The organism is Lyngbya confervoides BDU141951, assembly GCF_000817775.3.
In the GTDB taxonomy this organism is placed as follows: domain Bacteria; phylum Cyanobacteriota; class Cyanobacteriia; order Thermosynechococcales; family Thermosynechococcaceae; genus Lyngbya; species Lyngbya confervoides.
The window spans coordinates 1-57,671 of record NZ_JTHE03000061.1 but is presented as its reverse complement, the minus strand read 5'-3'; the positions used below and the strand labels follow the sequence as shown (position 1 = coordinate 57,671).

Below are 57,671 nucleotides of genomic sequence, written 5' to 3'. Positions count from 1 at the left end.
TCGCAATGATTTCTTCTTCGCTCAGCTTTGCCGGGACCAGGGAAATGGAGGATACGGTTTCGCCCTCCTGGAACAGGAGACGATTGGGTAAAACCTGGGAGAGGAGGAGAACGTTGATGCGAGCTTCGCCCTGTAAATAATTATTGACCGAGAGCAGCCGGACCAGGTAAGAAGACCCATCACTAATGCGACTTAATACCTGCTCTGCATCTTCACGAATCATCCGCACAATGGGCTCTGAGGGGGTTGCATCTGGACTGTTGGTCCGCACAATGGCCTGAATTCGGGCGCTGTAGAGAAGCCGGTTTAATTCTTCAAGGGCTTCCTGGCGTGTTTCGACATTGGAGATCACCGCACTGGCTAAAATCTGGCCTGAACGAATGGCAATATTTCCCTGCCGTAGTCCACGGGTCAGAATCCGGACGTTCGCCTCTAGCCGCTGGCGATCGCCTGCCAGAACTTGAATATCCGCCTGGAGTGCCTGCCGCTGCCGATTGGCCTGCTCTAACTGTCGTTCAACCTGTTCAAGGGCTTGTTGAGAGGCTTCTTCCTGCTGTTTTGCCAGTGCCAATTCCTGCTGGGCTGTGGCGATCGCCTCTTCCAGGGCAAGCTTTTGGACTTCCACCTCTTTCAACCTCACCTGGGCTTGCCGAACGGAGGCCTCCAGTTTTGACCGACGTGACTCGGCCCGAGCCAAGTTGGCTTGGGCTTGATTGCGCTGCTGAATTAACTTGTCTTGCTCAGCGCGAAGCTGGCGGGCTGTAGATCCCAGTCTCGTAATTTGCTGGCGTAATTGTTGGGTTTGGGTCTGGGTTTTCTTTAGGATGCTTTGGGCATTGTCAAACCTAGATTGCAGCTGTCTGAACTGGGCCTCAGTCCGCTTTTGCTTGAGAACCGAAGCCTGCAGAGATTGATTAACCACCCGCAATCGGTTGACCACCTTATTTAAACTTTCCTCGGCCTTTTGCTGCTCTGCTTGGGCAGCGCGCTTTTGAGCCTGGGCTTCCCTGAGTTCCGCCTGTGCCTGACGACTGCGCTGCCGAATTTCATCAATTCGGATTAAGCCATCTCGCAGTTGGCGATTGGTGCCCAGCAGAATGCCCAGGGTTAAGGTGGAAATAATTCCCCCGGTGACAATGGTCATCAGGGTAGCGGTTTGCTTAGGCCGTAGATTAAACAGCCGCAGTCGCGCTTTTCCAACCCGAGATCCCAGGCGATCGCCGAGGGTGGCCAAGGCTCCGCCGAGAAAAATAATCGCTAAAATCAAGAAATAGCCAGACATCCAGGGATCTTACTGAGGCTGTTGGTGATTTTAGCATTGCACCCTGGGGGCACTTGCTACCTGGATGATCGAGGGAGGCGGATGCGTTACAGGTCGTTCAAGAGGGGGGGCAACAGTAAGAATCCCGCAATGGTTAACGCCGCGATCGCCAGCATCAAGACCGCTGCCGCTGCACAGTCCTTTGCAATCTTCGCGAGTTCGTGAAAATCACTGCCCACCGTGAGATCCACCACGGCCTCTAGAGCGGTGTTGATTAGCTCCATGGCCATGACCAGGGCAGAGGTCAGGGCGATGACCGCCAGCTCCACATTGCTCACTTCCAACAGCAGACCCAGGGACATGGCCAGGGTTCCCACGAGGGCGTGAATTCGAAAGTTTCGCTGGGTGAAAAACGCATACACCAGGCCTGCCCCGGCGTAGCGAAAACTGACCAGTAGATTATGGGCGACCTTATAGGCACGCTCCCGAGGTTCTCGATAGGGTCGACTGGGGCGCTTTAGAACTGGCGGGGGAGAAGCAATTAGCTTTTCAGTCATTTTTTTATATTGTTATATGCCCTACTGGAAATCCTACAGATTTCCCCAGGGCCTCTACCTGCACAAATACAAACAAATACAAAGAATTTTCGTTAGAAAAAGGGAATAAATGAGCTGCAACCTACGCAGAAAAATATACGAATGTCATAGCACACCGGCCCAGGCGCTGAATGCTTTTCCTTGAATTATTCACAACTTAGTGGTTTCAACATGAAGAATTATGTGCTGTTGGATACAGTTTGGGCCGAACGCCGGGAGTGGGGAAAATCTGGCCCCCTGACGTCCCTAGCTTAGCAGCCCTACCTCCAGCAGCAGGCAAGTTTGCAGGTGAACCATGTGCTGGAGGGCCTCGTCGGTCGGATGGTCCCATCCCAGTAAATGCAGCAGGCCATGGGTTGCTAACCAGGCAATTTCCTGATGGGCAGGGTGCCGATGCGTTTGGGCTTGTCGCATTGCAGTTTCCACGGAAATGACGATATCTCCAAGCTCCATCGGCTGACTTTGCCAAACCTGATCTGGCACCGCTTCCCCTTCCAGGAACGCAAAGGCCAGAACGTCCGTGGGCCGATTTTGCTGTCGATAGGTCGCATTCAATGCCTGAATGTCGCGATCGCTGGTCAGCCGGAGTCCCAGGCAGTAGGACTGAATGGGTGAAAGTTGCGGATTGAGGTGTTTGATCCAGGCTTGAAACCACTGGGTCCAGGTCAGAGGGGCGATCTCCCGGCTTATCACCGCAGCCTCGCTGGGATCTCGACTTGACCAGCCGGACTGCACCTCCACCTCCACCGAAAAATCCATCGCCTACCCTGTGTATTGAGTCTTCCCTAAACCTGCGGTGCTAGCGCGTCAGGTAGGCTAAGCCGATTAAAATTCCCAGCAAACTCAGCGTCGTCAGGGAAAAGTGAAACATCGACTTCCCCGACTTCTTGACCATGTTACGCATGGCCAGCTTCACGTAACTATCCTTCGGCGCCGCGGCGGGGGAATCTGGGCTTGCGTCCAATTGAGGGGGATGAGAATCCATAGAAGGCTCCGAGTTCGACACCATGACCGGCACTGACTGCACCCAAATGGCACAGGTTAACCTGTGCAAAATCTCCCTGGGAGACATTCCGCTTCAGGGATAAATTTAGGAATGGACGGTGAGATCATGGTTCTAGATTAACATTTCGTTACCTGGCCGTCCCTGTTGTAGATTGATCTAAGGTCAGTTTCTTTCGTTTGATCCTGTTTGTCTCAACTCTATAGCTCCAGGCTCCTATCATGACTTCATCCCCTGACTCTATTCAGAAGCTCTTGACCTCAGAAGATTTTGGCGATCGCATTCACGGTTTAAATGAGCTGCGAACCCTAGATGCCGAAACTGCCTGGCCGCTTTTGATCCCGTTGATCAAAGATGCGCAGGTTCGAGTTCGCTACGCGGCTGTGAGCCAGATGGATACGGTTGGGATCGCCAACGTCTCGCAAGCCCGCACGCTGCTTTTGGACCGGCTTCACAATGATCCCGAAGCCGACGTGCGGGCAGCCGCGGCGGATGCCATTGGTGCTCTGCAGATTAGGGAAGCTTTTCCCGACTTGAAGCGAGCCTACGAGGGCACCTCAGACTGGCTGATTCAGATGAGCATCATCGCCTGCCTGGGAGAACTCGGAGCGCCGGAGGGGTTCGAACTGCTCAAAACGGCATTGGCCTCTCCCGAACCGCTGGTGCAGCTTGCTGCCATCAGTTCCCTAGGGGAACTGCAACAGCCCGAAGCGATCCCCCTCCTGGTTCCCTTTCTGCAACATGAGGACTGGCAAGTCCGTCAGCGCCTGGTGCAAGCCTTTAGCTGTTTTGATCAATCGCAGGTGGCAGAATATCTCCAGAGGTTAACCCAGGACGAAGTGGATCAGGTGGCCAACTACGCCAGGGACTGTCTGCAGCCGAGTCAGGCGGACTAGAGGGATCTGCAAAGGGCGGCTCCTCTGACAGGGGGGCCCTTGGATGGATCTCGGGTCAATTTGTGCCAGGACTGTCCAGGGCTGGATCGGGTCCGTTAGGCCTGGCAACTTACAACAACCCCTGAAATAGACCGAGGCCATCTACAAAGCCCAGGGCCGCATCGGAGGCGCGCTCCGGGTGGGGCATCATCCCAAGAATATTGCCCGCTTCATTACAGATGCCCGCAATATTCTGTTGGGATCCGTTGGGATTACTCTCTGCGGTGATGTCGCCCGTCGAGCTGCAATAGCGAAACAAAATTTGCTGGTTGGCTTCCAGGCTGGCGAGGGTTTCGGGAGTGGCAAAGTAACAGCCTTCTCCGTGGGCAATCGGCAGAGTGATCACACTACCCGCCTGGTATTGGGAAGTCCAGGCCCGATTGCTGTGCTCAATTCGCACCGGCACCTGATCACAAATAAAGTGCAGGTCTCGATTGCGCACTAGGGCCCCTGGCAAAAGCCCAGACTCTGTGAGGACCTGAAACCCGTTGCAAATTCCCAGCACTTTTTTGCCCTGGGCTGCATGGTCGCGGGTGGCCTGCATGACTGGAGAAAAGCGCGCGATCGCGCCACAGCGTAAATAATCTCCGTAGCTGAATCCGCCCGGAATGACCATGACATCGATATCGCTAATATCGGTTTCCTCATGCCAAACCATCCGGGTTGGCTGCTGGAGTAAATCTCCGGTCACCATGGCCACGTCGCGATCGCAGTTTGACCCTGGAAATACAACGATCCCAAACTTCACGGTGTTCCTCCAAGGCTTACGGCCTGAGGCTTGAGGTCAAATCGGTAATTTTCAATCACCGGATTGGCCAACAGCTGGGCACAGACCCGATCGATCTGGCGGGTAGCCTCGGCCTCGTCCGCAGCCTGGATCTCCAGCTCGACGTATTTGCCAATGCGAACGTGATCAATATTGCGGTAGCCCATATGGCTTAATCCAGACTGCACCGCGGTCCCAGCAGGGTCCAGGACCGAGGGACGCAGGGTAATATAAATCTTGGCGTGATAGGTTTGCGTCACAAAAGCACCCACAGAATCTCCCAATGATGACTCTACCGGAGAGTTAGAACAACTTCAATGTAGCAATTGCCTTACGGGGATCCCGTCCGGACAATTGCCAGGCTCTCGCTTCATTTGCGAAAATTGGCCCATTGTTTGCCCTTGGTTGGTATGTCCTCCTCCGCTCCGCTCTCGATTCCTGGGTTCGAGTCCCTGGACGCTGCCCTCAAGCATTTTTTTGGCTACGACCGCTTTCGTCCTGGCCAAGAGCACGTGGTTGCCGCCGCGCTGCAGCAGCGGGATGTTTTGGTCATCATGCCCACCGGGGGCGGAAAATCTCTTTGCTTCCAATTGCCAGCCTTGCTGAAAGCGGGGATCACCTTGGTGATCTCTCCCCTGATTGCGCTGATGCACGATCAAGTGGACGCGCTACGCAATAATGACATTCCGGCCACCTATCTCAACAGCAGTCTAGATCCCCAGGAGGTGCGGGCGCGGGAGTCCGAAATCCTGGAGGGTGGGGTGAAGCTGGTGTATATTGCGCCGGAACGGCTCTTCCATGAGGGATTTCTAAGGTTTTTAGATGCAGTGCAGCAGCGGGCAGGAATTTCCACCCTGGCGGTGGATGAAGCCCACTGCGTCTCCGAATGGGGCCATGATTTTCGCCCCGAATATCGGCGCTTGGCGGAAATCCGACATCGCTATCCCCAGATTCCGGTGATGGCCCTTACCGCGACGGCCACCCAGCGGGTGCGCGCTGATATTCAGCAGCAGTTGCAGCTGCGCGATCCTCTGGTTCATGTGGCTAGCTTTAACCGCGAAAATCTTTACTACGAGGTGCAGCCGAAGGATCGACAGACCTATGCCCGGCTGTATCGCTACATTAAGGACAATGATGGAGCTGGCATTATTTACTGCCTGAGTCGTCGGGAAGTGGATGAACTCAGTCAGCGCCTCCAGCAAGATGGAATTCGCGCGCTACCCTATCATGCGGGACTGAGCGACGAGAAACGCAGCACGCACCAAACCCAGTTTATTCGAGACGATGTGCAGGTAATGGTGGCCACGATTGCCTTTGGCATGGGCATCAATAAGCCGGATGTTCGATTCGTGATTCACTACAACCTGCCACGCAATCTGGAGGGGTATTACCAGGAAGCAGGGCGAGCTGGACGGGATGGAGAACCTGCCGAGTGCATTCTCTATTTTGCTCCGAAGGATATTCGCACCCTGGACTGGCTGATCGAACAAAAAATTGATCCCCAAACCGGTCGTCCCCTGGAGCGTGAGCAGCGGGTTGCTCGGCAGCAGTTGCGCCAGATGCTGGACTATGTCGAAGGCACAGCCTGCCGTCGGACCATTCAGCTGAGTTACTTTGGCGAAGCCTTTCCCGGCAATTGCGATCGCTGTGATAACTGTTTGCACCCCAAGCCCACGGAAGACTGGACCATTGAAGCCCAGAAGTTTCTTTCCTGTGTTGCGCGCTGTGAACAGCGCTTTGGCATGGGACACATTATTGATGTGCTGCGGGGATCGCGCAACCAGAAGGTGAAATCTCGGGGCCACGATCGGCTTTCTACCTATGGGATTGGCCGGGATCGGAGTGTGGAAGAATGGCGAATGCTGGGGCGTACTCTGCTGCATCAAGGGCTGTTAACGGAAACCACCGATGGCTATCCGACCTTGCAACTGACGCCCCAAAGCTGGGAGGTCCTGCGGAAGCAGCGTCCGGTGAGAATTGCGGTTCCCAAGCCCAAACCCTCTCTCTCTCCCCCGGCGGCACCCTTGGAGGTTCCCAGGGAGGATCTGTTTCAACGTCTGCGCAAGCTGCGTAAAACCCTGGCCGATGCCCAGGGGGTCGCGCCCTATATGGTTTTCTCCGATGCGAGTCTTAAGCAGATGGCCCAGACTCTTCCCCAGACGCCGGAGGCCTTTATAGCCATTACCGGGGTTGGACGTCAGAAGCTGCAAAAGTATGGTGCGGCCTTTACCGAAATAATTCAAGACTACTGTCGTAGTCAGGACTTGTCGGAGGAGACCGCCCCGCTCGCCCCGCCCCTGCCGGCCCGAGACAATCTTTCCGCAACCCTTGCAGAAACTCTACGCCTCCATCGCCAAGGCTTAACGCTGCCCGAAATCGCATCGACTCGAGGACTCAAGCGCAGCACGGTGATCACCCATTTCTCAGAATTAATTGTTCAAGATGTGTCGGTGGATTTACGCCAGATTGTGGGATCTCAGACAATGGCGGTCATTTTGAATGTGAGGGAACAGCTGGGGACTCCCTCCCTCAGCCAGTTGAAGGAGACCCTGGGCGATCGCGTTTCTGAGGACGAAATCAAGATTGTTCAGGCCCTTTGGGGCAAGGGAACCACATCCCAAAAGAATCGTTAAGGGGAGCGAAATTTTCGGCTCTGACCCTTATGGTAGATGGGGGTAAGCAACGCAACACGATTGTTGTTCCCCTCTTGAGGTTCATCGCTGCTCGTCCTATCGCGGCATCCTGGTCACCCTCAATCTGCAATTGACTGGAAGACAGGCTTTCATTAACATGGCTGAACATAAGCGAATTGGGATTCTTACCAGTGGCGGGGACTGCGCCGGACTCAATGCGGTGGTCCGGGCGGTGGTGCGCCGCGCCGTGGGCACCTACGGCTGGGAGGTGTTGGGGATTCAACAGGCAACCCTCGGCCTGTTAGCAAATCCTGCCAAGGTTCTTTCTCTGGATATCAAAACCGTCGATAGCTGGCTGACAGCCGGGGGCACCTACCTGGGTACTACCAATACGGGTAATCCCTTTGCCTTTCCCATGGAGGATGGTACCCTGCGCGATCGCTCCGAGGAAATTATCAATGCCTACCACCAACTGGGGCTCAATGCCCTGATTGGGATTGGCGGAGATGGGAGTATGGCCATTTTGCGCAAGCTGGCGCAGCAGGGGAACTGGAACTTGGTGGGGATTCCCAAAACCATTGATAACGATGTGGGGATCACAGAGCGATCCATTGGCTTTGATACGGCGGTGAATATTGCTACAGAGGCCTTAGATCGGCTTCACTTCACCGCGGCTAGCCACAGTCGGGTGATGATTCTAGAGGTCATGGGCCGCGATGCTGGCCACATTGCCATTAGCGCTGGCATCGCTGGCGGCGCTGATATTATCTTGATCCCGGAGATTCCCTATTCCATTGAACGCCTATGCCAAAAGCTTAAGGAGTGGCAAAGACGAGGCAAAAACTATGCCTTGATTATTGTGGCTGAGTCGGTTCCCAACGTGGATGGCGAACATATCACCAGCACCAACACCGCTGGTCAATGTCGCCTTGGCGGTGTGGGGCAATATTTGGCCGATCAAATTTGCAGCCGCAATATTGCTGAAACTCGCGTGACGGTTCTAGGGCACATCCAGCGGGGCGGAATTCCCTCGCCGCTAGATCGGCTCACTGCCTCCGCCTTTGGGGTGGCTGCTGTGGATCTAATTGCTGCAGAACAGTACGACCAATTGGTGACCTGGCAAAATCGCATGGTCAAAAGCGAACCCATTGCCAACGCGATCGCCCAGTATCACTGCGTTGATCCCGATGGTACTTTGATTAAAACGGCGCGGGGCCTGGGAATCTACCTTGGAGAGTGATGGGCGGTGGTAGGCCCACCCATGGCAGCAGAAGGACCATCGCAGGGAGTTTTCAGGCTTGAATGGGGGTAAGACACCCCCAGGGAATTAACCAATCCAATTAACGCCGCCGTCGGTTTCGGCGATGGGAGGCTTTCGAGGAGAAGCAGGTCGTTTGGCGCGACCACGGGGTGGCTGCCGCGACAGAGAGGCTTTCAGATCAGGATCTTGAATCATCCCGGATCGTTCCGGGATGATCACTTTGCGCATTAAATATTCAACGGTTTTAGATTTCACCCATCCTCGCGTCACGACAATATCGCCAAAGGTCATGGCGGTGGAGGCTTGATCGGCGAGGACCACGCCAACCTGGGCTTCCGTCAGTAGCCCGGCTTCAACGAGATAGGCTCCGATAGGTTTGCGGGATGGACGCTGAGGTTTATCCTTCATGACCCTTTGCTCCTGCGGTGACTCTCGCTGCAAATAAATAGGACGGAAGGTTCCTGGAGGAGATTCACTGACTCTAAAAGACTAGGAATGATGGTGATGACGACTAGCCTCATAATTTAGCATGAGATGCCAAACAAGACTGACAAGCCCTCTAGGGCTTGGGCTTGAGGAATACCATGGCCTGCTTCCAGATGATGGTGGGCTGGTCGTAGTGATCTAGAAGACACAGGCATTGATCATCTTGCCAACGCACCTTGCCCACCAGCAGGTCATTGGTCAGCACTTTAATTTCAACTTCCGTTTGATCCTTAATGAGGGTTTGGATTTGTCGAAAGCTGGGAAGGCCCATGGACGCTTCATTGGTCATGCGTAAAATCGATTTGCTCTAGGAGTATGCGCTTAATATACAGTAAGGACAGCCTACACAATGTTTAGCCCGGATCTCTAACTTTTTCCGATTTAGATTCTATTCAAACCCAAGATGCAGATTCAATTTAGTAAATATCAAGGACTGGGAAATGATTTTGTGCTGATTGATAATCGGCATCAGTCAGATCCCGTCTTGACGCCCACGCAAGCTGAAAAGCTCTGCGATCGCCATTTTGGGATTGGTGCTGATGGAATCATCTTTTTGCTGCCGGGACAGGCAGGGCACTCCCACACAATGCGAATTTTTAACGCTGATGGGTCAGAGCCAGAGATGTGTGGCAACGGCATTCGCTGCCTGGCAAAATTTATCGCTCACCTGGAGCACAGGGAGGAGGGCGATCTGTCCTATCGAATTCAGACCCTGGCGGGCACGATTGAACCAGTGGTGCTGCGTGACGGTCAGGTTCGGGTCAACATGGGTCATCCTCGCCTTCAGGGCCAGGACATTCCCACCCATTTAGGCAATCCCCATCAACCCGTCATCGATCAGCCTTTAGAGGTCGGCAATGGCACCTGGCAGGTGACCTGCGTGAGCATGGGCAATCCCCACTGCATCACCTTTGTGGACCGGCTGGCGGATATTCCTCTAGCCGATCTTGGTCCTGCCTTTGAGCATCACCCGGCATTTCCCCAGCGAACCAACACCGAGTTCATTGAGATCGTGCGGCCCGATTATTTAAAGATGAGTGTTTGGGAGCGAGGGGCAGGAATGACCCTTGCCTGTGGGACCGGGGCCTGCGCTTCTTTGGTGGCTGGGGTTCTCAACCAAAAATGCCATCGCAAAGCAACGGTGGAGTTGCCGGGAGGACCGTTGGAAATCGAGTGGGCCGCTGCGGGGGATCCGGTCTATATGACGGGTCCTGCCGAGTGGGTGTTCTCTGGCAATCTTGAGGTCTGAGATGGGACTTCCGCCCAAGTCGATTATTCGAGCCGGTCGTTGGACCTGGCATCGCCTCTGGCAGGTGATGATGTCCCAGATGGCTCCCCGCGATGCCCAGGGCGCCTATCAGCGTCCCAAAAGCGAGTTTTTAAACTCGCTGCCTCCAGATTCTCCACCGCAGCCTGGGCAGTACCGACTCATTGTGGGGTGGGGATGCCCCTGGGCGCATCGCACCTTGGTAGTGCGCGCGCTCAAGGGTCTGGAAACTTCCATTCCCCTGGACCTGGTTCATCCGGCCCCGGCAGAAGGCGGCTGGGTCTTTGCCAACGGCACCGGGCCCCTGCGATCGCTCTATCAACGCGTCGCCCCTGGTTATCAAGGCCGCGCGACAGTTCCTGTGCTCTGGGATTCAGCCCAGAACAAGATCATTAACAATGAGAGCGCCGAGATTCTTGTGATTCTCAACGAGCAGTTTAATCACCTGGCTGCTGTTCCCGATCTAGATCTCTATCCTGAGGGGCTAAGGTCAGAGATTGATACCTGGAATCAGAAAATCTATACGACCGTGAATAATGGCGTCTATCAATGTGGCTTTGCCCAAACCCAGCACGCCTACACCGCCGCTTGTCAATCGCTGTTTGCAACCCTGGATCACATTGAAGGGGTCTTAGGTCATCAACGCTTCCTGTGCGGTTCTGACCTGACCCTGGCAGATGTGCGGCTGTTTACCACCTTGATTCGTTTTGATGCCGTTTACTATGCTCTGTTTAAGTGCAATCTGCGCCGGATTCGCGATTACCTCCACCTGTCAGGCTACCTCCGTGATCTCTACCAATTACCGGGCGTGAAGGAAACCTGTCACCTGGATGCCATTAAGCAAGACTATTATGGCAACCTATTTCCCCTCAATCCAAGCGGCATTATCCCCCTGGGGCCGCATCTAGACGATCTAGAGGCCAATCCCCAGCGTGAGCATCTTAGCGCACGGTAAGCGCTCTAAAACGCCGTATCCCTAATATATTGAGCGATTGCAACTTCACAGTGCATCCAGACCTCAATCAGGATGCCATCACATCTCGCTGCTCACGTTTGGCTTTACTGCGCTGCTTCGCCTGAGTCGCACTGGTTTTCAATGCCTGCAGTCGAGACTCGTATTTTTTGCGCTGACGCTTGCTGGGACAATCCTCGATGAGAATCTTGAGGGCGCTACCCAAGCTCTTGTAAGCATTGGGTAAGGTATAGCCAAATCGGGTTGCCAGGGCGATCGCCTTCTCGTCCGCATCGACGGCGTCCTGAAGGGTTTTCTGGGAATTGTTCTTCTGGTATAGGCGCCATCCTGAGAATCCACAGAGCCCCAGGGCCAGTAGAAGCAAAAAGCCATCTTGCACCCATAGTTCTCCCACGGCTCCGCCTAGACCAATGGCAAGCGCTGCCATCTCCCAACCGTCTCGGGGAATCGTGTCATTTTGAATCCGGCCCACTTCATGCCAGAGCAAGAGATTCCGCTGGTCCTTGGCAAACTTTTCCCACTTCACCAGGTCAATTTGAATTTCAACTTGATCCCCACCCAAATCCTCGCTGACAATCAAAGGCGGGTTGACGGCCGTGGAGGCTTCAACGGTAACCCAGCTCTGCAGCTCTGGCGGCAGAAGCGTGCGCAGACGCCGCAGTTCTCCCATCTCCGATTGAACGTTGGAATTTGCCGAAAATGACATGGCCTCACTTTAATCCAAACGACTAGTACTCTATCCTATTGTGTTCTTTCCTGACCGTATAGGGATCCAATCTGGGAGATTGATATTTTCTCGTACCGTAGAATTTTCTGTCTTGGTCTGGGAACGCTAGACTCTATAGTTACATCCTTCTCTCAAGATCCTAGCTTATCTGGGGTTTAGATTCTCTGAATCCGTTATCACTCCTTCCTCACACGCCAACTGCGTATGAAAGATATGTTTCTGTTTGTTTCTCGGTTCAAAGAAACAAGGCGCTACCCAGAACTGATGGGAAACCTTGCCTTTGGCCTCATTTTGCTCCTGTATATCTTTGTCTCGCTTCCCCGAGAGGGTCACTGTGCCCATGCCCAAGAGGGGGATCAGGAGAAAATTTCCGCAACAGCTGCCCTTGAGAGTAGCTGTCCCTAGGCCTGCTAGTTTAACTTTCCAGCTCGGCTCAGCCCTTGATAGAGCATGGCATTGGCCTCAGCTCGAGTGGCGGGTCGATTGGGAGAGAGCTGACCCGCTTCGGCGGGATTAATGGCTACTAAACCAGCGGCTGCGGCTGCCGCCACCTGACCCCAGGCCCAGCGGGGGGTCTCTTGAAAATCTGAATAATTAGCTAAAACCGCTGAGGGATCCTCTGGAATTTCTAGATTCAGGCCACTGGCTAGGGTGACCAGCACTTGGTAGCGCGGGATCTGTTCGTTCGGGCGAAAGCTGTCTGCGGAATAGCCTTGCATAAACCCTGCATTGACGGCATAGGTCACCGGCCCCCTGGCCCAATAGTCGTCGGGAATATCCTGGAAGGCAATGGGGTCAGGCCCAGTTTCTCCTTTAAACGCCAGTTGCAGCGAGGCGGCCAGTTCGGCGCGGGTAACGGGCTTATCGGGTTGGAATCGTCCGTCGGGAAAGTTGGGGACGATTCCTTGCTTGTGCATGGCTTGGATAGAGGCATAGGCCCAGTGTTCCGGTGGAACATCGGAAATGTCTAGCGATGACGGGCTCGCGGGTTCATCCTCTAGCTGGGGGAGGCGTTCGGCTGTTTCTGTTTCTCCCCGGCGGCTTGGGGTGGGGGCGCGATCGCCGGGGGACTGGCCCGTGAGATCTCCGCCACCGCTTGTCTCTGGTGGGGCTTGATCGGCGGCGGCGGTTGTTCGCTTTGGTGGCTCCTCGGGGTCCGGGGTCCGGGGGACGATCATCGGCGCCTTTGCGTCGGCAGGCCCTTGCGTCGAAGGGGTAGCCCCGAACCAGTCGGTCCCCGGCAAGGTTCCCTGGGTCAGACCATGGCTTAGAATCCCTCCCATGGCGCCCAGAATAATCAAAAAAGCGGAAATCTGGCGGCGGTTTCCTAAAAAACGCCGATAAGTTGACCTGGAATCTCCTCGGGAACTTTGGGTTTCACTGGAGGGGGCAGATCTGGCGGCTGATCCCGCACCCGCTAAGGCGGGTGTTAATTCTGGTTGTGGCGCAACCGGGACAGGGGCGTCGGCCTCCTCCGCTAAATTGGCCGCTAACTCGGGCGGGGTATCCCGGGAATCTTGATCCGATGCCCCAGCGGGATCACGAGGAGATAGGTCGCCCCCTGGGCTGCCCATTGCTTGATCTATCACGGATTCAGGAACGCTCGCTTCCAGGGTCTGGGGACTTGCCCCATCCGGTTGCGCACCCCCGGATGCGACATCTGTAGGTGGGACAGCAGGCGATGTCAGGGGAGGCTCTGGAACCGATGGTGAGGCCGTTGGCGATCGCAGGTCCTCTGGATTGAGTCCAAAGGCGGCAAGGGCGTCAATTTCTGGTAGTGAGCCTTCCGGGAGGGAACCTTCCGGCAGCGTGCCTGGCTGCGGGTCTGACCCTGGAGAGGATTGAGCCCTTGGGGAAGGTGAGTCGGAGCCTTCGGACTGGTGGGCTAGCATCTCCTCAAGCTCCCCTAGGCCAAAATCGTCTTCAATCTCGGCATTCTCCTGGTCGCGGAGGTTTTCTAACCAATCTTCCGCGGCCTCTTCTGGGGAGGCCGCGGCCTCCGCATTGTTGGGAACAGAAGGGGGTTGGGCCTCTGAGGGATCAGACTCCCAGGGGTCTGGAAACGGAGGGGTAGAACTCGTCATCTAACTCAAGGAAATTTTAAAGCCGTAATTTTGGGTTCATCCTACCCTAAAGCCCCCCGACAACCCCATGTTTTCCCCATGGCTTTACATTTTTCCAGCGATTTGTTCCAATCTGCCTCCCCTCAGGGCTGTCCAGGGCAATTCTGTCCTCACCTTCCCTCGGTTCAGACATCGTTAGCGGCGCATACTCAGTACCAGGCCCAGGACAAAGCTCAACCCCACAAATCCCAGCAAAATAAATCCAGGCATCATCGACAGCAGCCCAATGCCTCGCAAAATATAGAGCAGTAGCGTAAGGGTCACAGTGCCTAAAAACATCCGCCCTAGAAGGCCTCGGGTTATTTTTCTGAGCATGAACTCTCCTTCAATTCGGGCAATGCATGAACCAGGCTCAACCGCGGCAGTGCCCCCCATTTCCATTATGATAGGTAGGCTTCTCCAGCCAGTGCGGCTGTGTTCGCTCACCTATTTCATCGGTTTGTGTCCATTCATGTCTACCTCCTTCCATATCACTCTGCTTCCTGGCGACGGAATCGGCCCGGAAATTATGGATGTTGCTGTCGCGGTTCTGAAAAGGGTTGGGCAGCAGATGAAGCTTGCCTTTGAGTTTACCTCAGCTCCCATAGGGGGTGCTGCAATTGATGCCACTGGCACCCCTCTGCCCGAATCCACCCTGGAGACCTGTCGCAGAAGCGATGCGGTTCTTCTAGCCGCCATTGGGGGCTATCAGTGGGACAATCTTCCGCGTCATCTGCGGCCTGAAACTGGACTTCTGGGCCTGCGTGCTGGATTAGGACTCTTTGCCAATCTGCGGCCAGCCACGATTTTGCCGCAACTGGCGGGGGCATCCTCCCTCAAACCTGAGATTGTTGCCGGGGTGGATATTATGGTGGTTCGGGAGTTGACCGGCGGGATTTATTTTGGTCAACCGCGCGGCATTTTTGAGGCCGAGGATGGCACCCTGCGAGGGGTAAACTCCATGACCTACAGCGCTGCAGAAGTAGATCGCATTGGCCGAGTTGCCTTTGAAACAGCCCAGAAGCGCAGCAAGCGCCTTTGCTCTGTGGACAAGGCAAATGTGCTAGAGGTGTCTCAGCTCTGGCGCGATCGCTTGAATGCCTTGGCCCCAGATTATCCAGAGGTGGATCTGACCCACCTGTATGTTGACAATGCGGCCATGCAGCTGGTGCGCTGCCCCACTCAATTTGACACCATTGTGACCGGCAACCTGTTTGGGGATATTCTCTCCGACATTGCCGCCATGCTTACGGGCAGTATTGGGATGCTGCCGTCGGCCAGCCTGGGGGCGTCGGGGCCGGGGCTGTTTGAGCCTGTGCACGGTTCGGCCCCGGACATTGCGGGCCAGGATAAGGCCAATCCTTTGGCTCAGGTGCTCAGCGCGGCCATGATGCTTCGCTATGGATTGAACCAGCCCGAGGCAGCCCACCGAATTGAGCAGGCGGTGCTGCAGGTGCTAGATCGTGGCTATCGGACGGGGGATATTCTTGGTGAGGGAACCCAGGCGGTTGGCTGCCAGGCTATGGGTCAAGCTTTAATAGACGCGCTAGACTCCGAGTAAGTTTACCCCTGAGTCAAAGTCATGGGCGCCACAAAATGGTTAAATCAGTTAAAAATAAAGGCCCCCATACCCCTCGCCATGCTTGTGGGGGCCGCAGCCCTAGTCGGCGGTGTCTGGCTGGCGCTGCGTCAGTCTGCGCTCCAGCCCGCTGACCCCTCTCAGTCCCCGCCCACCCTTTCCACGCCGCCGCTGGAGTCGCCCTCCGCGTTCATTCAGCAGCTTGCCCTGGTGCCCGCTGATCAGCGTCGGTCTCACTTGAGTGAGTTAGCTCAGGCCAACCGGAGCCAGGAAACGCACCAGGCCCGCTTGATGCTGGCTGCGGATTGGGTTGAGGCGGAGCAGGGGGCCGCAGCCCTTGATCTTCTGGACGGACTGGAAACCCACTATCCGCTCCTGGCCAGCGAAATCTTAGTGCTGCGGGCGAAAGCTCTCACCCAGGTGGGGAATGCCGACGCTGCCCGAAGGACGTGGGAGCAGATCCTTCAGGACTATCCCCAGGACCCTGCTGTGGTGGAGGCTCTTTACAGTCTGGGACAGAATAATCCTCAGCTTTGGACCCAGGCTCGGCAAACCTTTCCGAGTCATCCGCTCTCGGTGGCCATCGCCCAAGCGCAGCTCAAGCGTGACCCGAACAGCAAGGAGTTGCTGCTCCACCTTGCCCGCCATGGCCTCCATCTTGCTAATCTCAAAACCTACCTGGAGCGTTTGACGCAGCAGCATGGCAAAACTCTCCAGGCGGAGGATTGGCACGCCATTGGGTTTGCCTATTGGGAAAAGCTGGCCTACAAAGAAGCTGGAGAAGCCTATGCTCGGGCACCTCAATCTGCCCTAACCCTCTACCGATCCGGGCGGGGCCTACAAATTGGCGGGGAAAAAGAGTTGGCGATCGCCCAGTATAAGCGGTTAATCCAGGCCTATCCCCAGGCCAAGGAAACAATCCGGGCCTATCTGCAACTGGGAAGCTTGGTGGATCCGCCCGATCAGCGCCTGCCCTATTTAGACCAGGCGCTGCAGCTTGCCGAAGATCTAAAGCGTCCTTCCCTTGCCGCAGAAGCGCTCCTGGCTAAGGCCAAACTGCAAAAGCAGATCAACCAGTCGGCCCAGGCCACAGAGCGGACCCTGCTGAAAACCTACGGCCAGACCCCATCCGCGGCTGATTTGCTCTGGGAACGAGCCCAGGCTCAGGCCAAGGCTGGAAACTATGCTGCCGCCCGCGAGAATAGCTGGCGCATTGCGCAAACGGCCCGAAAAACTGCGATCGCCCCTAAGGCTGCCTTTTGGACCGGCAAATGGTCCCAAAAACTAAATCAGCCAGAGCGTCAGCAGGAGGCGTTTCAGGCTCTCTGGCAGTATCACCCCGATTCTTACTACGCCTGGCGGGCTGCGAGTCTGTCTGGGTGGCCCGTGGGGGATTTTCAAACCGTGCGGACCTTGGCCCCGCAACCCAATTGGCCGCAGCAACAACTGCCCCTGGCTACCGGGTCTCAAGCCCTGCGGGCGCTGTATACGCTGGGGCTCTATCGTCAAGCCTGGAAACGCTGGCTGGTGGAGTTCCAATCGCGGGAGCAGCCCTCCTTTGCCCAGCAGCAAACCGATGGTCTGATTCGCAATGGCGTTGGGGAATACCTAGACGGCATTTTCATGCTGAATAACTTGGATGATCGCCTAGAAGACGAGCCCGAACAGACCCAAACCTATGAGCAGTGGCGTGCTCATCCAGGCTTTTGGAGCGCCATCTATCCCCTAGCCTATTATCCTGAAACCGCAAGCTGGGCAAAGCAGGTGAACCTGAATCCCCTCCTGGCCCTGGGGCTGATGCGCCAAGAGTCAAGGTTTCAGCCTCAGATTCGTTCCGTTGCCGGGGCGGTGGGGTTGATGCAGGTGATGCCGGAAACGGGTCAGTGGATCGCCAGTCAACTCCAAGAGGATCCCGTTAATTTAGAGATTCCCGACGATAATATTCGTTACGGCACTTGGTATCTAGACTACACCCATCGTAGCTACGGCAATAACGCCATGCTGGCCATCGCCAGCTACAATGCCGGTCCCGGGAATGTGGAAGCGTGGATTAAGGAGTATCAGGGGCTGGACCCGGATGAATTTATTGAAGCCATTCCCTTCAGTGAGACGCGCAACTACGTGACGGCAGTCTTGGAAAATCATTGGAACTACCTGCGGCTTTATGATCCAAACTATGCCAATTTACTCACCGAATCTTCTTCTTAATCCCCCGATGATTGCCCCAGGATCATGACTGCCTTTGAGACTTTTCACCAGGCCCAGCGCCAGCGCGTCAGCGATGGTCAGTGCTATCCCCTGTGCTTTGACTGCAGGTCTCCTCAGCCGCTGATGATTGTGCTGTGGCCGCAACTGGGGGATTTTGACAGCCTTGAATATGCCTTCTGGCTGCAGCGAGAGTCGGAAAAAATTCAGGCCCTGCATCTGCAGGTTCGTGCGGTTGGAATTGGCAATCGCCAGGCGGGGCAAAGATTTTGCGAGTTCACCGGGTTTCCTGCGGACTGGCTTTATCTTGACCCCCAGGCTGAACTGCATCAGCAGGTGGGTCTTTATCCCGGCTTGAGGCTGAAACTGCCTGGGCTCTCTGCGGCTCAGGCTGCTGGGGTGAATTTAATGCTCATGTGTGCCGGGGTGGGGAGCCCTGGGACAATCAAGGAGGTGCTGCGGGGCTATACCGGCGATCGCAGCGCTCCCCAGCTCATTGCCGATGAGGCGGTTATTCAAGCGAGTCCCCTGCCCCCCTTGAAAGGACGTTTGTTTGCCCGCGCCGGAGGAACGGGATTTCAGCGCCCCTTTGAGCTCGCAACCCTGCGCTTGCGCAACATGGGCGAAGTTCTCAGTCACTGGCAAACCTATGTGCCCGATGCCTCCCTGCTGACCCAACGGGGCGGCACCTTTGTCTATGGTCCCCAGCGTCAACTTCTCTATGAGCATCGCGATCGGGGCCTTTTGGGCTTTGCGAAACAGATGGCACGACCCCTGGAATTCCTAGATTCTCTGCCGGGCCTGAGACCGCGCCCGTCTCCCGGTGATCCGTCCAGGGTGTGACGGACAAGGAAGAGTGAGCAGGGTAGGATAAGGGTGATGTGAAGGTGATGCCCTTCACGCCTCCTCACCGTTGCCCCTCCATGCTTTTGCCTGCCAGCGCAGAATTTATTGCCCTATGCCGTTCGCAAATTGCACTCCTACTTCAAGGATTGGGAGTACAGCAGATTGCCATCTATCTAGCTGAACAATTTAAGTCTGGCGGGGAGGTTTGCCTTAAGCCCCTGGTCCTCTATCCCGATGAGCAGACCCGTTGGCCCGACGAAATTCAGTGGCAAATTCCCACCGCAGCGGCGGTCCCGTCGGACACCGTTCCCTTTGCGCTGAGTCCTTCAGCCTCAATCATGCCATCGGTTGAATCCGTTGATCTGGAAGCCTCGCAGGTCAACGTTCCGTTTAGGGGATCTCCCGAGGTCGCGGCAGAGGCCGATTCTTCAGGCTCCCTCTACAGCGATACAGAGCCCCTCATTCTTCCCCTGATGCAGGACAGTTCCTTCCTCGGTATTTTGATGGTTTCCCGTCCGGGACAGGGATGGCAAAGTTGGGAAGAGTCTCAACTAGAGCAGGTGGCCCAAAGCCTTTCCCTGGCCTGTGTTCTTGACCAGCGTTCCCAGTGGCTGACCCAATCTAACTACCGACAGCAGACGATTTTTTCCGAAGAGCACAACCGTCTGCGTACCCTGCTGCACCAGTTTCGCAATCCGCTCACCGCCCTGAGAACCCTGGGGAAACTGATGACGCGGCGGCTGTCTGCCCAGGATCCTAATCATGCCTTTGCCCAGAGCATTGTGCAGCAGAGCGATCGCCTAGAGGCCCTGTTGCAGCAATTTAGTGACACGCTGGAGGTTGGCCATGAAACCATGGCGACTCTCTATCCCGCCACGGTCAGCTCGGATGCCCCATTTCTCCCGGCCTCCGAGGTGCCCACCTTGCCCCCCTCTACCCTGCCCGCCTCCGGTATCCTCTCTGGCGGCGCGCTTTTGATCCAGCCCTGCTGGCTGCATGACATTTTAACGCCCATTGTGGAGGCCGTAACGGGCCGACTGGATGAGCAGCAGCAGCAGCTTTTGACCTCCCTGGCCGATTCGCTTCCTCCGGTTCCAGGCGATCCGCATGCTTTGGAAGAAGTTTTTAGCAACCTCATCGATAATGCGCTGAAATATACGCCCGCAGGAGGCACGATTCTCCTAGAACTGTTGATGGAATCCTGTCCAGAGGGCCAGAGTCAGCAGCAGGTGGTCTACCTCACCGATAATGGCCCTGGCATTCCTACGGGTGATCTATGGCGTATTTTTGATGGGCAATATCGAGGCGTGCAGGCACAGACAGGGATTCCGGGCAGTGGTCTTGGTTTAGCCATTGTGCGAGACTTACTAGAAAAAATGAACGCGCACATTGAGGCCTTTAGCCCAGCGACGCGCCCCCTAGAGCAGGGTTGCAAAACTCCAGCAGGGCCTGGAACGACTTTTCGGGTCTGCTTTCCCCTGGAAGTCAACCCGCTGGATCGCTAGCGGCTGCGTGAGGCCGACTGGCTTCGAGGAACGCCCTGTCCCCGAGAAGATCGTCGGGATTCGGATCTTCTGGCCTGCTCGTAAACCTTTTCATTGGCCTTAGCGGACTGCCACAGGTCCACTAGGGGCTCGGGATAGTCCTTGCCCACTTGCACGCCAAACCGCTGCTGATCCACGGGTTGGAGTTTGCTCAGCGCGTGGACCTTGGCCGCGGGCACCTGGGCTAATTCTGGGATCCAGTGCTTAACGTAGTCGCCTTGAGGATCGTAGTCCTGAGCCTGTTTGAAAACATTAAAAAAGCGAAAGCCACGGGCATCATTGCCCACTCCCGCTGTGTAGTTCCAGTTGCCCCAGTTGCTGCAGACGTCATAGTCGATGAGGAGAGATTCGAACCACTCTGCCCCCAGTTGCCAATTAAGGCCCAAATTTTTGGTCAGGAAGCTCGCCACATTTTGGCGACCGCGATTGGACATAAACCCTGTGGCAGCCAGTTCACGCATGTTGGCATCGATGAGAGGATAGCCTGTTTTTCCCGCTGCCCAGGCCTGAAACAGCTGGCGGTCTTGTTTCCAGGGGATCTTCAAGCCGCGCAGCCCCTCAATTTGAAAGATTTGATTGCCGTGTTTCGCACAGATAAATCGAAAGTAGTCCCGCCAGAGCAGTTCGAAGTAGAGCCAATAGGTTGAATCGTTTTGGATGCGCTCTTGTTCGTACTGCTGGATTTGCTGAAAAACGGACCGGGGAGAAAGGCAGCCCAGGGCAAGCCAGGGCGAAAATCGGGAGGCATCGTGGGGGTTCAACATGCCATTGCGGGTCTGTTTGTAGACCCGCAGCCGATCTAACGTCCAGATATAGTCCTGCATTCGGGCCTTTCCCGCAGTTTCTCCCCCCTTGAAGATAAACTGCGATCGCGGATCCACCGGCGGTGGTGTCAGGCCTAGGTCTGTCAGATCCGGGATGGGGCCAGGGGCTAGGTCGGGTCCAGCGGGAAGCTGGGTTGGGGGCGGTAACATCTCGGCAATTCTGGAATGCCGCTCAACTTGCTGGCGAAATTGCGTGAATACTTCAGGAATGTCCCGAATCTTAAGGGGTAAATCCTGGGGATGGTAGAGCGTACTGCCCCAAAATCTCAAATAGCCCACCTTGAGAGGTTGGAGCGCCCGTTGCAGCGCCCGTTCAACCCGCACTTCTTCATCGGTGACCTCGCGATGGAATAGCACCTGGGTGGCCCCAGTTTGCGCGACCAGATTTGGAATGACCTCCTCGGGACATCCGCGATAGATCCATAGATTAGATCCAAGGCTCTGGAGCGATTGGCGCAAATCCTGCAGGCTTTCCAGCAAAAATTGGGCGCGAAAGGCTCCGGTTTTGGGAAACCCCCACTGAGTTTTCCCGAACTGCCGCGGGTCAAGGCAGTAGAGACAAATTAACCTGGTGGCCTGTTGGCCGGCATGGTGCAGTGGAGCATGGTCGTGAACTCGTAAATCGTTGCGAAACCAAACGACACTGGTGTGAGTCATTGAAATCCAATCCTGGCTTTAGTTCCGTGTATCCACCCATCTTGCAGGCTAACTGTCTTTTCCCCCGTAAAGCAAGGGCATGATGACAATATCAATGTCAAGTCCTTAAGCTATTTCATCCTTTTCCTCGGGAAGCTGCGGTGCGTTTGACCGCGCTTTTAAGGGGATTCTTTTTCATTTCGCTTCTCGTTTCACCACAATGCTTGCATCGAATCAAGTTATGAGTCGGGTTAAAACTATCACTAGACAAGATCTTCTCCAGGCCGGTGCAACGGCGTATCTTGTCAAACTTATTACCCATAGCTTGCATCCGATTGCTGTTCAAGATCAGCAAAATATCTATGCTCTCAATGATGTCATTAGCGCAGTTCGTCATCAGCTGCGGCATCCCCGGACCCGGCCCCAAACTCAGTTGGCCCTGGAACAGCTGCTTTCACAGCTCATTTCGCGCCTGGACAATGTGATTGAGGCTCCCTTTGGGAAAAAAGCTGAGGAGCGCATTGGATTTCATATTGATCGAATTTTAGGGCGTTCTCCCAGCCAGAAGCCTCATCCCAGCCCTGACGATTAGAGGGGGGAAATCTCGTTTAAAAAGCGACAGGGGCGTTGGCGGACCAGCGGATCCTGTCGTTGCCAGGAATAGTGACTCCAGCGATGGGGCGCCTGGTCGCAGGCAGAAAGCCAGAGCAATCGGCGTGGGCGAGTCATGGCCACGTACAGTAAACGATAGTCCTCCGCCGTTTTGAGCTGTTGGGCCTGATCCCAGGCCGCGGCTGCATTGGGAATGGGCTGCCCCTGAACGGCGGCCCGGAGTTGCTGCCGGGCCACCTCCGGTAAAGACCCCTCTCCTAAAAATCGAGCCTGGGCCAGAGGCATGAGCGGTCCAAACAAAAGGGATTCGTGCAGGAAGGGCAAAAAAACCACATCCCAATCGAGGCCCTTAGCCTTGTGCATGGTCATGATGGTGATCTGGCGATCGCGGCAGAAGTCTTGCTGATCGGGATCTAACTCGACGCCATCAAAGCGTTCAGTACGCAGGAGTTCCTCCAGGCTCTGAATCCACTGGCTCAGAGAGTTTTTGCCCTGATTGAGGCGCAGGAGGTGCTGCACCAGCTTATCGGCTGTGGCCAGTTCCTCCGGCTCATATTGAAGGGCTAGCCCCAGAAAGGATAGCAGCTGGTAGAGCGGCAGTTCCCAGCGCGATCGCAGCAGCTTGACACATAGCGATCGCGCTGACCTGGTTTCGGGAAGATCCTCTTCTGCCATTGGGTATAAAAACTGCTCGGGATAGGCTGAGTGCTGATCTATGGCGAGGGGTGCAATGATCTGGCGATCGCTCAACAGCCGCAGAACCGCGTTTAAATGCATTGAAGAATGGGGCCGAGCGATAAACTTTAAGAGCGTCAATAAATCCTGGGGGACAGTGGTGAGTCGCGCCTGCAACCCGGCATCTAGAATTTGCAGATTGGCCGAGGTTACATCCGTTTTGAGGCCATAGATTGCGGGTTGACTCAGTACCTCAGCCAGAAACTGCGCCTGCCTGTTTTCACGCACCAGTACCGCAAAGGTTAAGTCTGGCTGGTCATGAATGAGGGCAAGGGTCCGCTGGGCAATCCCCTCAGCGGTCTGGAAAATATCTAGTGGATGATACTGCTCGATGCCGACGCCGATGGGCAAAGGATTCGCCTGGGGTTGGGGGTCTTCCGGCGGGACCGGTTGGATGTGCTGGCGGATAAAGGGTGGATCGGTGGTGGCTGGAGATTGTTGTAAAGCCCAATCCATATAGCGGTTGACGTAGCGGATAATCGCGAGGCTGCTGCGGCCAGCATGGTGCAGGGGCGCAAACTTTCCCTGCAGGGTTTGATGGTGGCAAAAGTCTCGAAATAATGCCGGATTGGCCGGGGTGAAGGTGGAGTTAATCGCCTGGTTGGGATCGCCGACGCGAATTAAATTTAAGGTTTGCGGGTCTTGGGGGGTTGCGGCTAAACTTTCCACCAGTTTTGCCTGGAGCGGAGAAGAGTCCTGGGCTTCATCTTCAAACACGGCAAAAATTCGCCGTTGCCACTGCTCTCGCACGCTAGGGTCTTGCAGCGATCGCAGTGCGCCTAAAATCATGTCTTCGTAATCAATGCAGCGTTGCGCCAACAGTTCGCTTTGGTAGTTTTCATACAGGGCCGCGGCAGTAGCCAGGATGGCGGAGTTTTCTCGCCCTTGGGTGGATAGGGCCATCAGATCCGCCGGGCTCAGGCCCGAGCTCTTGGCTTCCCGGACCACCAGAGTGGCCAGAGCTGGCAGAATATCCGTTCTGAGCACGGACTGTCGCCGCAGACGTTCGGCTTCTTCTCCGGTCCATCCTCCTTGTTCGATAAGGTCTTGAAAGGTCTGAGGATGCGCCTGGATCCAGCGATCAATCACGGTCTGGATGAGTCGGTGACTCCGGTAGGGCGAAACCAGGGTGAGCTGTTCCAAATTCAGCCCTGACTGGAGGGGGTGTTGAGCTGCAATTCCCAGGGCCATGCCATGGAGGGTCTGGACGGTAAAGCCGGTGATTGGTTGCTGTAGTTCGGCCAGGTGGCGACGTATTTGCCGCTTGAGGTGCAGGGCTGCGGATCGGGTAAAGGTGACCAGCAGGAGTTCCGGAGGGGCCTGACTCTGCAGGGGAATGGCCCTTTGGTGAATTCGCTGCACAATGGCGATCGCCGCCGCCACAGAGATCCCATAGGATTTTCCCGATCCTGGGACTGCCGACACTGCTAGGGTGCCGCCCCGCCAATTCGCCATTTCCACCTGACCTGTGCGCAGGGTATCCCGGAGGGAATTGATCCGGATCTGTAAAGACTGGTGGGCTTGAACCATAATCTTGGTGATCTTCTGGGGGCTCCATCAATCCTCTGCACAGCGGCCAGTTGGAACGAAAACAGTCACGCCGAATCATCCGCGAGAAATCCCGTGATCCAATGCCGGAGCCATACCCAGGGTGACCTAAATCACCGGCTAGAGCGTCTGAACATCACCGTCCAGGACGGCTGAGGCTGGCACAGTGAGGCTATGCCGCTGGGCTGTTCTCCAGTTTGGGGATGGGAGCGTTTATCTATGCATTCTTCACAGAACCGTTTTAGCATCTTTGCCCACGCAATTGCCCTCACGCTCGTCCTGAGCGGATTCAACGTGACATCGGGTCCCCGTTCGCTGAGCCTCCAGGAGGAGATCTCCGCTGTCATCGCCCCCATGCTGACCGATCGCATCTGAGCAGTGCTTCCAAGGGAGAGTCTCCTGGGCCGGCCAAGGGCGCACGATCTGTAAGTCTGGCCCCTTGCCGCTAGTTCCAGTTGCCCACCAGCGTAAACGGGGACCAATAGTAAGGGTGGCGATAGTTGAGGGGAGCTGAACTTCCACTGCGACTGGGCAGGGCTAACTCTAACCCATTCGAGAGTTTGAGACGTCCTGCCTGGACCACCGTTTCTCCTCGCAGCATGGCCAGTTGTGCCTGGCGGAGGGCTGCAGATTTAATGGAGGCACTCTCCAAATGATCGTAAAACTCTCCCATGAGGGCTAAGGTGCCCTCGTCGCTGACGTACCATAGACTTCCCAACACGGACTTGACACCGGTTTGCAGGGCCAAACCCGTAAATCCGAGCTCTGCATCCTGGCTTCCCAGGGCGGTTTGACAGGCACTTAGCACCAGCAGTTCCACCGTGGGATTTTGGCCCCAATTTGCCTCCGCCGAGAGCGTACGCAGATCTGAAAAGCTCACCCGCTGGTCCCACAGTTGAATAAAGGATCGACTGAACTCACCCGAATTAAATTCGGCGTGGGTTGCCAGATGAATAATGTCGTACTCCTTCTGGCGCGTCAGCTGCTTAAGGCGATCTAGGGTGGCTTGACGGTTCAGGTAGGACTGTCCTTGCCAAATTTGGGTGGTTAGGGCTGGCACCTCGATAGCGACCGAGGGCAGAGGGGAGAGCCCCTGAACGGACTCTGTAATGCCCATGCCTAACATCTGCTTGCCCTGAATGGATTGATATCGGGTATCGGTGAGATTAAAGCTGGGAATTAGTGATAAGTTGTAGCGCTCCACTAAAAACCCGGTTCCATCGTGGAGGGCGGCCACCGGAATTGTGCGCAGTCCCTCATCTAGAACAAAGATTAAGGTATCAATCTCCTTGGCCTTCAAGATGGGGTCCAAGGGCTGAATGATCCAGTCGTAGAGTTGCTGCGCTGGCTCTAAATAGCGAGTGGAGTTGAGATCGAGTGGGTCACTGACGCGTCGGCGAAAATTCTTTGCGGCCCGATCTACTTTGGCTGGAGTGGCCTGGGGCACGGTTTTAAAGAAAACACTGCCAGAAAATTGCGCCTCCTCTTCCTCAGGGCGGTTGGCCAGGGGATCAATCTTAGGGAACGTTCTGGTGGCGGTTAGGGCTAGGGGCTGAAGATTCTGACCGATCGCCTGATCCTCCTGATTTGACGTTACCAGGACTAAGCGTAGGCCTCTTGCCGTTTTAATGACATAAACCAGGCCTGGATTTGTGCCGGTGGCTTGCCCCAGTTCTCCGAGTTCTTGAGAGGCTTCATCAATGGTGGCTGTGACGCCATAAAAGGGGCCAAATCGTTCCACGTAGGCCGCCGTAAAACTGTCCTCAATCCGCCCCCAAAAGTCATTGCTATTCTCGAGATCAATGGGATCGGTGCCCTCGTTTTGAGGTTCTGAGATCACAGTGACGTCCGATAAATTGGTGAGATCTGATTGATTGGTGGGGGGGGAACTTGGGGGAGGCTCTGGCAGGCTGGGGGGGGTCTCTTGAGCCAGGGCGATGGGCATCCCGAGACTCCCTAAACTCAAAAGCCCTGCTAACCCTTGAACCAGAAGTGACCTGTGCGCCAGTTGAATCATGATTTCGTGAGACTCTTGTCTGAACATGTTGATCCCCAGGTCACGGGTAGACAGTCCTGGGGTCGTTTGTAAGTTTAAAACTGGGAGGAGTAGCCCACCCCTAGAATGAACCGCCATCCATCGCCCGCATTTCCTGTGATATCTGTAACCGCTGGCGTAATGACCAGCGGGATTTTGGGAATGGGTCGCACCGATAGGCCCATGGACAAATCCTGACCAGACCATTCCGTAATCAGATTCACCGGATCGAGAACCCGAAACGCGACGCTACCGAAGACGTTAGGGTTGTCGTTATCGTTAAAAATATTAAATTCGGACCGGTATCGCCCGGTGCCCGCTCCCGCTGAGACCGCAATTCGGCTTAAGAAGGCTTCGGGATTCTCCTTGAGAACAAATATTTTCGAGACGACCCCGTAGGGACTCGGGCCGTCAATGTCGCCATTGCCCCAACTAATCGCATCGTTGACCCCCACTGCGATCGCCAGGTTATTCTGAATCTGGCGATGTAGTTTAAAGCTCACAATGCCTCGATCCAGAGGGTCCGACAGATCCGTAAAGGTAATGCCCACATCAAGCCCCACAAACTTTTGGGGATCGCCAGCCCCCAGGCCGATGCCCACGGCCCCGTCTGCCTGGTTTGTAAATCGCGTTCGCTCTTGAAATCCAATTCCGACTGAATACTGACGCCAGCGTTTCCCGAAGGCCGTTGGGGTTAATAGAGAAATCCCTGGACTGTAGCGCGGTGTCTGGTCCAATAGAATATCCGCCCGGGGCCGATACAGTGGATTTTCACCAGAGTCCGGCTGCGTTTTCAGTCGCGGACGACTCCCTGGAGTATCTGCCTCATCGGGCGGCGGTGGGTCTAGCGGTGGATCTAGTATTTGCGCCAGGGGCACCAGGGCCTGCTCGACAGCGGGGGAGGGAGAATCCACAGCCTCAGGGGCGATCGCCGGAGTTGAGGACTCAGGGGCGGAGTCGGCTATGGAAGGATCATCCCCCGCCTCCGACTGGATGAGAGAAATAGCTGTTAACGGGTCTGGAACTTGGGCTAGCGACTGGGCGCCAGCCGTGTTGAGTTCTGCCCAGCCCAGCCCCAGACTGCTGGCTACGGACAGCAATAAATATTTACCGAACCTGTTCACCACACCAGTTTTAATAGGTTTGGGGTCAAGGCTACCATGCTTTCTCGTAAATGTATTGCCCTGCTGATCCATCGGTTAATGGTGGGGGGGACGCGGTTCCAGGCCCTGAGGCGGAAGACCCCCCCAGGGCTGGTGATTGGAGGCGGGGTCAGGTGACCTGGATCAATACTGGCAGCATTTGGAGGGGGTAGAGTTTACGTAAAGTTCTAGGCTGAGGCTAGTCTCCAGGACCCTGGGCGATCCCATCGCGAATGGCGCTAGGATCGTATCGCTTATCCTCTGCTCTGTTGTTTGGATTTCCTGAAGAGCCATGCGTTATCTTTCCTTGAATTCTGTCATTGGCCTTTCCCTGGTTCTGAATAGCATCTTTGGTGCAACCCAGGTGTTTGCTGGCCCAACCCCTCCTCGCAATTCCCAGGAGCAACCGGCCGCTTCTTCCCCGACCGTCCCAAGTTCGGAGCCTCCATCCCTGGGAGAGGAGGGAGCGACGGAGACAGGTGCCCCAGAGACAGGTGCCCCAGAGATAGGTATCCCAGAGACAGGTGCTAAAAACAGCCTGGATCCAGTGCGCTCGTCTACGCCCGGCAGTTCTTCCTCCGATCCGGGGGCCACGGAAGCCTCCCGAACGGTGTATGAATGTATGAAGAGCCGGGGGCGGCTATTTACCGTGGCCCACACCTCCAGAGGGATGATTCCATTAATTGAATGGCGCAGCCTTGTGTTTGGTCAACAATGGACCCCCGAAGTGCGATGCAATACGGTTTCAAATCGATTTCAGCAGTTTTCTGCCCAAAATTTGCTTCAGTTTATTTCCACGGGCGCTTTGAATAACTATCCCATCATCTGCGTTTCCAAAGAATATGGTGACTGCTTGAATGATGGGCTTTTGTTGACCCTAGAACCGAAGGATGATCCCAATCAGGTGCTTCGCAGCCTGTTTGATCTATCGAGCCATATTACCCGCAGCGGTTCTAAGACGGTGATTGATATGGAGTATCTTCTGGATGAAAAAGCGCCTCTGGAGGCGACGGAAGGGGATCTAGCCCCCGCTGGATCGGTCAAGGCTCCAGCCGATCCAGCGGGTCCTCCCAGCGCTGACCCCAATTCCAATCGCTGGCCTTTGTAGCCCCAGTGTTCCGGACCCGGCCTTTGTGGCCCTTATTGAAGACCATGAACTTTAGCTTTCCTGCCTACCGATCTATTCCCACCGTGCTATTGGGATCTGCGATCGCCGCTCCGCTCCTCTGGCCCTCCTCGCCGGCCCTGGGGCTAACTGGGGCTCAGGTGAATCGCATGGCGGAGCAGGTGACCGTGTTCATTCGCGGGGTGCGCAATATGGATAACTTTGGTTCGGGAGTTTTGGTCGCCCGCCAGGGGAATACCTACCGGGTGCTCACTGCGGGGCATGTAATTGACGCCCAAGATCGATACACCGTCACCACCGCAGATAACTTGCAACATCTGGTAACTCACCTTCGCAAGCTGCCCAACATTGACCTAGCAGAGGTGACCTTTGAAAGCTCTGAAACCTATGCCCTTGCCCAAATCGGTGATGCGGCCAGTCTAACCCCCACAGAGAAGGTCTATGTGACGGGTTTTCCCAAGCCTGGGTTTAATATTCCCATCCCCACCTACACCATTACCGATGGCAACATCACGACTATTCTCAATCGGGGGATGCGAGATGGCTATGGCGTTGCCTATACTAACCCCACCCGGGCGGGGATGAGTGGGGGACCTGTCTTTAATGAGGCGGGTCAGCTCATTGCCATTCACGGACGGAAGGAAGGAGAAGCCGATGGCAGCATGACTGCGGGTGCCTGGCTGAATCTGGGCATTCCCATCAATCTATACCAGACATCGCCGATGGGGGGAGGCGCCATTGGTCAGCAGACGCCGCCGCTCGTCAAGCCCGTCATTGCCGTGTCTTCACCCCGGCAGCAGCCCTTATCGCTCCAGCCTCTTCCGGTTGAGGTGAATACGACCCAATTGCCTCAGATTGCCAATGAGCCCCTCGTGAAGCAGCATTGTCAGCTGCCAGGAGATCAGTCCTGCCGCACGGTGGTGCAGGTTCCTAACATTGGTCAGCCTGGCAATGAAGCGGTCCTGAATCCCGTGACTGCCTTGAGTGCCGAAAGCTGGATTAACAAGGGAAACCAGGCTTTTCAAGCAGGGGAACAGTCCCAGGCGATCGCCTATTATTCCAAGGCTCTGGAACTTGATCCAGATCAGGGCATAGCCCTGTTTAATCGTGCGGTAGCCTATCACCATACCCAGCAATCGCCCCAGGCAATGGCTGATTTTCGTGCTGCCCTAGCTGTCTTTCAGCGCCGCAATCAGCTCTCTCGGGTTGCCCAGGTCGAGTCCATTCTACGTCAGCTTGATCAGCCTTAGTGCCGGGCAAAATGGTCGGTGGCCTGCACCAAGGCTGACGCAATCCCCGGTTCACTCATAGAATGCCCCGCATCGGGCACCACGATGAATTCTGCTTCGGGCCAGGCCCTGTGCAACTCCCAGGCCGAGATCATCGGGCAAACCACATCGTAGCGTCCCTGGACAATGACGGCAGGAAGGTGGCGAATTTTGCCAATATTTTGGAGAAGCTGATTCTCTTCAGTAAAAAAGCCGCCGTGGACAAAATAGTGACATTCGATGCGGGCAAAGGCTGCTGCAAAGTCCGCTTCCCCAAATTTATTCTGAAGGGCGGGATCGACCAAAAGCTTGCTGGTACTAGCCTCCCACAGGGACCAGGCCCGAGCTGCGCTGTGACGCACCTGAGGATCCTCCGAGGTCAGGCGACGATAGTAGGCGGATATTAAATCATCCCGTTCCTCTGGGGGAATTGGGGCCAGATAGGATTCCCAGGCATCGGGGAAAAGGTAGCTGGCCCCAGACTGATAGAACCATTGCAGCTCTTGGGGGCGCAGCATAAAGATGCCTCGCAAAATCAGGCCCAAGCAGGCGCTTGGATGGGTTTGGGCATAGGCTAGGGCTAGGGTGCTCCCCCAACTGCCCCCAAAAACTGCCCAGCGATCGATATGCAGGTGGGCGCGCAGCCGCTCAATGTCCGCAACCAGATCCCAGGTGGTATTTTCCCGCAGTTCCGCGTGGGGGGTACTGTTGCCGCAGCCGCGCTGATCCATGAGCACTAGCCGCCATGGGCCAGGGTCAAAGTATTGTCGATAGCTGGGGTCAATGCCTCCCCCAGGGCCACCATGCAAAAAAATGGCAGGTTTTCCCTGGGGGTTGCCCACCTGTTCGTAGTACAGGGTATGCAGATCGCTGACCTGGAGATAGCCTGTGTTGTAGGGTTCGAGGGGAGGATAGAGCGATGGCATTAAGACTCCACACTAAAGTCTTCGGGGTCGATGTCCCAATTGACCCATCGGATAGCCTCCCGCGCGGATCGCAGGTCTGGCGGGACGCGAGTGGCGTGAATATATCCAGTGCTGGGACAAGTCATTTTTAGCAGGAAAATTGGCTCAATATCCACAGGATGATCAATGCGCAGCAGGGAATATTCTCGCCAGCGATCGAGAATCTCAGCGTCTAGTTCCTGACAGAGGCGACTGTAGCCAATGCCCTGAATGAGCACCCGCCGCAGTTCTGCATTTTGTTCAGTGAGAATCCAGTCTGCTCGCCAAAGATTCGGATGAATGGGGCCGTAGCGTGGCGGTAAGTTGACGCCGCGAAAGCAATAGCGGGCATAGCCATCGTTAAAGGCCAGGGCCGGTTCGCCTTCACCATGCAGCCGTCCTTCCTCATCAAAGCAGAGCTGAGTGGGGCGCTCGAAGATAAAGCTCACTCGCTGAAAGGTCAAGACTGTGCCACAGTTGATATAGAGGGAGCGTAAAGCCTGCCATGGTTCCTGAGAAAGAGAACAGCCGAGAACCTCATTGCAATAATCAATCAGGGCTGGGGCAAATCCGTTAGTGGCAGCCCCCAAGGCATCGACGCCAAAACCCAATAGACTCAAGAACCCAAGCATTTGCTTTAGAGAAGCTTCTAGCTCCTGAAGCAGGGGATCGTGACGCAGCGGTTGCATCACCTCTTGATCCCACCAGTGCCCCAGGGGCTGCATCCAGCGTCCGAGTTCCTCACCCCTTTGGATCAGCCAGTCTCCGCCGGGCTGACGGCTAATCTCCTGGCGCCAAAACTGCTGCTGCTGTTGCCAATATGTATCAGCGATCTGCTCCAACCAGCGCGAGGATTGTGTCCCCTCCACCAGCGACCGATCGATAAATTCAGGCAGCTGAGCAACGAAGGGGTCAAGCACCGCGCTGTAAAGCGCCAGGGTCAACTCCGTCAGGCGTAGGGTCCCTAACGCCTCTTGCAAGGCAATCAGGACTGCCGGAGTGAGCTGATCCTGGCATTGAATGGAAAGGTCCCGAACAATGGGCAGTTGAAGCAGAGGGGGACCCCAGGACAGCAAGCGTTCTGACAGGGGACGCCTGTTCACGTAGTCGAGGAAATCCTGAGGACCTTGACAAAAAATTATTTGCGGCTGAGGCAAGCCAGAGGCCCTGTAGGCTTTGCTGACCGATTCTCTAGCCGCTTCCAGATCTAGATTTTGAGTGGAGGTAAGGATCTGCCACCAGCGTTCACGATAGGCCGCTAGCTGATCCTCTTGGTGAGCCGTTAACGTCTCAATCCGCGACATAGCGCCATCCATCGGGTTCGTATTCGCGCTGGATGCGCACCGCCCAATCCCCCTGGGGAATAGTCACCTGATCGTGCTCTTCATGGGTCAGCTGTGCAGTCGGCGAAAGCACGCGCAAATACAGGGTGCCTTCGCGTTCATAGAGTTCCGCGCTACCCTGGCTAATTCGGTGTCGATGGCCTGTGACCTCTCCTTCGGCGAGGGTGAGATGATTCAAGGGCCGTTTCTGGAAATGAGTGGTTTGGGACAAGGGAATGAGAATGACGTCACCTTGGCGAATGGGTTTCATCTCAGTTCTCCTAGCGAGTGAAGGGCTTACTCTTGCATTGTGGCATACCCAAATTCACTTCGACAGAGCGCGTGACGATTTTCTCCCTTTGCCCTCTAGGGCTAGCAAAAACCCCCGGCCTGTAGGCCGGGGGCGCTCAAATTCAAGGAGAAAAACAATGCTCTGTCAATGCTCTTGTGAAATTAGCGTGCCCCTTGGGGCGCGATCGTGATCAAATCCAGGATCAATGTAAACAAACTTTATGAATAAATGTAACGGCCTTGGTGCTGCAACCAAGCTCCCGCAAACAGCTCCCGCAAATAAGGGCAAACAAAAAAGAGAACCTAAATTTAGGTTCTCTTTTTTGAAAAAAGAATTCGGGCGTCTGGCCGTGTTTCGACTCCGATATCTTTTTTGATTCACTTACTCCTCACGCCATTAATATATCGATCGTCCCCTACTGCCTTGACAGGGCTAGTGACACTTTTAAAAGTGTCAATCTGGCCGTTGCGCTCTAGGCGTGATTTTAGGTGGGTGGACAGTTGCGTTAGGATGAACTCAATCTTTAAGATAAAAGGCTGTTCTACCCTAAAAGCAGACGCTCATCGCCTGAGGACACCGTCCATGTGGAAGCCCGAACTCCTTGCCCCTGCCAAAAACCTGGAGCGTCTTTACGTTGCGATCGCCTATGGAGCTGATGCGGTCTACGTGGGAGGTCAACGCTACGGTCTGCGGGCCAGGGCCGATAACTTGACCGATGATGAGCTGATGATGGGCGTTCGCTATGCCCATTCCCAGGGCGCCAAGGTTTATGTGACGCTCAACGCCTTTTTCCATGATGACGATTTTGCAGACTTTGATGACTATTGTCAATTTTTAGAGCATCTTGGCGTTGATGCTGTGATTGTCTCGGATTTGGGAGTGATTCGCGCCATTCAGGCCGCTTCTAATTTGGAAATTCACCTTTCGACCCAGGCTTCCTGCTTAAATACCTACGCAGCACAATTCTGGAAACAGATGGGTGTGCATCGGATTGTGGTGGGCCGAGAACTTTCGGTGGAGGCGGGCGGATCTATTCAGCGGCAGGCGGGCATTGATGTGGAGATGTTTGTGCACGGAGCGATGTGTATGGCCTACTCCGGTCACTGCACCATTTCTAATTTTATAAAGGGGCGGGACTCCAACCGGGGCGGCTGCGTACAGTCGTGCCGATTGCCCTACCAGGTGAGCACCGAAGCCGCGATGAGCACTGCAGCAGCAGATTTCCCTCCTCGGGCAATGCCCACCACGCTTTTATCCTCCAAGGATCTCTGGGGGATTGGCACAATTTCAGCCTTCTTTGATCAGCGGATTTGCGCTTTAAAAATTGAGGGACGGATGAAATCCTCCTTTTACGTGGCCACCACCTGTAAGGTCTATCGCCAGCTGATTGATGCCCAGGCGGAGGGGCGGCTGACTCCCGCTCTCTACGAGCAAGCCGCTGCAGAACTGAAGGCGGCTCCCTATCGAGACTACGCCACAGGTTCGCTCCAGGCTCCTGCTGATGGAGCGACGGTGTATCACCAAGCCACCCCAATTAATGTGGGGGACTATGAGTATCTAGGCTTAGTCATTGATACGCAATCCGATGTCATTGTGATGCGGTTGGCCACCGGTCTCAACGTGGGCGACACCATTGAACTGATTCCGGTGCAAGGGCCACCGATTACCTGGCCAGTGAGCGCCCTGCAAACCTTGCGAGGTGAGGCCGTTGACTTTATGCGCCAGGATAATGTGGTGGCCATTCCCAAGACCCATTTTCCCGAAGCCGCTGCCATTGCCCCTTACAATGTGGCTCGGATTGCGGCCTCCCGATCCTCTGCTTTGGTGCGCTAATGCTGTTTAACACCTACGCGGCTTCGCACGAAGATTTGCAACAAGCGGCCCGATCTCCCCAGTTGGAAGAGGTTCTGCTTGAACCGATGCTGCTAGCGCGTCAGGGAACCTTGACCGTCTCGCAGGCCCAAGCCCTCGCCCAGGCGGCCCAGCAGCTTAACCTGCGGCCGGTTTTGGTGTGGGACATCCTCATGACGGAGTCGCAGATCCAGCAGGTGGGCGATCGCTTGAGTCAGTGGGATTTGAGCTGTTTTTCCGCTGTTCGAGTGGCGGATGTGGGCGCGGCGCTGTGGGTGAAGGCCCATTGTCCGACCCTGCCGCTGCAGTTTATTGCTGAGCATGGCAATCATAATTGGATTGGGCTGTTGACTTGGTGTGAGGCCTTGGGGCCGTCGCTGGATCGGATCGTGCTCTCCATTGAGCTCCCGGAGCAGAAGCTCATTCACTATTGCCAGTCCTTGCCAGTGAATTGTGAAGTCTTAGGGGCCGGGCCAATCCTGCTGTTTTATTCGCCGCGATCGCTCCTTGCGACTCAGGTGGGTTCGCCGCCCCAGGATTCTCAGCCTCTGATTCAAGCAACGCTCCAAACAGAGGACTACGGCGATCGATCCTTCCCCGTTCAGGAAAGTCTCCACGGCACCTTGATGTATTTGGACAAGGATCAGTTCATTTTGGATCGGCTCGCGCCCCTGGCGGCGGCGGGGCTACATACCGTGCGCCTGGACCTGCGGCACTTGGGTCAGTACGGACAGGTTGCCTGCGGCATTGATCAGCTGTGTGATCAATGCTTAAATCACCCTGCCACGGTACAGGAAAACTGGCCCCGACCCACACGCGCTCCTTTTTTTAGGGCAAATCGCACCACCGCTGTGTTTCCACACCTCAAATCTAAGCTGATGCCCTGGCGAGATGAAGCCTGTGTGGCCGTGTGCATTGGGTCACAAAGGGGAGAATACGGCATTTTTCGCACTCTGCGGACCTTCCATCGTTCCCAGGTGAAGACCTTGATGTTACCCAGCGGCGAGGAACTGCCCATTCCAGACCGCTTGGGCTTTTACGACTTAGCAGGGGAGGCGTTGGGAACCTGTGCCTCGGACTGCACGATTACCATGGACTGGATCCGGAAGCTGGCCTCCGGCGCGATTTTAAGAACGGTTTCAACCCGGTCACCTGCGAGCGTTTAAAGCGCAAGCGGCTAAAGCGCAAGCGGCTAAAACTCAAGCCGCTGTATTTCAGAGCTTGGAGCATCGGGGCATAATCACAGAGAACCATCCAAGCCTGAGGGCCGTACCGTTGCATGGAGTCCTATCCCTCTGTCCCCGTCTCCAAGTCCCATTCCCGACCGAGTGCCATCGCGCTGTTGGGAGTAGGACTGTATGGGCTGTTGACGCTTTTGGCCGACAGCAGCAGTTTACAAGTTTCCTGGCCCTGGGTGTTCATTGTGCAGGTGGGTCTGATGCTGCCCTGGGTCTGGCTCATCCGATCTCTTGGGATGCACCCAACCTGGACAGGCCTGGGATTTGGGCTAGACCTGGGTGTGGGATTGGGGATAGCGGGGTGGGGGCTTTCCCACCTCGCCAGTCCGGCACCGCAGAGTTCTGTTTGGTACGGCTGGGCGATGCTCGGGAGCGTTGGCGCCCTGTATGGCCTGAATCAGCATCTGACTCTGCATCGCACTCCGGTCAAGCTTTTGCAATGGCAGGGGGCGCTCAGTGGCGCCTTTATCCTGACGAGTTTGGGATTGTGGACCTGGCAGACTCTTCTCCCGGAGCAAGCCCGGTTGCAGGAGTTGCGATCGCTGGGACTCGAGATTCCCTTTAACTTTTCGGTCTTAGAATTACGCAACTGGGCTCCCATTGGTCACCAGAACTACGGGGCGGGCTATCTGGTTCTGAGCCTGCCGCTGCTTGTGGGACTCTCGATAACCGCCAAAACCCTTGGGCAGCGGCTGATTTGGGGGCTAGGGGTTGGGCTGGGTCTAGTCGCCCTGTATACCACGAGTTCCCGAGGTGGATGGCTGGGGTTGGCCATGGCCGGGATCTTGGGCCTGAGTGCAGTTCTCAGTAGCCGCAAGGTCTCAATCGCGATGCGAGGCCTAATGGGGCTGGCTTTGGGGCTGGTGCTGGGAGGAACTCTCCTCAGCAACAACCGACTGCGATCGCTTCTAAGCTTTTCGGCTCTGGGGCAATCTGGGGGGGAGACGGCCTTTCGCTGGATTACCCATGTGACTGGCTGGAAAATGGGGCTGGACCATCCAATTTTCGGGGCGGGGCCTGGATCGGTGCCGCTGCTTTACCAAGCCTATCGGCCTGCTTGGGCGGGTCAGGAAGCTGAATGGGTCTACCAACTCCACAGCACTCCGGCTCAGATCTGGGCAGAGTTTGGGGCCTGGGGCATCGCGCTGGGTCTGGGTCTGACAGGCTGGCTGATCTACTGGGGCGTACGGCTCTGGCGATCGCCGCAGTTGGTGGGACGCGATCGCATTCTAGCGGGTAGCGTTCTGGCGGGATTGGCGGGCTATGGCGGGGTTTGTCTGACGGATTATCAACTGGATATTGTTGCCATTGTCGGAGTCTTGATCGTCTATGGAGGCTGCCTGCTGGCCCTCCTGCGACAGACCTTTCCCCAGCCAGGGGCAATCTCGCCGTCCCCCCCGATTCGCCGAATGCTCCCTTGGGGGCTGGTGGGACTGCTGATTGCCATGGGGCTGTGGATCACCCCGGTTTTACGGGCCTGGCAGCTTTCTAGTCTCGGATTTGCAGCCTTACAGGCCCAGGATGTCGCGGAATTTCAAGCGAAGCTGGAGCGATCGCATCAGCTTGCCCCCTGGGAACCTTACTACCTGCATCAACTGGCCTGGAACTTGGGTCATGCTGGGCTGCAGGCTCCTAATCCAGAGGATCAGCAGCGGCTAATCCAGGCCAGTCAAGCCTACTTTCAAAAGAGTCTTCAGGTTTCTCCCCATCAGGAATTTGCCTACAGTAATCTGGGCTGGCTGCAGTTGCTGACCGGTCAACCTGAGGCGGTGCAAACCTTTGTCCAGGCAACGCAGCTCCTGCCGGGAAAACGACTGGCGTTCAATAGTTTGGGACTGAGTCTGTTGCAGCAAGGCAAGTCGGATTTAGCAGTTCAGGCCTTTTCCCTAGAGCTGCTGCGCAATCCGATCTGGCTCACGAGCCCGGTGTGGCGATCGCCGCAGCTCCAGAGTCTGGTTCCTCAGGTTCAGGCCCTGACTCGCCATCGCTATCAGGAAATCCTGCGGCAAACCCAGCACCCTGCGCTCATTGCCTATGTGCATCGGTGTTTGGGAACGCTGGACTGGTGGCAAGGCAATTTAGATCAAGCGCGCCTTCACTGGCAGCAGGGCGGCAACGGTCTGGGCTTAGATCTGTTGAAGGTGATCCAGAATCAGCCCGCTTCCTCAGCCGCGCCCATTCTCAAGGCCTGGCAAGACCCCAATCGGCGAACGGCCTGGATTGAGCAGGCCCTGTTAGGGGCAACCCAGGCACCGCCGCTGCCGTCGCAGGTGGCGGCCATCGCCAACAGCATGAACCAGGCGCAGTCCCTGGACCAGTGGATTAAGCAGCTGGCGCCGGTGCGTGAGTATCGGCGCGAGCGCACCGGGTTTGGTGTTTTGAGCCGTCACATTGACGGCCCTGCCCCCGTTGACTACGTGCCCATTGTGGAGAATTTGGCCATGACGCTATTCTTTGCCGACTTCTTGCCTAGTCCCCAGTACGATGCCCAACTCGATGGGCTGTTGCAGCCGGAGCGAGAAGCTCTATGGCGATCGATTGCTCCCGCTGAAGCGTCCCCATAATTGCGGGTTCCCTTCAGGTTATGGGGGAGTGCGTCGCCGGGAGCAATTGGTTGTTGCCGATTGGTTGTTGCTGCTTGATCGGAGAATGTTGCCTTGAGGCTTAGACTCAGTAAGCGCCATTGGCAAACAGCACAATCCGAAAAGTCTCTACGAGAATTTCGAAATCCAGATTCAGACTCCAGTTATCGATGTAGTACAGATCCAGCCGAGCCGCCTGGTCAAAGCTGTCAATGTGCGATCGCCCGGAAATCTGCCACAGTCCGGTAATCCCCGGCAGGACCTGGTGGCGAATATGGTGCCAGGAGTTAAACCGCTCCACGTCTCGAATGGGCAGGGGACGCGGCCCCACCAGGCTCATCTGGCCGCAAACCACGTTAATCAATTGCGGGAGTTCATCCAAGCTCGTGCGGCGTAAAAAGCTGCCCAGCCTGGTGCGGCGTGGGTCCTGCTTCATCTTAAATAAAATCCCATCCTGGGATTCGTTGTGGGCCTCTAACTGCGCTTGCAGCTGATCGGCATTGGCAACCATGGTGCGAAACTTCCACATGGGAAAGACCCTGCCATGGAGCCCCACCCGCTCCTGCCGATAAAAGATTGGCCCCGTAGAGGTGAGCTTAATGGCGATCGCCAGCCCCGTAAAGACCGGCGCCAACACCAGCAAGCCCAGACTGGCTGCGATGATATCAATGGCTCGTTTCATCCGGTAATCTAGCCCCAGCAGCATTGGCGGAGCCGATCGTAGGGTGGGCATGCCTGCAAAAATTTCTGGAATGCCGCGTCGGTGCAGGATTTCAACGCTGGAGGGGATTAAGCGCAGGGAGATGCCGTAGCGTCGTAGCTGCCAATAGAGGTGGGAGGCCAGGTCGGTATGGGGCAGGTTTTCAACGATGACTTCCTGAGCCTGGGACTGCACAATGCGCTGGAGAGTGACCTCCGTATTGGCGGTGGATGCCAGGGCTGCTCCGGCAATGGTGTAGTGCGATCGCTGCTGCAGGAGCTTAGATAAATGCACTAGGCGATCGGCGGGGGCAATGATAAACACGTTTACCGGGGCCTGGCGCTGTTCGAACTGCTGCAGCAGCAGCATGGCCACGAGCCGAAACCCAATGATCAAGATGATGCTAAAGAGCCAAGCGCTGAAAAAGAGCGATCGCGGCACATCTACCTTGGGATCGTAGATGTAGCTTGCCACCAGGGATACCCCATAGGCTAGGCTCACCACCTGCGCAGCGCGGACAAAGTCTTTCCAGGCGCGGGCGCGATTGTAAAGCCCACCTAGGGTGAACAGCATCAGGGTGATGCCGGCAAATAGCCAGAATAAGCTGGGTAAGCCCAGCCAGACCCACCAGATGAGCTGCTGGGGGATGGGGCTGTAGAGCTGATTCAGGCGAGCAGCGAAATGCCAGGCTAAGGCCAGGGCGGCCAGGTCAGCCAGGGCCAAGCCGCCAAAGCTGATCCACTGCTGAACACTGGTGTGCTGGAGCTGGAGCGATCGCGAGGCTCGTAAATCGTCCTGACTCGCGGGAGGAGGGAGAGGAAACACAGCAAGGTGTAAACATCGATGGCTACCGCGTTGATTTTACCTGTCTGGCGAGCTGTTTATTGCCCCAGATCTCCCCATCGGAATCGAGAGGGTTGGGGGCTACCCTTGCCATTGAATTTGGAGACTCCCCTCAGTGCCTCCCCTAGGTTCATTGCGGAGGAACGGGAGGGACAGGGTAAAGGAACGGAGAGGAAGGGATTCGAACCCCCGGAACCCTTGCGGGCTCATCTGATTTCAAGTCAGACGCAATCGACCAACTCTGCCACCTCTCCAGGCTTAAATATGAGCGATTAAAAAACGCTCATGGACTATATTACCCCAACCCATCGAAAAGGCGCTTGGGCGGTGCCGAAATTCTCTAGAATGGGGTGGCAATTAAAAATCCCTTCAGGAGTTGTTTTCAGTGGAGTCGCGCTACAGTCCCAATGAGATTGAACCTAAATGGCGAAAAGTTTGGGCACAACAAGGTCTCGACCAGACCCCACAGGACAAAACTCAGCCTAAGTTTTATGCCCTTTCCATGTTTCCCTATCCGTCGGGAAGCCTGCATGTGGGCCATACGCGCAACTATGTGATCACTGATGTGATTGCCCGGCAAAAGCGAATGCAGGGGTTCCGGGTGCTCCAACCCATGGGATGGGACGCCTTTGGGCTACCCGCTGAAAATGCAGCCATTGAACGGGGTATCCATCCCGCGCAATGGACTTATAAAAATATTGAGCAGATGAAGGCCCAGCTGGAACCTCTGGGGCTTTCCATTGACTGGAATAAGGAAGTGGCCACCTGTTCTCCCGATTACTACCGCTGGACCCAGTGGATTTTTTTGCAGTTCTACGCAGCGGGGCTGGCCTATCAGAAGGAAGCTGCCGTGAACTGGGACCCGGTGGATCAGACGGTATTGGCCAATGAACAGGTGGATAGCGAAGGGCGATCCTGGCGATCCGGAGCCAAGGTGGAGCGGAAGCTGCTGCGGCAGTGGTTCCTGAAAATCACTGACTACGCCGAAGAACTTCTCCAGGATCTCGATCAGCTTGAGGGTTGGCCAGATCGGGTCAAGACGATGCAAGCTAACTGGATTGGTAAATCCGTCGGAGCCTACATTGAATTTGAGATCGTGGGAGTCGATGAGAAGATCGGGGTTTTTACCACCCGTCCTGATACCCTGTTTGGGGTTTCCTATGTGGTTTTAGCGCCAGAACATCCCTTAACGGCCAAAATCACCACTCCAGACCAGCAAGAGGTGGTCAAGGCTTTTATGCAGACGGTGGCTTCGGAAAGTGAGCTAGAGCGCACAGCGGAGGATAAACCGAAGAAGGGGGTTCCCACGGGAGCCAAGGTTCGCCATCCTTTGACGGGGAAGGAGGTGCCCGTTTGGATTGCGGACTATGTGCTCTATGAATACGGCACCGGGGCGGTGATGGGCGTTCCTGCCCACGATACCCGCGACTTTAAATTTGCGCAGGACTATCAGCTGCCCATTCAGGTGGTGATTGTGCCGGAGGCGAATGCGCCTGCTGAGAACTTGGAGACCGCCTACACGGATCCGGGATGGTTGGTTCATTCGGGTGAGTTTGACGGTCTCTCCTCGGAGGCGGCAAAGCAGGCCATCATTGAGGCCTTGGAGCAGAAAGGCAGCGGTCGGCAGCGGGTTCAGTATCGTCTGCGGGACTGGCTAATTTCGCGCCAGCGCTATTGGGGGGTGCCGATTCCTGTGATCCACTGCCCGGACTGCGGAGCGGTGCCCGTGCCGGATGCTGCGTTACCGGTGCAGCTTCCGGAGAACGTTCAGTTTTCTGGAAAAGGCGCTTCGCCCCTGTCTCAGCTCGAAGACTGGGTGAATGTGGATTGTCCTAGCTGCGGTACCCCGGCCAAGCGGGAAACCGATACGATGGATACCTTTATTGATTCTTCCTGGTATTTTCTGCGCTATCCCGATGCCCGCAATGATCAGCAGGTGTTTGATTCGGACCTGGTGAATGATTGGCTCCCGGTGGATCAATACGTCGGTGGGATTGAACATGCGATTTTACACCTGCTCTATTCCCGCTTCTTTACTAAGGTGCTGCGCGATCGCGGGTTAATTAATTTTGATGAACCGTTTAAGCGCCTCCTGACCCAGGGCATGGTGCAGGCCACCGCCTACAAGAATCCCAAAACTGGCAGATACGTGGCGCCGGATCAGATTGCCGACCTCGACCATCCCACCGATCCCGATACGGGGGAGGCGCTGGAGGTGTTCTTTGAGAAAATGTCTAAATCTAAGTACAACGGCATTCCGCCGGAAGGGGTGACTGAGAAATATGGGGCAGACACCGCCCGGCTGTTTACCTTATTTAAGGCTCCCCCAGAGAAGGATTTGGAATGGGATGCAGCGGATGTGGAGGGACAGGCTCGCTTTTTGAATCGAGTCTGGCGGATCGCAGCGGAGTTTGGGCACCGGCGGGTGGCCGGGCAGGTGCAGGCGCCGGCGGCATCGCTGTCGAAGCCGGAACAGGATCTGCGCCGATCCATCCATGTGGCCATTCAGGAAATTAGCGAGGATTTAAGCGGCGACTATCAGTTCAATACGGCGGTCTCTGAGCTGATGAAGTTAAGCAATGCCCTTTCCGATGCGGCCTGTAAGGATTCTGCCGTTTATGCTGAGGGTGTGGATACGCTTCTATTGTTGATGGCCCCCTTTGCCCCCCATATTGCTGAGGAACTGTGGCACCAGCAGGGGCACACAACCTTAATCCATCAGCAGCGCTGGCCAGAGGTGGATCCGACTGCTCTGGAGGTGGATGAAATTACGCTGGTGATTCAGGTGATGGGTAAAACTCGGGGCACCATTCAAGTTCCGGCCCAGGCGACGAAGGCGGAGATGGAGCAGGCGGCGATCGCCTCTGACATTGGTCAGCGCTATCTGGCGGGGAAGACCCTCCGCAAGGTGATTGTGGTGCCTGGCAAGTTGGTTAACTTTGTGGTGGGCTAGGGTATGCCCCAGAATCAGCAGTGGATTCTGGCCCTGGATACCACCGGGGCGCGGCTCAACCTGGCCCTGGATTCTGGGACTGGGCAGACTCGTTCTCAGTCTTTGCCCCTGGGCCGAGACCTGTCTACCGATCTGCATACGCAGCTGCAGCAATTTGTCTCTCCCCTGAGCTGGGAAGAGATGGCCGCGATCGCTGTTCTGACTGGGCCGGGAAGCTATACCGGATCGCGCATTGGGGTGGTGACCGCCAGAACCCTGGCCCAGATGTTGCAGGTGCCACTCTATGGTTATTCAACCCTGGCGTTGGCCGCAGCCATTTCTGCGGAGCCAGGGGCGATCGCCGTCTCGATTCCAGCCCAGCGCCATCATGTTTATGGCGGGGTTTATCAAGTCGAGGATGCCAGACTCTATCCAACACCCCTGGTTGCCGACCGCAATATCTCGATCCTCCATTGGGAGGCATTCCTCAAAATCTACGAAACGCCGCTGCCCCACTGCCAATTTGAGTTTTCTGAAGACAACTCGCTCAAGCTGGTGCAGCGTATGACGGCCATTGCTCGGCAGCAGCTTAACTCAGGACAACTTGGGGATTGGTCCAGGGTTTTGCCCGCCTATGGCAAGCCTAGCTAATTGTTCAGGAAGCCCTCGCGGGGATCTAGGACAGGAGTGAGAAGGCTAGAATAGGCAGAACAAAGACTGACCGTATCCCTCCGATTGGGCAAAATTTGCGGGTCTATCGAACTGCTTTTGACGTGAGTTGATTTCCATGCTCCAGTGTTTCAAACGCGATCGCTTTAGTAAGCATGCTTTGTCCCTGCCCTCTACGTTAGATCAAGGATTTGCCTTGCCCATTGCCATCGGTGTGGGCGTTGTCATGATGATTATTGCCATGACAATGATTATTCGTTCCAATCAGGGCAAAGTTGCATCGATCTCTCAGCGATCGACTTCGGATAGCTTGGCTGCTGCAGAAACTGGAATTGCTAAATTTCAATCGTTTCTTAACGAATATCGTGAGTTTGCCTCGGTACCATCCACCTGTAACTCGAATGATTGTTTGTTGGACTGGAGTCAATTAGCTACCCGAATTAATGCCAGACCTAGCTGTAGCAGCTATCTCAATGCGAATCTATTCCCGCTTAGCTCATCAATCACGTCGCCAAACTACACGGCTTGGAATGATATTACTCGTTCGGCAGCGGGAGGGGCACAGAGTTTGGAAGGACGCTTTCGTCTGATGAGTTATCAGTTTGATCCTGATCGTCAAGAAGGTATCTTGCAAATACAGGGAACCGATAACCGTCCTTTAAATGCCAGTTCTCAGCCCACTGGAGGAGTCACTGAGTTAACGGTTCGTCTTCCTGTGATTCCTGCGGACACGCCTAACAATGTCGGTGTTGGATCTGCTGCACCATGTGATTACGTAATTCCACCTTTACCTCAACAACCTAACGATATTGTGCTGACTAGTGCGATTCAAGAATCAATAACCTTACCTCGTAATCAGGACGAAGAATCAGGTCGAGACCAGTACACTTATCAATTGAGATTAAGCTCTGATCAAAATAATTCAAGTCACTGTCCTCCTTCTTCTGGGACATTTCCTCCCCCTCCATCCATTGATCTAGATGCTAACGAGCAATTAACGATCAAAAGTGGGAATACCATCACGATCGTTACGACAGAGGGAATTGATATTAACGGGGGAAAAATTAACATTCAAATTGGTGCGCAGTTAATTCTTGTATCTTGCGGAAATGTTTCTGTGGTAACAAGTGCTGTGGCAACTCATCCAGTTGTGAATAACAATGATCAAGAGGATCTATCATCACTTCAGTTTTATCTGCTAGGCAATGATGCTCAGCTAACGCTGGGCGCGTCACAGAGTCCTTCCATTCCATTTATTGCTTACGTGCCCGATGGCAGAGTTGAACTGCAAGGATCTGGCTTTAGTCCTCAATTCTTTGGCCGAGTTTGGGCACAGCGATTTTATATAAACAATCCAGATTCGACCTCTGATGATGTGAACGGTAGCGGTGAACCCTATTTTCTTCAGAGGTCGCTTTTCCTGACAACGGATTATCCTTCCCCTTGGCCAAATATGAATATTTCAACCCTGGGAAATCGACTACAGCCAATTACGGCCTGGGAACGTCAACAGCGCTAACTAGAGACTGCCATAACCTTAAGAGTTGTCGCGAATCGACCATCTTTCCCAGAAAATAATGCCATGATCCTGAATCAGCGTGGTGTTCAATTCAGTGGTATGGGGTTGATTCAATTTATTCAGGTCGTTGCCCTGGCCTTTATTCTGGGGGCCTTGCCCATCGTGCGGGTTCTGACCCAGCTGGTTTCAGGTAAAAACCTGGCCCAGTTGGGCACCGGAAATGTTGGGGTTTCGGCGGCGTTCTACCACGGGGGAACGGTCGTCGGGGTTTTGGCGGTGATTTCCGAAGCTCTCAAAGGCGTGGCGGCGGTTTGGATTGCCCAGCAGCTTTTCCCGCAAAGCCCAGCTATTCATCTGCTGGCGCTGTGCTTTTTGGTCCTGGGGCGCTACTTTATTGGCCGGGGGGCCGGGACTACTAACGTGGTCTGGGGCGTCATTGCCTACAACTGGCGCATTGCCTTTTCGCTGTTTCTCTTTAGCGCCGTCTTTTTCATTATTGTGGGCAATCGCCAGCGATCCAAACTGCTGGTACTGTTTTTATTGCCATTGATCATTGCCATCCAAACCCAGGATCTCAACCAAACCCTAGCGGCCATGATTTTGGCAGGGCTGCTGGGCTGGATTTACACCCGCATCCAGGATGATCTGGATTTGCCTGCTCACTCTGCACGTCATGGTGCCATGTTTAAGTTTCTCAAAGGTTCCGGCCCTATCCTTTCACTAGATCAGCCCCTTAACCCGGCCACTGTTGGATCAAAGGCTGCCAATTTATCTCAGCTCAAACAGGCTGGATATTCTGTTCCCCCCGGCTGGGTGCTGCTCGCTGGGGATGATCCGGCACAGTTTGCTCAACGCTTTGAGCCCGATCCCCAGCATCCGCTAGTGGCCCGGTCCTCAGCGGTGGGAGAAGATACCCAGGAGGCCTCTGCGGCAGGACAGTATGAAACGGTGCTGGATATCACCTCCTCCGCCATGCTCCTGAATGCGATTGCCACCTGTCAAGATTCCTTTGATCACCCCGCAGCGGTGGAATATCGCGATCGCCATCAAATTCAAGAAGCTGCCATGGCGGTGCTAGTGCAGCCGCAAATTCAGAGTGTCTTTTCAGGAGTAGCCTTTAGCCGCGATCCCCTGGAGAGCTGGAATAATAAAGTGGTGATTGAAGGTCTGCCCGGCTTTGCCAGTTCAGTGGTGTCTGGCCAAAAAACGCCGGAAACCTACGCCGTTTGCTTTGATCAAGTCCCGCCCGGTCAGCCCCCCCTGCCCGAACAGGTGGAGGGAGAGCCGGGAGACCTCCCCCTTTCCCTAGTGACGGCTGTGGCGGATCTGGCCCGACGCATTGAGGCCACCTTTCAGGGAGTGCCTCAGGATGTGGAATGGACCTACGATGGTCAAACACTTTGGGTTTTGCAGGCCAGACCGATTACCACCCTGCTGCCCATTTGGACCCGTAAAATTGCGGCGGAGGTGATTCCAGGGATTATTCCCCCCCTCACCTGGTCCATTAATCAGCCCCTGACCTGTTCTGTGTGGGGCCGCATCTTTCAGATTGTGTTGGGATCTTCTCGCAGCGCCGATCTCGACTTTCAACGCACGGCCGATCTTCACTATGGACGAGCCTACTTTAACGCCAGTCTGTTAGGCAAAATTTTCCTGCGCATGGGGCTGCCCCCAGAGAGCCTGGAGTTTCTGACGCGGGGCGCTCCCATGACCCCACCGCGCGGCCTGGCGGTGCTGCGATCGCTGCCGGGGCTGCTGCGGCTGGTGCGGCGCAGCTTTGCTCTACCGAGAACCTTTAAAAAACAAGCAAACCAATCCTTTCAGCCGGTGCTCGCGCAACTGGAGGCGCAATCTCCGGTTGAACTCCCGGCCCCCCAGCAGCTAGCGCGGATTCAGACCATTCTGGAGACCCTGGACCGGGTGACCTATTTCCAAATTTTAGTGCCGCTAACCGTGGCCCTGCGGCAGAAGATCGCCCAGCGGCAGATGGCCGAACTCGATCAATCGGTTTTACCGGAGGTGGCTGCCCTGCAGCAGCTCCACCATCTGGCCCAGCAGCTGCGGCAGATTGCCCCTCCGCAGGGGGAGACCTGGGAGGTGGAGGAAATTCTGGAGTGCTGTGGCACCCATCCGACTCTTCAAATTGAATTTGAGGCTTTTTTGCAGGAATTTGGCTACCTTAGCGAAGTGGCCACGGATATTTCCGTGCCCACCTGGCGCGAAGACCCCCAGGTTATCGCCAAAACCCTCAAGGTTCTGGTACAGGGCGAGACGCCAGCGGCAAACCCCGATCCGCCGCGACGCAAAGCCGGTTCGCTGCAGCGCTATCTCAATTTGAAGGGACAGGCCGCCCAGATCTATAACCGCCTGCTGGCCCATCTGCGCTGGACCCTGCTGGCGATCGCCGATGAGTGGGTGGCGGCGGGCCATTTAACCCAGCGAGAGGATATCTTCCTGCTGACCTGGCCTGAAATTGAAGCTCAGCTTGGCGCACCCGCCAGGCAAGCGGATTCATGGTCAGCCCTGATTGCCTCGCGCCAGCAAGCCTTGGTCCAGTGGACCGCGTTGAAAACCGTGCCTACGGTTCTCTACGGCGCCGCGCCTCCCCTGACCAACGTGAGCTTTGCGGAAAACGGCACCCACACCAAACTGGTGGGAATCGGGGCCAGTGCGGGCGAGGTGGAGGGCATCATCCAGATCATTCCTTCCCTCCAGGATATGCCGACCCACATCAGTCGGGAGATGGTGCTGGTGGTTCCCTTTACCGATGCAGGCTGGGCACCCATTTTTGCGCAGGCGGGCGGCATTATTGCCGAAGTAGGGGGGAAACTCTCCCACGGCGCTATTCTGGCGCGAGAATATGGCATTCCAGCGGTGATGGATGTTGAACATGCTATTCAGCGTCTCCACAACGGCCAACGGGTCAGAATCAACGGTGGGAGCGGTGTGGTGGAGCTGCTGTCCTCGCCCCCAGATGCCCCTGTCGGTTAACGGTTTGTCACACAATTGCTTTAGGATCAACTCACATGTAGTGGTTCTGGCGGTAGAACCTGGCCTTTGATGGTGGGCTGCATAATCGTGACTGGCTGCAAGCATAATTCAATGACCCCTTCGGATTCCAAGCAACCCTCCTCTTTGCAGAAGCTACTGTCCTACCTCAAGCCCCACTGGAAAAAGGTGACCTTGGGGATTGGGGCCTTGTTCATTGTGAACGGCATCAGTGCCTACCTGCCGCTGCTGATTAGCGGTGCCATCGATCAGTTCCAAACCAGCTTTGAATTTAGCGAAGTTCAGCAGGATGTGCTGGTGTTGCTGGCCCTGTCCACCCTGATGTGGGCCATTCGCATGGGATCGCGGGTGTTGCTCTTTGGGGCGGGGCGGCAGGTGGAATTTGACCTCAAGCAACGGATTTTTGATCACCTGCTGCAGCTAGAGCCTGCCTACTTCGCGGTGAACACGCCAGGGGATTTGATCAATCGAGCCACCAGCGATGTGGATAACATCCGTCGTCTGGTGGGGTTTGCTGTGCTGAGTATTGCCAACACCGCCTTTGCCTATGTCATTACCCTGCCGCTGATGCTGGGAATTGATCCTGTCCTGTCGCTGCTTTCCATTGCGGTTTATCCCTTCATTATGCTGGTGGTGAAGGTGTTCAGCCAGCGACTGCGCGATGAGCAGAGTGCGGTGCAAACCTCGCTGTCGAACTTAAGCGATTTGATTCAGGAAGATATGAGCGGCATCTCGCTGATCAAAATCTATGCCCAGGAAGAAAACGAGCATCGAGCCTTTGGCGAATTTAACCATAGCCTGCTCCAGGCCAATCTGAAGCTGGCTCTGACCCAAAATACGCTCTTTCCCTTTTTGGGGGGGGTGGCTAGCATTAGCCTGCTGGTGCTGCTGAGTTTGGGGAGCCGCGCCATTGCCAGCGGGACTATCAGCGTGGGTGACTTTGTGGCGCTCTTGCTCTACGTGGAACGCTTGATTTTTCCCACGGCTATTTTAGGATTTACCATTACAGCCTACCAACGGGGCATCGTGAGTCTCGACCGCATTGAGGCAATTTTGTCGGTGCAACCGGCCATTTCCGATAAAAATGCCGTGGTTGCTGCCAACTCCCTAGATCTGCAGGGCGCAATTCGCGCTCAGGATCTCTCCCTCCGCTATCCCGGCGCAGATCAAGAGGCCCTGAAACAGGTCTCCTTTCAGATTAAACCGGGACAGATGGTGGCCATTGTTGGGCCGGTGGGATCGGGGAAAACAACCCTGGCTAACTGTATCCCACGGCTGTTAGATGTGCCGCCGGGTCAGCTCTGGATTGACGATTATGACGTGACCCAACTGCCCTTAGAGGCGCTGCGCACCGCCATTGCCTATGTTCCTCAGGACAGCTTTTTGTTCAGCGCCAGCATCAAAAACAACATTCGCTATGGCGACCCGGTGGCCGACTTGGCTGCGGTTCAGGGGGCCGCCCAACAGGCCAAAATCCACGAAGAGATTTTAAACTTTCCCAAACAGTACGAGACACCGGTGGGAGAGCGGGGGATTACCTTATCGGGAGGGCAGCGCCAGCGATCGGCCCTGGCACGGGCACTCATGACCGATGCACCCATTCTCATTTTGGACGATGCCCTGGCCAGCGTTGATAACCAGACGGCCACCTTTATTCTGGAGCAGCTTGCCCACACCGATCGCCGCAAAACCGTGATTTTTATTTCCCACCAGCTCTCCGCCGCCGCGATCGCCGATCAGATTTTGGTGATGGATCACGGGAAACTTGTGCAGTCCGGTACCCATCGACAGCTGCTGCAAACTCCTGGACTGTACCGTCACCTTTGGAGTCAGCAGCAGCTTGAGGCGCAGCTTAAGGGCTAGGGCGGTGTTCGGTGGGCTTTATTGCTGCAAGAATCGGCCTTAATAGGCATTTTGCCGCTTCAAAACCACCAGTACCGTCTTGAAGATGATCACCATATCCAGCCAAAGGGACCACTGGCGCAAATACTTGAGGTCATAGTCAATTCTGGCTTGCATTTTGTCCAGGGTTTCGGTTTCGCCGCGATAGCCATTCACCTGGGCCAGACCGGTAATGCCGGGCTTAACCAGATGGCGCAGCATGTAGCCCTGGATGCGCTGACGGTAATATTCGTTGTGGGCCACCGCATGGGGTCGAGGACCCACAATACTCATGCGTCCCTGGAGCACGTTAAAAAACTGGGGCAGCTCGTCCAGGGAGGTTTTACGCAGGAAGCGGCCCACCGGGGTAATTCGTCGGTCGTCCTTCGTGGCCTGCTTAACCTCGCTATCATTTTCTAGCACCGTCATGGACCGAAACTTATAGACCTTAATCTCTTGCCCGCTGATGCCGTAGCGCTTTTGCTTAAACAGGATGGGGCCAGGCGAGGTGATCTTCACCGCCACCGCGATCGCCACCATCAAGGGACTGAGGATTATCAGGGCTGCTGTCGCTATCAGAATATCGAAGATGCGCTTTAGAAAGTACTGAAGGTCAGAAAAGGGGATTTCCCAGACTGAAATCAGGGGAATACCGTTGATATCGTAAGTTTTGGCCTGCATGAGCGTGAACATGGTGATATTGGGCACGAAGTACACGCAGGCCGTGGTGTCCTGAAGGTCCCTCAGCAGTTTGGACACTTGAGATTCCTGATGCAGGGGGAGGGTAAGATACACCACATCCACGCGATAGCGACGCACGTAGATGGGCAGTTCTTCCAAGGTGCCCAGGGCGGGCTTAAATTCTGCCGGGGTGGGCTGGTTCGGAAAACGGGTGTCGGAGAAAAAACCACAAAGCTCCAGCCCCAGTTCCGGGGAGCTGCGCAGTTGTCCGGCCAGCATGGCACTCAGATTACCCGTGCCGGCAATGACTGCCTTTCTGCTGTAGTGGCCTGATGCCTGCAGGTGTCTGAGCAGATAGTGAATGAACTGGTGATTAACGCCCAGAGCGATGGGGGTCATCAGCAGCCAAGTAAAAATTAGCTGTCTGGAAAAGACAATCGAAGTTTGGGTAAAGAACCCCAGAAACATCAGCAGGGTGGCCACTAGGGTCCAACCCATTAAAATTTGGGGAAAGCGCGTTTGAGGGCGGTCGGTATTGAGGGCATCATACACGCCGACCAGCTTCATCAAGGGGGGCGTTAACAGCAGGGTGAGGCCCGCCAAAATTAAATAGGCCTGATTGATCCGGGCCTCAAAGTATACCGTGCACAGCAGCAGCAATCCGGTGGCAACCAGGGCATCTAGAATCCGTTGGAAGCCCCAGATGCGTCTCGCTGAAAGCTTAATAACCTGAAAGACTGATTTTTTCTTGCGCTGGGGCATGGAAGGGGCGGATAGGGGGCGTGGATATGGGGAATATCGCTCACCAGCGGCCAGGGGACGCGAGCTGCTCCGTGTGGATCATAACCTTAGGATTCCCGTAAATTAAATCTTCTGGATCGAGTCTCAGGATCCCCGATAAAACCGATACAATGTCCTTAAATTTCATCATTTGTGCTGATTCTGGACAAAATGATCCCTGCATTGCCCCCAAGATCATGTCTGAGACTGGCTCTCCGCCGCCCTGATCGGAAGCTAGGAGGCTTCTCCTTGGTGGAGGTCCTCATCTCAATTTTGCTCATTTCGGCCTTTCTGGCCACAGCAATGCAGGCCTTGATTTCCGCCACCGCCATTAAGGTACGCTCGGAAGAAATCAGTGAGGCCTCCAATTGGATTCAGGAGGATTTAGAAGAAATTCGCTATTGGGCCAATGAGCTGGAGCTGAACGAGGATCGTGATGGCTATCGCACGGATAATTGCGGCACAGACTCGGACGGAGATCGAGCCTATCTGGCGATGCTGGTCGGCAGTCTGCCCGAGGTGGGCGATCGCGCCAGTATGTTAGGCCAGCGTCCCTACTATCTGCGCCGAATTGCGACCCCCGATGGCAACCTGCTCAAAATTGAACATCGGGTTTTTCGCAACGTCGATGGCGATGATGCTGAAGAGGACGGTGAACTAGTGAGTACCCGCTATTCTGAGGTCATTCCGGATGTTGCCTTTTTCTGTCCCTGAGCATCGCAGCCGTTCTCCTTTCTCAGTTCCAGGGCGAAGGGACTGCGGCTGGGTCCCTGCTCGTGGCTTAGATCCTGATCAGGGCTTTACGCTGACAGAAATGGCGGTCATCGTGGTGGTGGTGGGTGTTCTGGCGGCCATGGCTTCCCCCAGTCTTCGCCATCATTTGAATCAGGTGCGTTTGGAGGGGGCGCTGCTGAGTTTGCAAGGGGCGCTGCGCGAAGCGCAAAACGAAGCCATCCGCAGAAGTCAGACCTGCACCGTTACCGTCAATCCTGGGGTTGACTCCACCATTACCGGGTCTTGCCTGATCACCGGCGATCGCCGCCTGAAGGAGGTTGAGCTTCGGCACAATCGCAGCTCTGGCCCCTGGCATATCAGTTTTGACTACAAAGGGCGCAATCGCGATCCCGCCAACAGTGGCACCATTGTGCTTTCGGTCCCCAATTCCAGGGTTCGGCCCCTTTGCCTGGTGATGTCCGTGGGCATTGGGCTGCGACGGACTGGGGAATACCAGGGCAGACTGGATTCGCCGCTGGCTAGTGATTGTCTATCTTCTTAGAGACGGGGGAGGGGGCGATGCAACCGCGATTGTGCTGTGGGAATCCCTGTAAGGGGTTTACCCTGACTGAGCTTTTGACCGCCTCGGCGATTCTGGGCATCTTTGTCTCAATGGCCTGGGGAACCTTGCTGTTAATCCTGGAGGCTGAAAATAAGCAAGATGCAGAATTTGAACGGCAGCAGGAGCTGAATCGAGCCGTTGACTTTATTGCCGATGACGTTCACTCGGCAAGTCAGCTGTCGACTGTGGTGACGCTGCCAGGACCCGAGGATGGACTGTTTGAGCTGGTTTACCCGGATGGTTCTAAAACAGCCTACTTTGTGGTGCCCAAAGAAGCGCGGCGCTGGCGGGGTCCCTACCTTTTGCTCCGCAGATCTAGCTCAATGTCCCAGCCACAGCCCCTAGTGGATGGTCTCTCGGATCGATCCCCCCTTTGCACCAGTCCCCCTGGGGAGGTGGTGCAGGCCTCAGGCGTTAAGGTTGTGTTGCAAGGGCAAGGGTATCTCCAGGTTTGTCTGGCAGGATTGCTACCGGACAATCAACTCTGGTCAGCTTCTCGCCAGGTCATGGTTCGCGGTGGATCCTAACCAGAATGAGAGTCTTTCGGTATGATGGAGTGGCGATATTCTTGGGGCTGTAGCTCAGCAGGATAGAGCGACCGCCTCCTAAGCGGTAGGTCGCGCGTTCGAATCGCGCCAGTCCCGTTTCTCGGCACGTTGGACCTAACCCGGTCGGGCCGCAACTTCGTATCCGGTGAATTTTCGGATATTCATGACTCCGGTATCGAGCAGCAGATATTGGCCCTTGATTCCCCTTAAATGGCCCCTTACCAGCGGGGTTTTGTCAAAGGTGTGAGCAGTGATTTTAGGGGGGAATTGGTGAACGGGATATTGAATGGTGGTGATCTCGGCCTCTAGGGGTTGCACGGCATCCTCCCCGTAGGCTTCCCGAAGCGTTTGGATGAATTCGCCAATCTGGACCTCAACTTCCTGGGCCTTTGCCTTCAGATCAAGGGAAGCACCGTTTCCCTTTAACAGGGTGCGCCAGTTTGTTTTGTCGCTCATTAATTTGGCGATTTGGACTTCGATGAGTCCAGAAAGATGGCGCGATTTCACCTGATAAATGGGCAATGCCTCGGTGGCGCCCTGATCAATCCAGCGGGTGGGGATTTGAGAGCTTCGGGTGATTCCGACTTTGAGGGCGGAGGTGTTCGCCAGGTACACCACATGATCGATCATGCAGTGGGTTTCGCCCCACTCCGGCTCGCGGCAGGTGCCTAGGTGATAGTGGCACTGCTCGGGCTTGAGGATGCACAGATCACAGGCGGCTAGTTTTTTCATGCAGGGGTAGCAATAGCCTTGGGAGTAGCTTTTGGGCGTCTTGCGGCCGCAATGCTGGCAATAAATCCGGCCTGAAAATTCAAGTTCGAGGGGCTGGCCGATCAGGGGATTGAGGGGAAGGGCGCGATCGCCGATGGGCAAGGCATAGTCAACCTCTGCGTTGAGTTGGGTTGTCATTTTGCGCAAGGTGCCTTGCAGGTTCATGGGCTTGGGCTTTGTGACTGGCTAGGGGGAATCTCAATATTAGCGGATGACTCAGGGCCACACTGCTGCTGAATAGATCCTTTGGGGGGGGAGAGTCTGATTCCATCTTGTGTGCAGGCGCGATCGCTCCCTCCCCAAACTGCTTTAGGCTACGCGATCCGTCTGATACAGATATTGTTGGAATTCTACAAAAAGTGAGCGAATCGTCGCACTGTTTCCCAGCGTTTGGAGCGCGTCGTGGAGCGCATGATATTTCAGTTCTAAAAGCTTTGGTAATTTTGCTGGGTCGAGTTCCCCAACGCCGGTCTGGACATATTGCTGCAAGACGAAGTCCAAAAAATCACGCTGCTTGCCGTCATATTTGGCAAATATTAAAGTTTTCTGGGCGATCACCCGCTCCTGGCGAGTCAGGGGATGTTTGGCGTAGGCGATATAGGCCAAAACATCATACAAGTCACTGTTTTCGGCTTGAATCAAGCGAGTGATTTCCTTGAGTTGATCATCGCCATAGCCACGTTCTGCTAACCCATCGAGCAGCGCGTTGCGGGTGTCAGGCTGACTCCAAAGTTGTCGCAACTCCTCTTCATCTTTGAACAAATCTGGGATCTCTCCAAAGAGTCGTTCTACAAATTTGGCCGCAGAAATGGGTTTACCGTCTGCACTCCAGAACGATGTTTGCATTGAACTGTGCAGGGTGCGTTCTTTACCATCAGCTAACTGGATGATAATTTTCCGAGGTTTTGGATCTGGATTGGAGGAGGATCCCTGCTCGATCCCATGCACACTCGTCCCATACCCTCCAGGCGCTTCACTGGTTCGGCTAGGGCGCATGGGGACGGGTGCAGCGGGTTCCCCATCCCACTCGCGATCGTTAAAGTGTTCGTAGGCTTTTACGAAGTCGTAAATTGTAAAGTAGTCTTTGCCCTCAAAGGTGCGGGTGCCGCGCCCGACAATTTGCTTAAACTCGATCATGGAGCCAACGACGCGCAGTAAAACGATATTGCGAACGTTACGGGCATCGACGCCGGTGGAGAGTTTTTTGGAGGTGGTGAGAATGGTGGGGGTGGTTTTCTCGTTATCTTGGAAGGCTCGCAGGAATTGTTCGCCGCGTTCGCCCTCATCCGCGGTGACGCGGACACAATAATTGGGGTCGGGGCTGATTTTGATTTGGTTAACCAGATTCCGAATGGCTAAGGCATGGTCTTGATTGGCACAAAAGACCAGGGTTTTCTGGTTTTGGTCAATCTGCGCCATGAATTGCTGGACGCGAAACCGTTCCCGTTCTTCGATTTCAATGATGCGGTTAAAGTCTGACTCGGTATAAACCTTGTCTGGGTCAATGTCCCCCTCAATGAGGTCGTCGTCGGGGCTATAGAGGTATTCATCCAGGGAGGTTTCAAACTGGCACACTTTAAACGGGGTGAGAAATCCATCGTTAATGCCGGATTTGAGGGCATAGGTATAGACCGGATCGCCAAAGTAGGCATAGGTATCGGCGTTATTTTCGCGTTTGGGGGTGGCGGTGAGACCCAATTGAACGGCTGGGGCAAAGTAGTCTAATATTCCCCGCCAGGAGCTTTCGTCCTTGGCTCCACCGCGATGGCATTCGTCAATGATGATGAAGTCAAAAAAGTCGGGGGGATAGTCGCCGAATTTGGGGGCCGGGTTGCCTTGCGCATCTTTCCCGGTCATGAAGGTTTGAAAGATGGTGAAGAAGACGCTGCCGTTTTTAGGAACTCGTCCCCGTTTTTGAATGGCTTTGGGGTCAATGCGAACGAGGGCGTCCTCTGGGAAGGAGGCAAAGGCGTTAAAGGCTTGGTCGGCGAGGATGTTGCGATCGGCCAAAAACAGGATGCGGGGGCGATGGGTGGGTTTTTGGCTGAGGTTCCAGCGGCTTTGAAACAGTTTCCAGGTGAGTTGGAAGGCCACGAAGGTTTTGCCGGTGCCGGTGGCCATGGTGAGCAAGATGCGATCGCGCCCTGCACAGAGCGCTTCTAGGACGTGCTGAATGGCGTTGTGCTGGTAGTAACGGGCTTCCCAGGTGCCGCTGCGATCTTCGAAGGGAATTTCGGCAAAGCGATCGCGCCACTCATTGTCTTCGCTAAAGGTGGCAGTCCAGAGGTCTTGGGGGCTGGGGTAGTGGCTGATATGGCCTTCTTTACCCGTACGCATGTCGATTTGATAAATGCCGTCGCCGTTGCTGGAGTAGGCGAAGCGGGTTTCGAGTTTGGCGGCATAGTCTTTGGCTTGGGCAACACCGAGGGTATCGGGTTCGCTGCGTTTTTTGGCTTCGAGGACGGCGAGTTTATGGCCGCGATATTCTAAGACGTAGTCGGCAAATTGGGCGGGGGCGCGGCGTCCGTTGCCCAGCAAGCGACCGGGGGCGATGACTTCTCGCCGGATGCGGCTGCGATCGACGATGCCCCAGCCAGCGGTGCGCAGGGCGGGGTCAATGAGTTCGGCGCGGGTTTCGGCTTCGTTCATGCAAAAGGCGAGCAGGAATATTTAAGGGTCAATTTGAGGATGTTGCTCATATTGGGCGATCGCTGCGTGGATAACACTGTTGCTCACGTCCGACATATCTGATTTTGAGTAAATTGTAATGAGAATGACCCTCTCTTGGGATTTTAGGTAGTCAATGAGATGATAGCCAGCACTTTTGCCCTTTTGGATGTCGCTGTTTTTGAGACGAACTTTGAAAACCTGATATTGAGTCCCGGTGATGCGATCGCCTGGAGTTTGACCTGCTTGCAGTTGTTCAAATCAGAGGGGCTAAATCTGAGCGAATGGAGCGGTAGCGTTTAGCAAGTTTGCGAAGATCGCTTTGAAATCGAACTGTAAGGGAAATTTCAACAGCAGGAGGTTCACTCGGCATCAATGCCCTCCCACATGGATGCCAGGGGCAGGGTTTGCCCACTCAGGGCTTCTTTGAATCCCTGCTGAATTCCTTCGATGACCTCTTGGGTTGGGGTTTCGTCGGGAGCGGAGTCTTCTTCTGTCAGGAGAATAATCAACCGTACTCGCTGAGGCGAGGTGACATCTAAAGCGCTGTCGAGAGTCAATTGTCCATTTTCGTCCATGCTGCCTGTTGTTTCTATTGCTTTCATGTCTATACCTAAGCTTTACGATCATAATGAGCCTTAAAAGTGTTGTCCATTTTTGCGTTAAAACACTTTTTGCCTTGATTTATAAGGGGTTTAAGATATTTGAGGACTCCATTTGAATTTGCGTTAAAGCACTCTAAGCCCAGAAGGGTAGATAGCGAGCATAGCGAGTTGAAGCTGATTCCGACTCATCCGCTTTAATCAACCCAGCATCTTTGGTGGCACCAATGATCAAGGAAACGGTTGCAGCTTTGGAAGGGGCGAGACGGAATCGTTCTCGAAGGGTCTGGTTAGACATCTGACGGTTGCTGACATAGCACATAGATCGGAAAATGGTGCTTGATGCCAAAAGAGCTTGAAAGTCTTACACTGCAATCATTCTGATTTGGATGAA

General features: G+C 55.3%; 49 protein-coding genes and 2 tRNA genes (1 of these 51 running past the window's edge). 26 read left to right on the top strand and 25 right to left on the bottom strand.

All coding sequences use genetic code 11. The annotated features are described in order from the left end of the window. From QQ91_RS10890 to QQ91_RS10875, 4 genes are all read right to left on the bottom strand, one after another. On the bottom strand, positions 1-1,282 hold the 5' portion of the coding sequence (locus QQ91_RS10890) for a DUF3084 family protein (protein ID WP_166275000.1). Its footprint begins 257 nt before the window's first position; only the first 1,282 of its 1,539 coding nucleotides appear in the window; it begins with the start codon at positions 1,280-1,282; the stop codon falls past the left edge of the window. 86 nt (positions 1,283-1,368) lie between these two features. Further along, on the bottom strand, positions 1,369-1,818 hold the full coding sequence (locus QQ91_RS10885) for a diacylglycerol kinase family protein (protein ID WP_166274998.1): 450 nt from the start codon (positions 1,816-1,818) through the stop codon (positions 1,369-1,371). A 285-nt stretch (positions 1,819-2,103) separates the two neighbouring features. Next, positions 2,104-2,616, bottom strand: coding sequence for an rRNA maturation RNase YbeY (gene ybeY, locus QQ91_RS10880; RefSeq protein WP_166274996.1), 513 nt, complete (start codon positions 2,614-2,616; stop codon positions 2,104-2,106). Positions 2,617-2,656: 40 nt separating this feature from the next. Further along, the gene (locus QQ91_RS10875; RefSeq protein ID WP_166274994.1) at positions 2,657-2,842 is read right to left on the bottom strand and encodes a DUF3285 domain-containing protein; all 186 of its coding nucleotides are present in this window, start codon (positions 2,840-2,842) and stop codon (positions 2,657-2,659) included. A 239-nt stretch (positions 2,843-3,081) separates the two neighbouring features. Here QQ91_RS10875 and QQ91_RS10870 point away from each other — a divergent pair, with 239 nt between their 5' ends. Further along, a complete protein-coding gene (locus QQ91_RS10870) occupies positions 3,082-3,756 on the top strand; it encodes a HEAT repeat domain-containing protein (RefSeq protein ID WP_166274992.1) in 675 nt (224 codons plus the stop codon). Positions 3,757-3,865: 109 nt separating this feature from the next. Here QQ91_RS10870 and purQ read toward each other — a convergent pair whose 3' ends face one another. Together purQ and purS are read right to left on the bottom strand one after the other, a co-directional pair. Then, positions 3,866-4,543: a phosphoribosylformylglycinamidine synthase subunit PurQ gene (gene purQ / locus QQ91_RS10865; RefSeq protein WP_166274990.1), complete on the bottom strand. Its 678-nt coding sequence runs from the start codon at positions 4,541-4,543 to the stop codon at positions 3,866-3,868. Further along, complete coding sequence (gene purS, locus QQ91_RS10860; protein WP_250833332.1) at positions 4,540-4,833, bottom strand: phosphoribosylformylglycinamidine synthase subunit PurS; 294 nt, start codon at positions 4,831-4,833, stop codon at positions 4,540-4,542. Before purS ends, purQ begins: the two co-directional genes overlap by 4 nt. A 138-nt stretch (positions 4,834-4,971) precedes the next feature. Between purS and recQ the strand changes: the two genes are divergently transcribed. Together recQ and QQ91_RS10850 are read left to right on the top strand one after the other, a co-directional pair. After that, positions 4,972-7,194, top strand: a complete 2,223-nt coding sequence (recQ, locus tag QQ91_RS10855) for a DNA helicase RecQ (protein ID WP_166274988.1) — start codon at positions 4,972-4,974, stop codon at positions 7,192-7,194. 157 nt (positions 7,195-7,351) lie between these two features. Further along, positions 7,352-8,434: an ATP-dependent 6-phosphofructokinase gene (locus tag QQ91_RS10850; RefSeq protein WP_166274986.1), complete on the top strand. Its 1,083-nt coding sequence runs from the start codon at positions 7,352-7,354 to the stop codon at positions 8,432-8,434. A gap of 87 nt (positions 8,435-8,521) precedes the next feature. On the opposite strand, the gene QQ91_RS10845 is transcribed toward QQ91_RS10850, so the two are convergent. Next, entirely contained in the window at positions 8,522-8,863 is a 342-nt protein-coding gene (locus QQ91_RS10845) for a hypothetical protein (protein ID WP_201277080.1), read from the bottom strand. A gap of 151 nt (positions 8,864-9,014) precedes the next feature. Further along, positions 9,015-9,230, bottom strand: coding sequence for an Hfq-related RNA-binding protein (locus QQ91_RS10840; RefSeq protein WP_166274984.1), 216 nt, complete (start codon positions 9,228-9,230; stop codon positions 9,015-9,017). A 114-nt stretch (positions 9,231-9,344) separates the two neighbouring features. Here QQ91_RS10840 and dapF point away from each other — a divergent pair, with 114 nt between their 5' ends. Together dapF and QQ91_RS10830 are read left to right on the top strand one after the other, a co-directional pair. Next, positions 9,345-10,190, top strand: coding sequence for a diaminopimelate epimerase (dapF, locus tag QQ91_RS10835; RefSeq protein ID WP_166274982.1), 846 nt, complete (start codon positions 9,345-9,347; stop codon positions 10,188-10,190). 1 nt (position 10,191) lies between these two features. Then, positions 10,192-11,163 carry a glutathione S-transferase family protein gene (locus QQ91_RS10830; RefSeq protein ID WP_166274980.1) on the top strand — a complete coding sequence of 324 codons (972 nt, stop codon included), beginning with the start codon at positions 10,192-10,194 and terminating at the stop codon, positions 11,161-11,163. A 67-nt stretch (positions 11,164-11,230) separates the two neighbouring features. Here the strand turns inward: QQ91_RS10830 and QQ91_RS10825 are convergent, their stop codons facing one another. Then, the gene (locus QQ91_RS10825) at positions 11,231-11,887 is read right to left on the bottom strand and encodes a DUF3318 domain-containing protein (RefSeq protein WP_166274978.1); all 657 of its coding nucleotides are present in this window, start codon (positions 11,885-11,887) and stop codon (positions 11,231-11,233) included. A 234-nt stretch (positions 11,888-12,121) separates the two neighbouring features. Here QQ91_RS10825 and QQ91_RS10820 point away from each other — a divergent pair, with 234 nt between their 5' ends. Further along, positions 12,122-12,313, top strand: a complete 192-nt coding sequence (locus QQ91_RS10820; protein WP_250833331.1) for a hypothetical protein — start codon at positions 12,122-12,124, stop codon at positions 12,311-12,313. Positions 12,314-12,318: 5 nt separating this feature from the next. Here the strand turns inward: QQ91_RS10820 and QQ91_RS10815 are convergent, their stop codons facing one another. Then, positions 12,319-13,992: an S-layer homology domain-containing protein gene (locus tag QQ91_RS10815; protein ID WP_166274974.1), complete on the bottom strand. Its 1,674-nt coding sequence runs from the start codon at positions 13,990-13,992 to the stop codon at positions 12,319-12,321. Positions 13,993-14,166: 174 nt separating this feature from the next. Beyond that, on the bottom strand, positions 14,167-14,346 hold the full coding sequence (locus QQ91_RS10810; RefSeq protein WP_166274972.1) for a hypothetical protein: 180 nt from the start codon (positions 14,344-14,346) through the stop codon (positions 14,167-14,169). A gap of 136 nt (positions 14,347-14,482) precedes the next feature. On the opposite strand from QQ91_RS10810, the gene leuB reads away from it, so the two are divergent. The 4 genes from leuB to QQ91_RS10790 are packed head-to-tail and all read left to right on the top strand — an operon-like array spanning position 14,483 to position 20,145. After that, the gene (leuB, locus tag QQ91_RS10805) at positions 14,483-15,571 is read left to right on the top strand and encodes a 3-isopropylmalate dehydrogenase (RefSeq protein WP_166274970.1); all 1,089 of its coding nucleotides are present in this window, start codon (positions 14,483-14,485) and stop codon (positions 15,569-15,571) included. Between the two features lie 21 nt (positions 15,572-15,592). Beyond that, the gene (locus QQ91_RS10800) at positions 15,593-17,797 is read left to right on the top strand and encodes a lytic transglycosylase domain-containing protein (protein ID WP_166274968.1); all 2,205 of its coding nucleotides are present in this window, start codon (positions 15,593-15,595) and stop codon (positions 17,795-17,797) included. Between the two features lie 24 nt (positions 17,798-17,821). After that, on the top strand, positions 17,822-18,637 hold the full coding sequence (locus QQ91_RS10795) for a peroxiredoxin-like family protein (RefSeq protein WP_166274966.1): 816 nt from the start codon (positions 17,822-17,824) through the stop codon (positions 18,635-18,637). A 47-nt stretch (positions 18,638-18,684) separates the two neighbouring features. Then, positions 18,685-20,145 carry a GAF domain-containing sensor histidine kinase gene (locus tag QQ91_RS10790; protein ID WP_250833330.1) on the top strand — a complete coding sequence of 487 codons (1,461 nt, stop codon included), beginning with the start codon at positions 18,685-18,687 and terminating at the stop codon, positions 20,143-20,145. Here the strand turns inward: QQ91_RS10790 and QQ91_RS10785 are convergent. Next, the gene (locus QQ91_RS10785; RefSeq protein ID WP_166274962.1) at positions 20,142-21,665 is read right to left on the bottom strand and encodes a DASH family cryptochrome; all 1,524 of its coding nucleotides are present in this window, start codon (positions 21,663-21,665) and stop codon (positions 20,142-20,144) included. The two genes, QQ91_RS10790 and QQ91_RS10785, sit on opposite strands and share 4 nt — an antisense overlap. A 220-nt stretch (positions 21,666-21,885) precedes the next feature. Here QQ91_RS10785 and QQ91_RS10780 point away from each other — a divergent pair, with 220 nt between their 5' ends. Then, entirely contained in the window at positions 21,886-22,236 is a 351-nt protein-coding gene (locus QQ91_RS10780) for a hypothetical protein (protein ID WP_166274960.1), read from the top strand. On the opposite strand, the gene QQ91_RS10775 is transcribed toward QQ91_RS10780, so the two are convergent. After that, entirely contained in the window at positions 22,233-24,521 is a 2,289-nt protein-coding gene (locus tag QQ91_RS10775) for an ATP-dependent helicase (RefSeq protein WP_166274958.1), read from the bottom strand. The two genes, QQ91_RS10780 and QQ91_RS10775, sit on opposite strands and share 4 nt — an antisense overlap. A 237-nt stretch (positions 24,522-24,758) precedes the next feature. Here QQ91_RS10775 and QQ91_RS10770 point away from each other — a divergent pair, with 237 nt between their 5' ends. Further along, positions 24,759-24,914 carry a hypothetical protein gene (locus QQ91_RS10770; RefSeq protein WP_166274956.1) on the top strand — a complete coding sequence of 52 codons (156 nt, stop codon included), beginning with the start codon at positions 24,759-24,761 and terminating at the stop codon, positions 24,912-24,914. 70 nt (positions 24,915-24,984) lie between these two features. Here QQ91_RS10770 and QQ91_RS10765 read toward each other — a convergent pair whose 3' ends face one another. Then, the gene (locus QQ91_RS10765) at positions 24,985-26,556 is read right to left on the bottom strand and encodes a CHAT domain-containing protein (protein WP_166274954.1); all 1,572 of its coding nucleotides are present in this window, start codon (positions 26,554-26,556) and stop codon (positions 24,985-24,987) included. A 74-nt stretch (positions 26,557-26,630) separates the two neighbouring features. Further along, on the bottom strand, positions 26,631-27,698 hold the full coding sequence (locus QQ91_RS10760; RefSeq protein WP_201277078.1) for a hypothetical protein: 1,068 nt from the start codon (positions 27,696-27,698) through the stop codon (positions 26,631-26,633). Positions 27,699-28,008: 310 nt separating this feature from the next. Here QQ91_RS10760 and QQ91_RS10755 point away from each other — a divergent pair, with 310 nt between their 5' ends. Beyond that, a complete protein-coding gene (locus QQ91_RS10755; RefSeq protein ID WP_166274950.1) occupies positions 28,009-28,824 on the top strand; it encodes a COP23 domain-containing protein in 816 nt (271 codons plus the stop codon). A gap of 44 nt (positions 28,825-28,868) precedes the next feature. Further along, the gene (locus QQ91_RS10750) at positions 28,869-30,092 is read left to right on the top strand and encodes a tetratricopeptide repeat-containing S1 family peptidase (protein WP_166274948.1); all 1,224 of its coding nucleotides are present in this window, start codon (positions 28,869-28,871) and stop codon (positions 30,090-30,092) included. Here QQ91_RS10750 and pip read toward each other — a convergent pair. Genes pip through QQ91_RS10735 form a run of 3 tightly spaced genes read right to left on the bottom strand, consistent with a single transcriptional unit; the run spans position 30,089 to position 32,647 of the window. After that, a complete protein-coding gene (pip, locus tag QQ91_RS10745) occupies positions 30,089-31,036 on the bottom strand; it encodes a prolyl aminopeptidase (protein ID WP_166274946.1) in 948 nt (315 codons plus the stop codon). The genes QQ91_RS10750 and pip overlap by 4 nt on opposite strands. Further along, positions 31,036-32,358 (bottom strand): DUF6745 domain-containing protein, encoded by a 1,323-nt coding sequence (locus tag QQ91_RS10740; RefSeq protein WP_166274944.1) that lies wholly within the window; start codon positions 32,356-32,358, stop codon positions 31,036-31,038. Before QQ91_RS10740 ends, pip begins: the two co-directional genes overlap by 1 nt. Continuing rightward, positions 32,345-32,647, bottom strand: a complete 303-nt coding sequence (locus QQ91_RS10735; protein WP_166274942.1) for a DUF8820 family protein — start codon at positions 32,645-32,647, stop codon at positions 32,345-32,347. Before QQ91_RS10735 ends, QQ91_RS10740 begins: the two co-directional genes overlap by 14 nt. A 603-nt stretch (positions 32,648-33,250) precedes the next feature. Between QQ91_RS10735 and QQ91_RS10730 the strand changes: the two genes are divergently transcribed. The 3 genes from QQ91_RS10730 (at position 33,251) to QQ91_RS10720 (ending at position 38,321) form a co-directional block, all read left to right on the top strand. Continuing rightward, a complete protein-coding gene (locus tag QQ91_RS10730; protein WP_166274940.1) occupies positions 33,251-34,501 on the top strand; it encodes a U32 family peptidase in 1,251 nt (416 codons plus the stop codon). Then, positions 34,501-35,685, top strand: a complete 1,185-nt coding sequence (locus QQ91_RS10725) for a U32 family peptidase (RefSeq protein WP_166274938.1) — start codon at positions 34,501-34,503, stop codon at positions 35,683-35,685. The genes QQ91_RS10730 and QQ91_RS10725 overlap by 1 nt, the downstream gene beginning before the upstream one ends. 113 nt (positions 35,686-35,798) lie before the next feature. Then, positions 35,799-38,321: an O-antigen ligase family protein gene (locus QQ91_RS10720; protein ID WP_166274936.1), complete on the top strand. Its 2,523-nt coding sequence runs from the start codon at positions 35,799-35,801 to the stop codon at positions 38,319-38,321. A 106-nt stretch (positions 38,322-38,427) separates the two neighbouring features. Here QQ91_RS10720 and QQ91_RS10715 read toward each other — a convergent pair whose 3' ends face one another. Both QQ91_RS10715 and QQ91_RS10710 read right to left on the bottom strand, forming a co-directional pair. Beyond that, positions 38,428-39,864, bottom strand: a complete 1,437-nt coding sequence (locus QQ91_RS10715; RefSeq protein WP_166274934.1) for a sugar transferase — start codon at positions 39,862-39,864, stop codon at positions 38,428-38,430. 184 nt (positions 39,865-40,048) lie between these two features. Beyond that, positions 40,049-40,136, bottom strand: a tRNA-Ser gene (locus QQ91_RS10710). A 131-nt stretch (positions 40,137-40,267) separates the two neighbouring features. On the opposite strand from QQ91_RS10710, the gene leuS reads away from it, so the two are divergent. The 5 genes from leuS to QQ91_RS10685 all read left to right on the top strand — a co-directional run bounded on the left by leuS (position 40,268) and on the right by QQ91_RS10685 (position 49,874). Then, the gene (gene leuS, locus QQ91_RS10705; protein WP_166274932.1) at positions 40,268-42,835 is read left to right on the top strand and encodes a leucine--tRNA ligase; all 2,568 of its coding nucleotides are present in this window, start codon (positions 40,268-40,270) and stop codon (positions 42,833-42,835) included. Positions 42,836-42,838: 3 nt separating this feature from the next. Continuing rightward, positions 42,839-43,465: a tRNA (adenosine(37)-N6)-threonylcarbamoyltransferase complex dimerization subunit type 1 TsaB gene (tsaB, locus tag QQ91_RS10700; RefSeq protein WP_166274930.1), complete on the top strand. Its 627-nt coding sequence runs from the start codon at positions 42,839-42,841 to the stop codon at positions 43,463-43,465. A gap of 136 nt (positions 43,466-43,601) precedes the next feature. Continuing rightward, positions 43,602-45,002 (top strand): DUF7305 domain-containing protein, encoded by a 1,401-nt coding sequence (locus QQ91_RS10695; RefSeq protein ID WP_166274928.1) that lies wholly within the window; start codon positions 43,602-43,604, stop codon positions 45,000-45,002. A 99-nt stretch (positions 45,003-45,101) separates the two neighbouring features. Continuing rightward, a complete protein-coding gene (locus tag QQ91_RS10690) occupies positions 45,102-47,993 on the top strand; it encodes a glycerol-3-phosphate acyltransferase (RefSeq protein ID WP_166275294.1) in 2,892 nt (963 codons plus the stop codon). Positions 47,994-48,104: 111 nt separating this feature from the next. Further along, complete coding sequence (locus tag QQ91_RS10685) at positions 48,105-49,874, top strand: ABC transporter ATP-binding protein (RefSeq protein WP_166274926.1); 1,770 nt, start codon at positions 48,105-48,107, stop codon at positions 49,872-49,874. Between the two features lie 39 nt (positions 49,875-49,913). On the opposite strand, the gene QQ91_RS10680 is transcribed toward QQ91_RS10685, so the two are convergent. After that, entirely contained in the window at positions 49,914-51,335 is a 1,422-nt protein-coding gene (locus QQ91_RS10680; RefSeq protein ID WP_166274924.1) for an undecaprenyl-phosphate glucose phosphotransferase, read from the bottom strand. A gap of 189 nt (positions 51,336-51,524) precedes the next feature. Between QQ91_RS10680 and QQ91_RS10675 the strand changes: the two genes are divergently transcribed. The 4 genes from QQ91_RS10675 to QQ91_RS10660 all read left to right on the top strand — a co-directional run bounded on the left by QQ91_RS10675 (position 51,525) and on the right by QQ91_RS10660 (position 53,333). Beyond that, the gene (locus tag QQ91_RS10675; protein WP_284707169.1) at positions 51,525-52,067 is read left to right on the top strand and encodes a type IV pilus modification PilV family protein; all 543 of its coding nucleotides are present in this window, start codon (positions 51,525-51,527) and stop codon (positions 52,065-52,067) included. Next, on the top strand, positions 52,045-52,629 hold the full coding sequence (locus tag QQ91_RS10670; protein WP_166274920.1) for a GspH/FimT family pseudopilin: 585 nt from the start codon (positions 52,045-52,047) through the stop codon (positions 52,627-52,629). Before QQ91_RS10675 ends, QQ91_RS10670 begins: the two co-directional genes overlap by 23 nt. A gap of 17 nt (positions 52,630-52,646) precedes the next feature. Beyond that, positions 52,647-53,216 carry a PulJ/GspJ family protein gene (locus QQ91_RS10665; protein WP_166274918.1) on the top strand — a complete coding sequence of 190 codons (570 nt, stop codon included), beginning with the start codon at positions 52,647-52,649 and terminating at the stop codon, positions 53,214-53,216. A 43-nt stretch (positions 53,217-53,259) separates the two neighbouring features. After that, a tRNA-Arg gene (locus tag QQ91_RS10660) sits at positions 53,260-53,333 on the top strand. Between the two features lie 18 nt (positions 53,334-53,351). Here QQ91_RS10660 and QQ91_RS10655 read toward each other — a convergent pair. The 4 genes from QQ91_RS10655 to QQ91_RS10635 form a co-directional block, all read right to left on the bottom strand. Beyond that, positions 53,352-54,146 (bottom strand): DUF2797 domain-containing protein, encoded by a 795-nt coding sequence (locus QQ91_RS10655; protein ID WP_250833329.1) that lies wholly within the window; start codon positions 54,144-54,146, stop codon positions 53,352-53,354. 171 nt (positions 54,147-54,317) lie between these two features. Next, on the bottom strand, positions 54,318-56,657 hold the full coding sequence (gene hsdR, locus QQ91_RS10650) for an EcoAI/FtnUII family type I restriction enzme subunit R (protein ID WP_166274914.1): 2,340 nt from the start codon (positions 56,655-56,657) through the stop codon (positions 54,318-54,320). Between the two features lie 380 nt (positions 56,658-57,037). Then, positions 57,038-57,280, bottom strand: a complete 243-nt coding sequence (locus tag QQ91_RS10640) for a type II toxin-antitoxin system RelN family antitoxin (RefSeq protein WP_166274912.1) — start codon at positions 57,278-57,280, stop codon at positions 57,038-57,040. Positions 57,281-57,413: 133 nt separating this feature from the next. Then, positions 57,414-57,575 carry a hypothetical protein gene (locus QQ91_RS10635; protein WP_201277074.1) on the bottom strand — a complete coding sequence of 54 codons (162 nt, stop codon included), beginning with the start codon at positions 57,573-57,575 and terminating at the stop codon, positions 57,414-57,416. Positions 57,576-57,671: the final 96 nt, after the last annotated feature.

Coding starts and splice junctions, on each gene's coding strand:
- QQ91_RS10655 (WP_250833329.1), bottom strand. CDS start 54,146: ATGACAACCCAACTCAACGCAGAGGTTGACTATGCCTTGCCCATCGGC.
- QQ91_RS10740 (WP_166274944.1), bottom strand. CDS start 32,358: ATGTCGCGGATTGAGACGTTAACGGCTCACCAAGAGGATCAGCTAGCG.
- QQ91_RS10775 (WP_166274958.1), bottom strand. CDS start 24,521: ATGGTTCAAGCCCACCAGTCTTTACAGATCCGGATCAATTCCCTCCGG.
- QQ91_RS10730 (WP_166274940.1), top strand. CDS start 33,251: ATGTGGAAGCCCGAACTCCTTGCCCCTGCCAAAAACCTGGAGCGTCTT.
- ybeY (WP_166274996.1), bottom strand. CDS start 2,616: ATGGATTTTTCGGTGGAGGTGGAGGTGCAGTCCGGCTGGTCAAGTCGA.
- QQ91_RS10665 (WP_166274918.1), top strand. CDS start 52,647: ATGCAACCGCGATTGTGCTGTGGGAATCCCTGTAAGGGGTTTACCCTG.
- QQ91_RS10790 (WP_250833330.1), top strand. CDS start 18,685: ATGCCCTTCACGCCTCCTCACCGTTGCCCCTCCATGCTTTTGCCTGCC.
- QQ91_RS10725 (WP_166274938.1), top strand. CDS start 34,501: ATGCTGTTTAACACCTACGCGGCTTCGCACGAAGATTTGCAACAAGCG.
- QQ91_RS10875 (WP_166274994.1), bottom strand. CDS start 2,842: ATGGATTCTCATCCCCCTCAATTGGACGCAAGCCCAGATTCCCCCGCC.
- QQ91_RS10795 (WP_166274966.1), top strand. CDS start 17,822: ATGACTGCCTTTGAGACTTTTCACCAGGCCCAGCGCCAGCGCGTCAGC.
- QQ91_RS10690 (WP_166275294.1), top strand. CDS start 45,102: ATGGGGTTGATTCAATTTATTCAGGTCGTTGCCCTGGCCTTTATTCTG.
- QQ91_RS10675 (WP_284707169.1), top strand. CDS start 51,525: ATGATCCCTGCATTGCCCCCAAGATCATGTCTGAGACTGGCTCTCCGC.
- QQ91_RS10770 (WP_166274956.1), top strand. CDS start 24,759: ATGCATTCTTCACAGAACCGTTTTAGCATCTTTGCCCACGCAATTGCC.
- QQ91_RS10670 (WP_166274920.1), top strand. CDS start 52,045: ATGTTGCCTTTTTCTGTCCCTGAGCATCGCAGCCGTTCTCCTTTCTCA.
- recQ (WP_166274988.1), top strand. CDS start 4,972: ATGTCCTCCTCCGCTCCGCTCTCGATTCCTGGGTTCGAGTCCCTGGAC.
- tsaB (WP_166274930.1), top strand. CDS start 42,839: ATGCCCCAGAATCAGCAGTGGATTCTGGCCCTGGATACCACCGGGGCG.
- QQ91_RS10755 (WP_166274950.1), top strand. CDS start 28,009: ATGCGTTATCTTTCCTTGAATTCTGTCATTGGCCTTTCCCTGGTTCTG.
- QQ91_RS10845 (WP_201277080.1), bottom strand. CDS start 8,863: ATGAAGGATAAACCTCAGCGTCCATCCCGCAAACCTATCGGAGCCTAT.
- QQ91_RS10785 (WP_166274962.1), bottom strand. CDS start 21,665: ATGACTCACACCAGTGTCGTTTGGTTTCGCAACGATTTACGAGTTCAC.
- QQ91_RS10810 (WP_166274972.1), bottom strand. CDS start 14,346: ATGCTCAGAAAAATAACCCGAGGCCTTCTAGGGCGGATGTTTTTAGGC.
- QQ91_RS10800 (WP_166274968.1), top strand. CDS start 15,593: ATGGGCGCCACAAAATGGTTAAATCAGTTAAAAATAAAGGCCCCCATA.
- QQ91_RS10780 (WP_166274960.1), top strand. CDS start 21,886: ATGAGTCGGGTTAAAACTATCACTAGACAAGATCTTCTCCAGGCCGGT.
- QQ91_RS10830 (WP_166274980.1), top strand. CDS start 10,192: ATGGGACTTCCGCCCAAGTCGATTATTCGAGCCGGTCGTTGGACCTGG.
- QQ91_RS10695 (WP_166274928.1), top strand. CDS start 43,602: ATGCTCCAGTGTTTCAAACGCGATCGCTTTAGTAAGCATGCTTTGTCC.
- QQ91_RS10735 (WP_166274942.1), bottom strand. CDS start 32,647: ATGAAACCCATTCGCCAAGGTGACGTCATTCTCATTCCCTTGTCCCAA.
- QQ91_RS10685 (WP_166274926.1), top strand. CDS start 48,105: ATGACCCCTTCGGATTCCAAGCAACCCTCCTCTTTGCAGAAGCTACTG.
- QQ91_RS10820 (WP_250833331.1), top strand. CDS start 12,122: ATGTTTCTGTTTGTTTCTCGGTTCAAAGAAACAAGGCGCTACCCAGAA.
- QQ91_RS10720 (WP_166274936.1), top strand. CDS start 35,799: ATGGAGTCCTATCCCTCTGTCCCCGTCTCCAAGTCCCATTCCCGACCG.
- QQ91_RS10635 (WP_201277074.1), bottom strand. CDS start 57,575: ATGTCTAACCAGACCCTTCGAGAACGATTCCGTCTCGCCCCTTCCAAA.
- QQ91_RS10750 (WP_166274948.1), top strand. CDS start 28,869: ATGAACTTTAGCTTTCCTGCCTACCGATCTATTCCCACCGTGCTATTG.
- QQ91_RS10680 (WP_166274924.1), bottom strand. CDS start 51,335: ATGCCCCAGCGCAAGAAAAAATCAGTCTTTCAGGTTATTAAGCTTTCA.
- QQ91_RS10825 (WP_166274978.1), bottom strand. CDS start 11,887: ATGTCATTTTCGGCAAATTCCAACGTTCAATCGGAGATGGGAGAACTG.
- QQ91_RS10885 (WP_166274998.1), bottom strand. CDS start 1,818: ATGACTGAAAAGCTAATTGCTTCTCCCCCGCCAGTTCTAAAGCGCCCC.
- QQ91_RS10870 (WP_166274992.1), top strand. CDS start 3,082: ATGACTTCATCCCCTGACTCTATTCAGAAGCTCTTGACCTCAGAAGAT.
- QQ91_RS10850 (WP_166274986.1), top strand. CDS start 7,352: ATGGCTGAACATAAGCGAATTGGGATTCTTACCAGTGGCGGGGACTGC.
- QQ91_RS10765 (WP_166274954.1), bottom strand. CDS start 26,556: ATGATTCAACTGGCGCACAGGTCACTTCTGGTTCAAGGGTTAGCAGGG.
- leuB (WP_166274970.1), top strand. CDS start 14,483: ATGTCTACCTCCTTCCATATCACTCTGCTTCCTGGCGACGGAATCGGC.
- QQ91_RS10640 (WP_166274912.1), bottom strand. CDS start 57,280: ATGAAAGCAATAGAAACAACAGGCAGCATGGACGAAAATGGACAATTG.
- hsdR (WP_166274914.1), bottom strand. CDS start 56,657: ATGAACGAAGCCGAAACCCGCGCCGAACTCATTGACCCCGCCCTGCGC.
- QQ91_RS10815 (WP_166274974.1), bottom strand. CDS start 13,992: ATGACGAGTTCTACCCCTCCGTTTCCAGACCCCTGGGAGTCTGATCCC.
- QQ91_RS10840 (WP_166274984.1), bottom strand. CDS start 9,230: ATGACCAATGAAGCGTCCATGGGCCTTCCCAGCTTTCGACAAATCCAA.
- dapF (WP_166274982.1), top strand. CDS start 9,345: ATGCAGATTCAATTTAGTAAATATCAAGGACTGGGAAATGATTTTGTG.
- pip (WP_166274946.1), bottom strand. CDS start 31,036: ATGCCATCGCTCTATCCTCCCCTCGAACCCTACAACACAGGCTATCTC.